At 65.8% G+C, this 57,202-nt stretch carries 46 protein-coding genes, 1 tRNA gene and 1 pseudogene (1 of these 48 cut by a window edge); 31 read left to right on the top strand and 17 right to left on the bottom strand.

What is annotated here, in order from left to right; genetic code table 11:
* From ACQR1X_RS30900 to blaOXA, 3 genes are all read left to right on the top strand, one after another.
* Window positions 1-631 carry the final stretch of a flagellar hook-length control protein FliK gene (locus ACQR1X_RS30900; protein ID WP_316216051.1) on the top strand. It extends 1,019 nt beyond the left edge of the window, so only the last 631 of its 1,650 coding nucleotides appear in the window; the start codon falls outside the window, past its left edge; the stop codon is at window positions 629-631.
* The gene (locus ACQR1X_RS30895; protein ID WP_315714536.1) at window positions 628-909 is read left to right on the top strand and encodes an EscU/YscU/HrcU family type III secretion system export apparatus switch protein; all 282 of its coding nucleotides are present in this window, start codon (window positions 628-630) and stop codon (window positions 907-909) included. The genes ACQR1X_RS30900 and ACQR1X_RS30895 overlap by 4 nt, the downstream gene beginning before the upstream one ends.
* 82 nt (window positions 910-991) lie before the next feature.
* Window positions 992-1,810: an OXA-1091 family oxacillin-hydrolyzing class D beta-lactamase gene (blaOXA, locus tag ACQR1X_RS30890; protein ID WP_434900241.1), complete on the top strand. Its 819-nt coding sequence runs from the start codon at window positions 992-994 to the stop codon at window positions 1,808-1,810.
* Window positions 1,811-1,974: 164 nt separating this feature from the next.
* Here the strand turns inward: blaOXA and ACQR1X_RS30885 are convergent, their stop codons facing one another.
* The 3 genes from ACQR1X_RS30885 to ACQR1X_RS30875 form a co-directional block, all read right to left on the bottom strand.
* A complete protein-coding gene (locus ACQR1X_RS30885; protein WP_316177142.1) occupies window positions 1,975-2,460 on the bottom strand; it encodes a hypothetical protein in 486 nt (161 codons plus the stop codon).
* A gap of 100 nt (window positions 2,461-2,560) precedes the next feature.
* Entirely contained in the window at window positions 2,561-3,529 is a 969-nt protein-coding gene (locus ACQR1X_RS30880) for a dienelactone hydrolase family protein (RefSeq protein ID WP_316177144.1), read from the bottom strand.
* 307 nt (window positions 3,530-3,836) lie between these two features.
* A complete protein-coding gene (locus ACQR1X_RS30875) occupies window positions 3,837-4,271 on the bottom strand; it encodes a DUF4260 domain-containing protein (protein WP_316177145.1) in 435 nt (144 codons plus the stop codon).
* A 125-nt stretch (window positions 4,272-4,396) separates the two neighbouring features.
* Here ACQR1X_RS30875 and ACQR1X_RS30870 point away from each other — a divergent pair, with 125 nt between their 5' ends.
* The 5 genes and pseudogenes from ACQR1X_RS30870 (at window position 4,397) to ACQR1X_RS30850 (ending at window position 8,512) form a co-directional block, all read left to right on the top strand.
* Window positions 4,397-5,929, top strand: a complete 1,533-nt coding sequence (locus tag ACQR1X_RS30870; RefSeq protein WP_315800948.1) for an acyl-CoA carboxylase subunit beta — start codon at window positions 4,397-4,399, stop codon at window positions 5,927-5,929.
* Window positions 5,930-6,313: 384 nt separating this feature from the next.
* Window positions 6,314-6,772, top strand: a complete 459-nt coding sequence (locus ACQR1X_RS30865) for a hypothetical protein (protein ID WP_316177147.1) — start codon at window positions 6,314-6,316, stop codon at window positions 6,770-6,772.
* Window positions 6,773-6,993: 221 nt separating this feature from the next.
* On the top strand, window positions 6,994-7,653 hold the full coding sequence (locus ACQR1X_RS30860; protein WP_315800946.1) for an alpha/beta hydrolase: 660 nt from the start codon (window positions 6,994-6,996) through the stop codon (window positions 7,651-7,653).
* 56 nt (window positions 7,654-7,709) lie between these two features.
* Window positions 7,710-8,023, top strand: a pseudogene (locus ACQR1X_RS30855) (hypothetical protein).
* Between the two features lie 129 nt (window positions 8,024-8,152).
* Window positions 8,153-8,512, top strand: coding sequence for a twin-arginine translocation signal domain-containing protein (locus tag ACQR1X_RS30850; RefSeq protein WP_316216058.1), 360 nt, complete (start codon window positions 8,153-8,155; stop codon window positions 8,510-8,512).
* 95 nt (window positions 8,513-8,607) lie between these two features.
* Here the strand turns inward: ACQR1X_RS30850 and ACQR1X_RS30845 are convergent, their stop codons facing one another.
* Both ACQR1X_RS30845 and ACQR1X_RS30840 read right to left on the bottom strand, forming a co-directional pair.
* Window positions 8,608-9,612 (bottom strand): alpha/beta fold hydrolase, encoded by a 1,005-nt coding sequence (locus ACQR1X_RS30845; protein WP_434900240.1) that lies wholly within the window; start codon window positions 9,610-9,612, stop codon window positions 8,608-8,610.
* 105 nt (window positions 9,613-9,717) lie between these two features.
* The gene (locus ACQR1X_RS30840; RefSeq protein WP_315714525.1) at window positions 9,718-10,416 is read right to left on the bottom strand and encodes an ArsR/SmtB family transcription factor; all 699 of its coding nucleotides are present in this window, start codon (window positions 10,414-10,416) and stop codon (window positions 9,718-9,720) included.
* Window positions 10,417-10,491: 75 nt separating this feature from the next.
* Between ACQR1X_RS30840 and ACQR1X_RS30835 the strand changes: the two genes are divergently transcribed.
* A complete protein-coding gene (locus tag ACQR1X_RS30835) occupies window positions 10,492-10,806 on the top strand; it encodes an NIPSNAP family protein (RefSeq protein WP_434864135.1) in 315 nt (104 codons plus the stop codon).
* A 46-nt stretch (window positions 10,807-10,852) separates the two neighbouring features.
* Entirely contained in the window at window positions 10,853-11,671 is an 819-nt protein-coding gene (locus ACQR1X_RS30830) for an isocitrate lyase/PEP mutase family protein (protein WP_434895621.1), read from the top strand.
* A gap of 69 nt (window positions 11,672-11,740) precedes the next feature.
* Here ACQR1X_RS30830 and ACQR1X_RS30825 read toward each other — a convergent pair whose 3' ends face one another.
* Together ACQR1X_RS30825 and ACQR1X_RS30820 are read right to left on the bottom strand one after the other, a co-directional pair.
* On the bottom strand, window positions 11,741-12,049 hold the full coding sequence (locus ACQR1X_RS30825) for a hypothetical protein (protein WP_315800941.1): 309 nt from the start codon (window positions 12,047-12,049) through the stop codon (window positions 11,741-11,743).
* A 213-nt stretch (window positions 12,050-12,262) separates the two neighbouring features.
* Window positions 12,263-12,676 (bottom strand): hypothetical protein, encoded by a 414-nt coding sequence (locus ACQR1X_RS30820; protein ID WP_434895620.1) that lies wholly within the window; start codon window positions 12,674-12,676, stop codon window positions 12,263-12,265.
* A 149-nt stretch (window positions 12,677-12,825) separates the two neighbouring features.
* Here ACQR1X_RS30820 and ACQR1X_RS30815 point away from each other — a divergent pair, with 149 nt between their 5' ends.
* Window positions 12,826-13,470, top strand: a complete 645-nt coding sequence (locus ACQR1X_RS30815) for a trimeric intracellular cation channel family protein (protein ID WP_316177159.1) — start codon at window positions 12,826-12,828, stop codon at window positions 13,468-13,470.
* Between the two features lie 63 nt (window positions 13,471-13,533).
* Here ACQR1X_RS30815 and ACQR1X_RS30810 read toward each other — a convergent pair whose 3' ends face one another.
* Window positions 13,534-13,710 (bottom strand): hypothetical protein, encoded by a 177-nt coding sequence (locus tag ACQR1X_RS30810; RefSeq protein WP_434900239.1) that lies wholly within the window; start codon window positions 13,708-13,710, stop codon window positions 13,534-13,536.
* A gap of 77 nt (window positions 13,711-13,787) precedes the next feature.
* On the opposite strand from ACQR1X_RS30810, the gene ACQR1X_RS30805 reads away from it, so the two are divergent.
* The 9 genes from ACQR1X_RS30805 to ACQR1X_RS30765 all read left to right on the top strand — a co-directional run bounded on the left by ACQR1X_RS30805 (window position 13,788) and on the right by ACQR1X_RS30765 (window position 27,272).
* Window positions 13,788-17,279, top strand: a complete 3,492-nt coding sequence (locus ACQR1X_RS30805) for an indolepyruvate ferredoxin oxidoreductase family protein (RefSeq protein ID WP_434900238.1) — start codon at window positions 13,788-13,790, stop codon at window positions 17,277-17,279.
* Between the two features lie 865 nt (window positions 17,280-18,144).
* Window positions 18,145-19,293 carry a thiolase domain-containing protein gene (locus ACQR1X_RS30800; RefSeq protein WP_315800937.1) on the top strand — a complete coding sequence of 383 codons (1,149 nt, stop codon included), beginning with the start codon at window positions 18,145-18,147 and terminating at the stop codon, window positions 19,291-19,293.
* Window positions 19,293-19,682 (top strand): Zn-ribbon domain-containing OB-fold protein, encoded by a 390-nt coding sequence (locus ACQR1X_RS30795; protein ID WP_315800936.1) that lies wholly within the window; start codon window positions 19,293-19,295, stop codon window positions 19,680-19,682. The genes ACQR1X_RS30800 and ACQR1X_RS30795 overlap by 1 nt, the downstream gene beginning before the upstream one ends.
* Window positions 19,683-20,119: 437 nt before the next feature.
* On the top strand, window positions 20,120-20,980 hold the full coding sequence (locus tag ACQR1X_RS30790; RefSeq protein ID WP_315800935.1) for a MaoC family dehydratase: 861 nt from the start codon (window positions 20,120-20,122) through the stop codon (window positions 20,978-20,980).
* 159 nt (window positions 20,981-21,139) lie between these two features.
* Window positions 21,140-22,018: an SDR family oxidoreductase gene (locus tag ACQR1X_RS30785; protein WP_434900237.1), complete on the top strand. Its 879-nt coding sequence runs from the start codon at window positions 21,140-21,142 to the stop codon at window positions 22,016-22,018.
* 118 nt (window positions 22,019-22,136) lie between these two features.
* The gene (locus ACQR1X_RS30780; protein ID WP_434900236.1) at window positions 22,137-23,090 is read left to right on the top strand and encodes a dihydrodipicolinate synthase family protein; all 954 of its coding nucleotides are present in this window, start codon (window positions 22,137-22,139) and stop codon (window positions 23,088-23,090) included.
* A 2-nt stretch (window positions 23,091-23,092) separates the two neighbouring features.
* Window positions 23,093-23,896 (top strand): NUDIX hydrolase, encoded by an 804-nt coding sequence (locus ACQR1X_RS30775; protein ID WP_434900235.1) that lies wholly within the window; start codon window positions 23,093-23,095, stop codon window positions 23,894-23,896.
* Between the two features lie 113 nt (window positions 23,897-24,009).
* Window positions 24,010-26,691, top strand: coding sequence for a PAS domain-containing protein (locus ACQR1X_RS30770; RefSeq protein WP_434838333.1), 2,682 nt, complete (start codon window positions 24,010-24,012; stop codon window positions 26,689-26,691).
* 125 nt (window positions 26,692-26,816) lie between these two features.
* Complete coding sequence (locus ACQR1X_RS30765; protein ID WP_409997977.1) at window positions 26,817-27,272, top strand: hypothetical protein; 456 nt, start codon at window positions 26,817-26,819, stop codon at window positions 27,270-27,272.
* Window positions 27,273-27,288: 16 nt separating this feature from the next.
* Here ACQR1X_RS30765 and ACQR1X_RS30760 read toward each other — a convergent pair whose 3' ends face one another.
* The gene (locus ACQR1X_RS30760; RefSeq protein ID WP_316182082.1) at window positions 27,289-27,672 is read right to left on the bottom strand and encodes a VOC family protein; all 384 of its coding nucleotides are present in this window, start codon (window positions 27,670-27,672) and stop codon (window positions 27,289-27,291) included.
* 222 nt (window positions 27,673-27,894) lie between these two features.
* On the opposite strand from ACQR1X_RS30760, the gene ACQR1X_RS30755 reads away from it, so the two are divergent.
* The 4 genes from ACQR1X_RS30755 to ACQR1X_RS30740 all read left to right on the top strand — a co-directional run bounded on the left by ACQR1X_RS30755 (window position 27,895) and on the right by ACQR1X_RS30740 (window position 30,308).
* Complete coding sequence (locus ACQR1X_RS30755) at window positions 27,895-28,605, top strand: hypothetical protein (RefSeq protein WP_434848245.1); 711 nt, start codon at window positions 27,895-27,897, stop codon at window positions 28,603-28,605.
* A 114-nt stretch (window positions 28,606-28,719) separates the two neighbouring features.
* Window positions 28,720-29,184, top strand: a complete 465-nt coding sequence (locus ACQR1X_RS30750; protein ID WP_315804851.1) for a hypothetical protein — start codon at window positions 28,720-28,722, stop codon at window positions 29,182-29,184.
* Window positions 29,185-29,378: 194 nt separating this feature from the next.
* Window positions 29,379-29,792, top strand: coding sequence for a DUF3775 domain-containing protein (locus ACQR1X_RS30745; protein WP_315804852.1), 414 nt, complete (start codon window positions 29,379-29,381; stop codon window positions 29,790-29,792).
* A gap of 69 nt (window positions 29,793-29,861) precedes the next feature.
* Window positions 29,862-30,308: a host attachment protein gene (locus ACQR1X_RS30740; RefSeq protein WP_315804853.1), complete on the top strand. Its 447-nt coding sequence runs from the start codon at window positions 29,862-29,864 to the stop codon at window positions 30,306-30,308.
* Between the two features lie 80 nt (window positions 30,309-30,388).
* Here ACQR1X_RS30740 and ACQR1X_RS30735 read toward each other — a convergent pair whose 3' ends face one another.
* The 3 genes from ACQR1X_RS30735 to ACQR1X_RS30725 all read right to left on the bottom strand — a co-directional run bounded on the left by ACQR1X_RS30735 (window position 30,389) and on the right by ACQR1X_RS30725 (window position 32,921).
* Window positions 30,389-30,583, bottom strand: a complete 195-nt coding sequence (locus ACQR1X_RS30735; RefSeq protein ID WP_434900234.1) for a hypothetical protein — start codon at window positions 30,581-30,583, stop codon at window positions 30,389-30,391.
* 161 nt (window positions 30,584-30,744) lie between these two features.
* Window positions 30,745-30,927, bottom strand: a complete 183-nt coding sequence (locus ACQR1X_RS30730) for a hypothetical protein (RefSeq protein WP_315804960.1) — start codon at window positions 30,925-30,927, stop codon at window positions 30,745-30,747.
* 806 nt (window positions 30,928-31,733) lie between these two features.
* On the bottom strand, window positions 31,734-32,921 hold the full coding sequence (locus ACQR1X_RS30725; protein WP_434900233.1) for an acyltransferase family protein: 1,188 nt from the start codon (window positions 32,919-32,921) through the stop codon (window positions 31,734-31,736).
* A gap of 589 nt (window positions 32,922-33,510) precedes the next feature.
* On the opposite strand from ACQR1X_RS30725, the gene ACQR1X_RS30720 reads away from it, so the two are divergent.
* The 5 genes from ACQR1X_RS30720 (at window position 33,511) to ACQR1X_RS30700 (ending at window position 50,490) form a co-directional block, all read left to right on the top strand.
* Window positions 33,511-33,906, top strand: coding sequence for a hypothetical protein (locus tag ACQR1X_RS30720; RefSeq protein WP_315804857.1), 396 nt, complete (start codon window positions 33,511-33,513; stop codon window positions 33,904-33,906).
* A gap of 222 nt (window positions 33,907-34,128) precedes the next feature.
* Window positions 34,129-34,881 carry a hypothetical protein gene (locus tag ACQR1X_RS30715; protein ID WP_315804858.1) on the top strand — a complete coding sequence of 251 codons (753 nt, stop codon included), beginning with the start codon at window positions 34,129-34,131 and terminating at the stop codon, window positions 34,879-34,881.
* A gap of 7 nt (window positions 34,882-34,888) precedes the next feature.
* Complete coding sequence (locus tag ACQR1X_RS30710) at window positions 34,889-38,518, top strand: hypothetical protein (RefSeq protein ID WP_434900232.1); 3,630 nt, start codon at window positions 34,889-34,891, stop codon at window positions 38,516-38,518.
* Complete coding sequence (locus ACQR1X_RS30705) at window positions 38,515-39,930, top strand: hypothetical protein (protein ID WP_315804860.1); 1,416 nt, start codon at window positions 38,515-38,517, stop codon at window positions 39,928-39,930. Before ACQR1X_RS30710 ends, ACQR1X_RS30705 begins: the two co-directional genes overlap by 4 nt.
* Window positions 39,931-39,945: 15 nt before the next feature.
* On the top strand, window positions 39,946-50,490 hold the full coding sequence (locus ACQR1X_RS30700; protein WP_434900231.1) for a LysM peptidoglycan-binding domain-containing protein: 10,545 nt from the start codon (window positions 39,946-39,948) through the stop codon (window positions 50,488-50,490).
* Between the two features lie 108 nt (window positions 50,491-50,598).
* Here the strand turns inward: ACQR1X_RS30700 and ACQR1X_RS30695 are convergent.
* Window positions 50,599-50,675: transfer RNA gene (locus ACQR1X_RS30695), tRNA-Arg, on the bottom strand.
* Window positions 50,676-50,791: 116 nt separating this feature from the next.
* Window positions 50,792-51,052, bottom strand: a complete 261-nt coding sequence (locus ACQR1X_RS30690) for a hypothetical protein (RefSeq protein WP_316182112.1) — start codon at window positions 51,050-51,052, stop codon at window positions 50,792-50,794.
* A 223-nt stretch (window positions 51,053-51,275) separates the two neighbouring features.
* On the opposite strand from ACQR1X_RS30690, the gene ACQR1X_RS30685 reads away from it, so the two are divergent.
* Window positions 51,276-51,719 (top strand): hypothetical protein, encoded by a 444-nt coding sequence (locus tag ACQR1X_RS30685; RefSeq protein WP_315804890.1) that lies wholly within the window; start codon window positions 51,276-51,278, stop codon window positions 51,717-51,719.
* A gap of 249 nt (window positions 51,720-51,968) precedes the next feature.
* On the opposite strand, the gene ACQR1X_RS30680 is transcribed toward ACQR1X_RS30685, so the two are convergent.
* Together ACQR1X_RS30680 and ACQR1X_RS30675 are read right to left on the bottom strand one after the other, a co-directional pair.
* Window positions 51,969-52,274, bottom strand: coding sequence for a histone (locus ACQR1X_RS30680; RefSeq protein WP_434900230.1), 306 nt, complete (start codon window positions 52,272-52,274; stop codon window positions 51,969-51,971).
* Between the two features lie 72 nt (window positions 52,275-52,346).
* On the bottom strand, window positions 52,347-53,792 hold the full coding sequence (locus ACQR1X_RS30675; RefSeq protein ID WP_434900229.1) for a cryptochrome/photolyase family protein: 1,446 nt from the start codon (window positions 53,790-53,792) through the stop codon (window positions 52,347-52,349).
* A 126-nt stretch (window positions 53,793-53,918) separates the two neighbouring features.
* On the opposite strand from ACQR1X_RS30675, the gene ACQR1X_RS30670 reads away from it, so the two are divergent.
* A complete protein-coding gene (locus ACQR1X_RS30670) occupies window positions 53,919-55,622 on the top strand; it encodes a methyl-accepting chemotaxis protein (protein ID WP_315804893.1) in 1,704 nt (567 codons plus the stop codon).
* 9 nt (window positions 55,623-55,631) lie between these two features.
* On the opposite strand, the gene ACQR1X_RS30665 is transcribed toward ACQR1X_RS30670, so the two are convergent.
* On the bottom strand, window positions 55,632-56,936 hold the full coding sequence (locus ACQR1X_RS30665) for a TRAP transporter large permease (protein ID WP_434900228.1): 1,305 nt from the start codon (window positions 56,934-56,936) through the stop codon (window positions 55,632-55,634).
* Between the last annotated feature and the right edge of the window lie 266 nt (window positions 56,937-57,202).

Raw genomic sequence — 57,202 nt, 5'->3', positions numbered from 1 at the left:
GGGCCTCGTTCCCGGACGCAACGCCAACGGCCGCGCCGATATGGTCGTGCGCACCAACACCCCGCCGCCGCCGTTCCGCGGGGCTGCACCGATGCCGCAGGCCGTGGCGATGCCGACGCTCGGTCCCGACACGCCGCTGTCGGCGATCGCGCACCGGCTGCTCGACGAGACCGACCAGGCGCTGTCGCGCCAGACCCTGCTGCAGGTCGCCTCGCTGCCGGATCGCCCGGACGCCTCGACCGCGCGCACCGACCCGGCGCCGCCGCGCTGGAACTTCGAGATTCCCTTCGCCACCCCACAGGGCACGGCCATGGCGCAGTTCGAGATCGCGCGCGACGGCGGCACGCAATCGCCGGACGCCGCCAAGCGCGTCTGGCGGGCGCGCTTCTCGCTCGACGTCGAGCCGGCCGGCCCGGTGCACGCGATGATCTCGTTCAGCGCCGAGCGCACCTCGGTGCGGATGTGGGCCGAGCGTCCGGTCACCGCCGCGCGGCTGCGCGCCGGCCTTGCCGACCTCAGCCAGGCCCTCAGCCGTGCCGAGCTCTCGCCGGGCGATCTCGTGGTGCAGGACGGCGCGCCGCCGGCCGTGATGCCGCCCAGGGCCGGCCATTTCCTGGATCGCGCGCTATGAGCATCGAGGTGAAGGCCGCCAACAAGACCCAGCTCGCCGTCGCCTTGCACTACGACAAGGGCCAGGGCGCGCCGCGCGTCGTCGCCAAGGGCAAGGGCACGATCGGCGCCAAGATCATCGAGGTCGCGAAGGCGCACGACATCCCGATCGAGGAGAACGAGGTGCTGGCCGGCGCGCTCTCCAATGTCGAGCTCGGCGACGAGATCCCGGAGGAGCTCTACAAGGCCGTCGCCGAGGTGCTGGTGTTCGTGCTCAACCTGTCGCGGCCGATGCGCTGAGCGCGCCGCATTTGTGATCTCCGTCATGCGTCGGTCGTCACCGCCCTGTGGTAGGGAGGGCGAACGACGACGGAGATTTGCGATGCCCATGATGAGCCGCCGCCACGCGCTCGCCCTGATGACCGGCGCCAGCCTGTTGCCCGCGCGCGCATTTGCGCATGTCGCACCGCCGCGCAACGAGATCCGCGGCGATCTCGCCAAGCGCTTCGCCGACGAGAACACCAAGGGCACGTTCCTGGCCTACAAGGTCGAGGAATATCTCATCATCGCCAGCGATGCCGATCGCTCCGGCGAGGCAAAGCTGCCCGCCTCGACCTTCAAGATCGCGAACTCGCTGATCGCGCTGGAGACCGGCGTGGTCGAGGATCCCGACAAGGATGTGTTCAAATGGGATGGCGTCACGAGATCGATCGAGGCCTGGAACAGGGATCACACCTTGCGCAGCGCGATCGCGGTCTCCGCCGTGCCGGTCTATCAGGAGATCGCGCGCCGCATCGGTCCCGAGCGGATGCAAAAATATCTCGAGGAGCTCGACTACGGCAATCACGACATCGGCGGCGGCATCGACCAGTTCTGGCTCACCGGCGCGCTTCGCATCGATCCGGTGGAGCAGGTCGATTTCATCGATCGCCTGCGCCGTGGCGCGCTGACGGTGTCGAAGCGCAGCCAGGATCTGACGCGCGACATCATTCCGACGACCAAGGTCGGCGACGCCGTCATTCACTTCAAGTCGGGATTGCTCGGCAAGGAGCAGGGCTCACTCGGCTGGATGGTCGGCTGGGTCGACAAGGGGGATCAGCCGACCGTGTTCGCGCTCAACATGGATTGCCCGGAGCCGCGTCACGTCGAAGCCCGCATGACGTTGACCCAAGCGTGCCTGAAGGAGATCGGCGCGTTGTGAGCGTATCGTGAGGCGCGCATGCTCTCACCACCGTCATTGCGAGCGTAGCGAAGCAATCCAGTGTGGTGTGTGGGACTCTGGATTGCTTCGCTGCGCTCGCAACGACGTGGATAGAGCGGCGCGTTGCTACGCGAAGCAACGATATCGTGGCGACCTAGCGTACGTCACCGCCGCGCCAGCTCCAGGTCGACGCCCCTGATGTCCGTGCCGGCCGGGCGGATCGACACGGTCTGCCGGCGTCCCTGCGTCGTCAGCGACAGGCCGGCGGAAAACGTCTGCCCGCGCGCCTGGGCCTCGATGCGGTTGCCGACGGCGCGGCCCTCGATCGTGCCGGACGCGTTGTGGCTCGACTCGCTCCATTGCCCCGAGATTTCGCCGCCGCGATAGGCGACGTCGCTGGAGAGATCGATGTTGTAGCTGTCGCTGGCGCAGCGGATGTTGAGCCGGAGCTGCTCGCCGGCGCCGCCGACGTCATAGGCCGCGCGGCAGCGCAGCCGCTCCTGGTTGCCGTCGGACAGGCTGATCACGCCGCCGCCGGTCCAGGAGCCCTGCAGCCCCCGGAACGGCGCGGCAGGCGCCGCATGGGCCGTGCCGCCCAAGGCGAGGGCGGTCAGCAAAGTGGGGATCGCAAGGCGAGAGGCGCGCATCATCGGGCTCCGTTTCATCGTCGAAAAGCGAGCGACAACGCAGCAAGACCCGATACGTTCGATCTGTCACCTCAAAAATTGATCCAAATCGTTCTATTTTTGCTCACGACAGCTTGAACAGCGCGCGCAGGAAATCCGTCACCGCCTGGCGCGCCGCCTCGGCCGTGGCCGGATTGCCGCCGACATGCGGATCGAACTCGACGCAGGCGTCCTGATAGGTGAAGGGCTGCTGCGTGTCGGCATTGATCAGCATCCCGCCGTCGCTCTCCTTGATGCGGCAGTTGCGCACGGTCTGCGCCTTCGGCGCGACGGCGAGCATGTTGGCGCCGAGCAGGCCGAGATCGAAGCCGTGCGGCGAGTCCGCGTATTCCGTCAGCGCGACGTCGCGGCCCGCGGCCTTCAGCCGCTCGACATAGGCCTTGCAGGTCCGCACCGGATTGTAGTCGTCCGGCCCGCCGTGAAAGATCCGGATCGGCCGCGCCACGACGTCGGTGTCGCCGAGATAGGTCGTCGAGCAGTCGGGATAGAACGGGATATAGGCGGCGAACTGCAGCCCGGAATTGTTCCAGCGCCTGTGGAAGCGCTCGAGGCTCGCATACAGCGCCGCCTGACCGCCGCGTGAAAAGCCCATCAGCACGATGCGCTCGGGATCGACGCGCGGATGCTTCGCCAGCACGTCCAGCGCACGGTAGATGTCCATGATCAGGTTCAGCCGGCCGAGCTGGGCCTGGTTGGTGCTGGTCGCGGTGATGCCGCGCCCGGTGAAGCCGTCGATCGCGAAGGTCGAGATCCCCATCGCATTGAAGGTGCGGCTCCACGCCGCGATGTTGGCGCCGACGCCGCCGGAGCCGTGCATCAGCACCACCACCGGCAGCCTGCCGCTGCCCTGCGCGACGCGCATTTCGCCGACGACGGTCACCGGCTTGCCGCCGTCGTCGCCGGAGAGGAACTGCCGATCGGATAAGGTCAGCGACGGGATCGGATACATCTCGACCCGGGCGGGCATATCCTTGGTGAAGCCCTGGGCGCTGGCGCTGCTGCCGAAGTCACCGGCCAAGGCTGTCAGCAGCATCGTCACGGCCACCGCCGCCTGTCGGCAACGGGACCCTCCAACGGCGCGGCGCGGTCGATGCGAGAGGGCGACACGAGCGCCCACGGCAAGCATCGATGAGGCAGCAACAATGAGTCGCTCCATGACCGTCCTCCTGGCTCGCCGCTTGTGGCGCGGCTTTGCAACCAAGTAGAACGAGCGATCGCGGAGCTGTCAAACAGCCGTGCGCGGCGCGCTGGCTGACAGCGGTGGACAACACCGAGCCTGGTGCGCCGCGAAACAAGGGGCGGCGCGCCTCTTTGAGACTCCGGCATCTCGGACCGCGGTGTCAGGGTCGACGAACTCCGCCGATCCGGCCGAGATGGGTGAAGCCGAAGCCGTCGGCATATTTCAGCCCGTAGCCGGCGAGCCGGTCGACGCCGACATGGGCCAGCCAGATCGTGGCGATCTCGACCACCAGTGGCTGTCCGGCCGCCAGCCCGATCGCGAGCAGGGCGGCGGGTGCCAGCGTGCTGTGGACGGCATTGTAGGCCACGGCGCCGATCCGCGGGCCGCCGAGATAGGCGGCGAAGCTGACGTCGGGCGCCAGGAACAGGGCCGCGAACAGCCACCACGAGCCGCTTTGGTGGGCGTAGAAGGCGATCGCCGCGGCCGCCAGCACCAACCCTTCGAGCCGCAGCAGCAGGCGCAGGCCGCCCTGGACGGCGCCACGCGATGTGCCCAAGGGCTCAGTGACCAGGTCCGGTTGCGCGGCCATATCCATGATTCTGCTTCCAATTCCGAGCTGTGGGAGGAGGGGCGGCACTGCCGAAAGCGGCTTTCCGGCTTCGAAATAGCCGTGTTAGAAGGCCGCCAACAGTCACGACATCGGGAACGGGCGGGAAGCGCATGAAGGACATTCTGGACACCCTCGAGGAACGGCGCAAAGGCGCCAAGCTCGGCGGCGGCGAGAAGCGCATCGAGGCGCAGCATGCGCGCGGCAAGCTGACCGCCCGGGAGCGCATCGAGCTGCTGCTCGACAAGGGCTCGTTCGAGGAGTTCGACATGTTCGTCGAGCACCGCTCGACCGAGTTCGGAATGGAGAAGACCAAGGTGCCCGGCGACGGCGTCGTCACCGGCTGGGGCACCGTCAACGGCCGCAAGACCTTCGTCTTCGCCAAGGATTTCACCGTGTTCGGCGGCTCGCTGTCCGAGACCCACGCGCTGAAGATCACCAAGCTGCAGGACATGGCGATGAAGGCGCGTAGCCCCATCATCGGCCTCTATGACGCCGGCGGCGCCCGCATCCAGGAGGGCGTCGCGGCGCTCGCGGGCTATTCCTACGTGTTCCGCCGCAATGTGCTGGCCTCGGGCGTGATCCCGCAGATCTCCGTCATCATGGGTCCCTGCGCCGGCGGCGACGTCTATTCGCCGGCCATGACCGACTTCATCTTCATGGTGAAGAACACCAGCTACATGTTCGTCACCGGCCCCGACGTCGTGAAGACCGTCACCAACGAGGTCGTCACCGCGGAGGAGCTCGGCGGCGCCTCGGTGCACGCGACGCGCTCCTCGATTGCCGACGGCGCCTTCGACAACGACGTCGAGACGCTGCTGCAGATGCGCCGGCTGATCGACTTCCTGCCGAGCAACAACAGCGACGGCGTGCCGGAATGGCCGAGCTTCGACGACATCGAGCGCGTCGACATGTCGCTCGATACCCTGATCCCGGACAATCCGAACAAGCCCTATGACATGAAGGAGCTGATCCTGAAGGTCGTCGACGAGGGCGACTTCTTCGAGATCGCGGACGCCTTCGCCAAGAACATCGTCACCGGCTTCGGCCGCATTGCGGGGCGCACCGTCGGCTTCGTCGCCAACCAGCCGATGGTGCTGGCGGGCGTGCTCGACTCCGACGCGTCGCGCAAGGCCGCGCGCTTCGTGCGCTTCTGCGACGCCTTCAACATCCCGATCGTCACCTTCGTCGACGTGCCCGGCTTCCTGCCGGGCACAGCACAGGAATATGGCGGCCTGATCAAGCACGGCGCGAAGCTCTTGTTCGCGTACTCGCAGTGCACCGTTCCGCTGGTCACGGTCATCACCCGCAAGGCCTATGGCGGCGCCTTCGACGTGATGGCGTCGAAGGAGATCGGCGCCGACATGAACTACGCCTGGCCGACGGCGCAGATCGCGGTCATGGGCGCCAAGGGCGCGGTCGAGATCATCTTCCGCGCCGACATGGCGGACCCGGACAAGATCGCCGCGCGCACCAAGGAGTACGAGGACCGCTTCCTGTCGCCGTTCATCGCCGCCGAGCGCGGCTATATCGACGACGTCATCATGCCGCACTCCACCCGCCGCCGCATCGCGCGTGCGCTCGCGATGCTCCGCGACAAGAAGATGGAGATGCCGGCGAAGAAGCACGACAATCTGCCGCTGTAGGCATCGGCTCGAGCCGTCGTCCTCGCGGGCGGCGGCGACAAAATCATTGCGAGCTGCCGCGTGGCCCTGGATTGCTTCGCTTCGCTCGCAATGACGGAGAACGCGGCGCGCGCGCCGGGCGCCGTCGCCGTCCTGCTGCGTCGGCCGGGGGATGAGAGCCCGCCGCACCCATCGTCATTGCGAGGAGCGCAGCGACGAAGCAATCCGGGGGCCTCGTGCCCGGCTCTGGGTTGCTGGTCGCATTGCGGGAATTGCGGCAATCCGGAGCCGGGTCGGGCCCTGGCGTTAAGCCTGTCGCTTAACTAACCTTTAACGATGGGTTTGCGGGAACTGGGCCGCTGGCCTAGCCTTGTCGGGTGGGTCGGAAGAGTAGGGTCGCGTATCATGGCTGACAGAACATCGGCATTTCGGAATTCAGGCGTTTTCGTCGTCTGCGCGGCGGCCGCTGCGCTGATCTTCTCGACCGAGGCCGCATCGGCCCGGTCTGGCGCCGCGGTGGCTGCCGGTCCCGTTGGACCGAGCCAGGTCGTCCGGCCGGCGCCTGGGATCAGGCCCGGCCTGCGTCATCACCATTATCGCGGCGCTCGCGCCTATCTGCCGGCCGCCGGCGCCTTCGCCTATGGCGGTTATGACGAGCCCGTGCCGCAGCAGATCCCGGAGCGGACCTCGGCCGACGTGCGTTACACCTATACCTACGACGTCCCGTGGGACTGGGCCCACCGCTTTCCACCGAACGTCGTGCCATCCGATCGCCCCTACGTATCGAGCTGCCCGATGCAGACCGTGACGGTGCCGGGACGCCGCGGCGGCGATCACACCGTCACGATCACGCGCTGCTACTGACGTCTTGAGCCAGCTCAATGCGATCGGCGTGATCGGACGCTAGACATTGTCAAATACCGACCGGCTTCGCTCGCGCGAGGTCGCGAGGTGACGAGGCCCGGACTCCTAGGCACTCCGGGCCTCGTTGATTTCTGATAGCCTCCCGCGGCAGCGCGAGTCCGCGCGGGGAGGCTCCGATGATCAGACCGGCGAATTGGATACGTATCTGGCTGGCAGTTGCGATGTCGGCTGTCGCAGCCGGAGCAGCCTTCGCCGATGAGACCGTGACGATCGGCGGCTCCCGCGTCGCGCTGATCAGGCCGGCCTCGGTGCGCGCCAGCGTGATCCTGCTGCCCGGCGGTGACGGCGCCATCCATGTCGGCGAGCGCGGCGACATTCACGGCCTGCTCGGCAACCAGCTGGTGCGCACGCGCAACGCTTATGCCGCACGCGGGCTCGCCGTGATGGTCGCGGACACCAGTACCGATCTGAAGGCCGCGGTGGACTACATGGCCACGATCAAGCGGCCGGTGACGGTGATCGGCACCAGCCGCGGCACGTTGCGCGCCGCGGAAGGCATCGCGCGCGGTGCCCGGCCGGATGCGTTGGTGCTGACCTCGGGCTTCCTCAGTCCGGAGTCGGGGAGCTCCTCGAACGTGATGTCGATCCTCGGCTCGCCCTCGGCCTTGCCGCGGACGCTGGTCATCCATCATACCAGCGACGCCTGCAAGTTCACGCTGCCGGCAGGCGTCGACCCGTTCATCAGATGGTCCGGCGGCCGGGCGCGCGCGAAGTGGCTGTCGGGCGGCGCGGAAGAGGGGGATCCCTGTCAGGCGCGCGGCCATCACGGCTTCAACGGGCTCGACGGGCAGGTGGTCGGCCTGGCCGCGGGGTTTCGCTGAGCTGCGGATTGCGGGTCGACTCCGGAACAACACCAACGTGGTCCGGAGGAAACTCGATGCCGTCAGCCATCTTCGTCGTGCGCGCGACCGTGCCTGATCCCGCCCGGCGCGATGCGTTCGATCGCTGGTATCGCGACGTTCATCTGCCCGACGCGATCAGGAGCTTCGGCGTGCGCAAGGCGTGGCGGGTGTGGAGTCTCGCTGATCCCAGGGTGCATCAGGCGATGTATCAGTTCGATGCCATCGCCGCGGTGGAGCGTGCGATCGGCGGCGCGAGATGAAACGCCTGACCGCCGATTTCAATCGCGACTGGCCCGACGTGACCCGGACGCGCGAGAGCTTCGTGCTGGCGCAGACGGTCGACGGCTGAGCTTGCGTTGCCTTCGACGACGAAGGCGTGGCGCTTCCATCACCGTACTGCGATCCGGTTCAGCTCACGTTCAGGTGATCGTCCGAATACTCGCTCCATGCTCGGGCTCGCGGATCATGGAGGCGTGCGATGGAACGACGGAATTTCCTCAAGCTGGCATTGGGGCTCGGCTGTGCAGCGGCGGCCGGCGCCGTGCTTCGCACCAGCGATGCGGTCGCCGCGCCGCTCTCGCCGTCGCCGCTGAACGAAGCCGCGCCTTCAGCCAGGGATCAGCACGTCGAGCGCGCGGTCGGCTCGCAGGACGAGGCCGATCGGCTCGCGCCGGAGCAGGTGCGCTGGGGACACCACGGTCATCATCACGGACATCACGGCCACGGCCATCACTGGGGCTGGCGCCGGCGGCATTGGGGTTGGCGGCGCCGCCATTGGGGCTGGCGTCACCATCATCGGCACTGGCGCCGCCATTGGCATCGGCGCCACTCCTGGTGATCGGCCCGGCCGCGTTGCGGCCAGGCGCCGTTTCGGACTCGTGATTGCGGCACGGCAGGGATCGGCGCGATCCCTGCCGGTCGTGTCCGTTTGAACTACCTGCCGAGGAAGTCCAGCAGCAGCGCGTCGTATTTGTCCGGCGCGTCGAGGAAGACGAGGTGGCCGGCATTGGCGACCACCTCGGCGCGGGCATCGCGCATCCGGCTGGCCAGGTCCTTTGCCAGCTCGGCGTTCTGGCCCATCTTCGCTCTCAAGGCTTCCGGCGCGTTCGGCCGTCCCGGCGCGTTGTGATCGTCCGCGCCCATGATGAACAGCGTCGGCTGCGTCAGCAGCGGGATCTCGTGCACCACCGGCTCGCGGTAGATCATCTGATAGGAGCTGACGAAGCTCTTCAGCCAGCGCGGATAGTCGGCGCTTTGCTTCAGGTTGAAGCGGGCATCGATGAACGGCGTGACCTGCTCCGGCGGCAGCTTCAGCGCGTAGTTGGTCTCCAGCTGCTTGCGATAGCCGTTCGACGTCAGCCGGTCCTCGCTCTCGCTGATCTTTTCCGACGGGACCGGCGGCACGTAGGCGCGGTAGTCCTCGAGCCCGATCGGCGCGGTCAGCACGAGATGCGCGACCCGGTCGGGATAGGCGCGGGCGATGCGGACGGCCAGCATGCCGCCCATCGAATGCGCGACGATGTCGGCCTTGGCGATGCCGAGGTGATCGAGCAGCGTCATGGTGTTGCGCGCCAGCGTGTCGAAATGCAGTTCGCCCGACGGCTTGGTTGATTTGCCGAAGCCGACCTGGTCGGGCACCACGACGCGGAAGCCGGCGTCGGTCAGTGTCTTGATCACGGGCGCCCAGTAGCTCGAGGGGAAGTTGCGGCCGTGGAGCAGCAGCGCAACGCGGCCGTTCGGCTGCGCCGGCGCGACATCCATGTAGGCCATGCGCAGCTGCTCGCTGTCGTTGACCAGGGGCAGCAGGCTGACCGGGTAGGGATAGGCGAAGCCTTCGAGGTTGATGCCATAGGGCTCGCGCGGCATCTCCGCAGCGCGGGCGGCGATCGGCGCGACGGTGAGCAGGGCAGCGCAGAGCGCGGCAGCGAAACGGGACATGGAGACTCCGGGAGCGAGATGGGGTCGTCAACCGTCTCGCCGTGCCCTGCGTTCGCTCTGGCCGCAATGCACGAAGGCATTGCTGCGATAAACAGCACGTGATCGTCAGTCCTCGGCCGGACCGAACAGCGCCGCGAAATGCTTTTCGCCGGCGCGGCTGAAATTGACCACGCGACTGCCTGGAGTGGCATCGCGCGCCGCCCATTTCAGCTCGGTGAAGCGCTTCATCAACGCTGCGCCGAGCGTGCCGGCGAGATGATGCCGCCGCGCGCTCCAGTCGAGGCAGGCCTTGCAGACGGGCCGGCGCGGATGCGCCAGCATTTCCGGCGAGATCCGCAAATGCTGCGCCAGGAAATGTTTGCCGTCCTCGGTCAGCACGATCTCCTGCTTGCGCCGGCGCACCAGCTTCTGCCGGGTCATGCTATCGAGCATCTGCACGCCGAGATCGCCGGCAAGATGATCGTAGCAGATGCGCGCCCGCCGCAGCTCCGGCTCCTTCGGCCCGGTGCGCACCCGCATGTGGCCGGCGCGCGCGGCAAGGCCGGCGAGCTTCTCCAGCACGTCGGCGACGTCCGGATCGGCGAGCCGGTAGTAGCGGTGACGGCCCTGTTTTTCCGGCTCGACCAGGCCGCCGCCTTCGAGCTTGGCAAGATGCGAGCTCGCCGTCTGCGGCGTCACGCCCGCTTCCTGGGCGAGCTCGGTCGCGGTCAGCGCCCGGCCCGAGAGCAGCGCCGTCAGCATGTTGGCGCGGGCGGGATCGCCGACCAGCGCCGCCACCATCGCAATGTCCGGACCCGATTTCATAGTTCGATGCTAACCGAAGCATTCTCGCCCCGCAAGCGGATAGTGTCGATGATACGAAACTTACCGGAGGTTGTCATGGCCATCACCGTCTTCATCCGCTATCGCATCGATCCGCATCAGCGCGACGTGTTCGAAGCCTACGCCAGGCGCTGGCTGTCGATCATTCCCCGCTGCGGCGGCGACCTGATCGGCTATTTCATGCCTCATGAAGGCACCAACGACGTCGCCTATGGCCTGATTTCATTCGACAGTCTCGCGGCTTACGAGCGCTATCGCGCAACCTTGCGCAACGATGGCGAGGGACGGGCGAACTTCGCACTCGCGGAGGAGCACAAACTCATTCTGGGCGAAGAACGAACATTTCTGCGCAATGTCGTGGCGGCGCCATGAGGGCGGGACTATCCTGGTGCAATGAAGAGATGCATGGGAGGATGACATGACGGTGACCAGCACGGCGGACAAGCGCGCGGCCTTTCGCAAATTGCACGAGGCCGGCTGCTTTATTTTGCCGAACCCGTTCGATGCCGGCACGGCGAAAATGCTGCAGCATCTCGGCTTCAAGGCGATCGCCTCGACCAGCGCCGGCTTCGCGTGGTCGATCGGCAAGGCCGACACCGGCACGACGCTCGACGAGATGCTCGCGCATCTGGCGGCGCTGTCAGCGGCGGTCGACATTCCCGTCAATGCCGATTTCGAGGGCGGCTTCGCCGATGCCCCCGAGGGCGTGGCCGCCAACGTCACGCGTGCGGTCGCGACCGGCGTCGCGGGTCTGTCGATCGAGGACTCCACGGGTGACAAGGATGATCCGCTCTACGAACGCGAACTGGCGGTGGCGCGCATCCGCGCCGCGCGCCAGGCGATCGATGCCAGCGGCGGCGATGTCCTGCTGACCGGCCGCTGCGAGGCTTTTCTCTGGGGCAAGCCCGACCTCGCGCTGGTGACCGAGCGTCTCACGGCCTATGCCGAGGCTGGCGCGGATTGTCTCTACGCCCCCGGGATCAAGACGGTCGAGGAGATCATGGCGGTCGTCAAAGCGGTGGCGCCAAAGCCGGTCAACCTGCTGATCGGGGCGTCCGGTCTCTCACTCAGCCAGGCCGCCGAGCTCGGCGTGCGCCGCATCAGCGTCGGCGGTTCGCTGGCGCGGATGGCCTGGGCCGGCTTCATGCGCGCGACCAGGGAGATGGCCGAGCAGGGCACCTTCACCGAGCTGGCAGGCGGCTATCCCGGCGGCGAGCTGAACAAGCTCTTCGGTTGAGTTGGGCGATACGCACGTAGAAAAGCCGCGGACTTGCCGCGGCTTTTCCAATCCGTTCGCTACGACTATTCAGTAGCGGTCCGTTCCGATGCCGACGCTCACGCCGGGGGCGCGGATGCCGATGCCGTCGCGGTGTTCATAGGTGCGACGCTCGATGTAGCGCTCGCGCGGCGCATAGGCATAGGAGTCGCGGTCTTCGTGAATGATCACGCGGCGCTCGTGGCGCTCGCGCCAGCAATGGCCGTCCTCGTTGCAGACCATGCGGACGGTCTGGACGTCGCGCTGGGGGACGGCCGACACGTCGACCGAGAGCGGCGCAGCCTGTGCTGCGGTCATCACGAGCGTGCCTGCTGCGGCCGCGAGAATGAAAGCCTTCATCACGAATCTCCTCCAATCAGTGTGGGTCAAAGTGCCGCACAGGCAATCGGCAAGCGCGCAGATCGTTCCACCTTGAAACTCGTTTGTTGGCGCCATAACGCGCGCGCCGATATCAGCCTTGGTGATGAGCGGGCGCAAAAAGGCGGCGGACGATCGCTCATCCGCCGCCCGAGTTGAGAACGGCGGCACGCCGTTCGTGAGATAGTTGACGAATTACTTCGCGTTGTTGGTGTTGGTCGGAGCCTTCGGGGCCGGCGGCGGCGTGGTGCGGTCGCCCGCGGCGCCGGTGGTCACGCCGGACGAGCTGTTGCTGCTGCCATTGCTCGTCGACGCCGACTGCGAGGCGGGCGTCGTGCTCGCCTGATCGCTACGCATCGATATGTTGTTGAGGCCGTAGAACACGGCGCCGAGCAGGATCGCGATGCCCAGGGCGTAGGCGGCAATACGGCCGGTCGAGGCGGAGCCTTCCCTCAGCTCGGGATCGGGCTGCAGCTGGCTGTCCATCCGCGCCGTGCGCTCGTACTCGGCAGCGGTCATGTCAGCACCGGCCATGCCGGGGCGCGTGGTCATGTCCGGCCGGTTGATGCCGTCGGGATAGCGTTCGTTCGGGAGCCGTTCGTTGGCCATGATGTCCTCCTTTGCGATTGTCACCCGACAACCAGCGCAGCCCCGGCTCTGTTCCGCGAAACCTTGCGAATTCCCCAGTCGATCCGTTGCGTGCCGCGCTAAGGTTCCTCGCCTACTTTGCGATTCTCTGTCCAGCTGGAGCCCCCTCGATGTGGAACCTGCCGCCCGGTGACAGCGTGCTGCATCTGTTGACCTGGGTGGCGCTGGCGGCGCAGGCGATGACGGCCGCGCTCGCGGCGGGACGCCGCAGCATGGACTGGATGGGCGTCTGTTTGTTGGGGGCGATCACCGCGCTCGGCGGCGGCACCTTGCGCGACGTGCTGCTCGGCCACTATCCGCTTGCCTGGGTCGAGCGTCCGTCCTTGCTGCTGCTGACCGTGCTGGCGCCGTTCGTGACGATCGCCATGGCCCGCCTGGTTCACCGGCTGACCATGGCCTTCCTCGTTCTCGACGCGGTCGGCCTCGTCGTGTTCACGATGACCGGCTGCGACATCGCCTGGCAGATGAACGTGCCGATCGGCATCGTCATCGTCGCCGGGATGATCACGGGCTGCGCCGGCGGCGTGCTGCGCGACATCCTGTGCAACGACGTGCCATTGCTGTTTCGCGCCGAGCTCTACGCCAGCGTCTCCCTCGTCACGGGCCTGGTCTATGCGACGGGGCTGTCGCTCGGCATCGCCAGCGGATGGTGGACGGCGCTGACCTTCGCGCTCGGACTGTCGTTCCGGCTGCTCGCGATCCGCTATAAATGGAACATGCCGCGCTTCGTCTTTTCAGGTGAGGAGCGCGGCTGAACGGCGGCGGTCCTATCGCATTGCACAATTCGTTGGGGCCAGAATCGCGCCGGCTACAACGGTTCAGTCACCGTCCGCCGAGCCGCCAAAGCCATCGCGCGCATCATCCCATTTCGCGGCAGCCGCCGTTTTCGACACAAACCGCAAAAGCCGCAGCCGGCTGCCGCCATGAAATTGCGATTTCGGTTGGCTGCCCTGCGCGAACGAGATTTGTGATGCGCATTCTTCAAAAGCAGACATAAATGATTGGCAGAACGCGCGCTTCCGCCGTCCGGCGGCAGTCGCGCACCCCTGATAAAGCACGGCAAGAGGGCGGAATGGGACTCAACGAGAGCGAGATCAATCTCGACCAGAAATACACCGCAAGCTCCGGCCATATCTTCCTGACCGGCATCCAGGCGCTGGTGCGGCTGCCGATGGCCCAGATCCGGCGCGACCGCGCCGCGGGCCTCAACACCGCCGGCTTCATCTCCGGCTACCGCGGCTCGCCGCTCGGCGGCTACGACCAGCAGCTGTTCTCCGCGCGCAAGCATCTCGAGCAGTACAACATCAAGTTCCAGCCCGGGGTGAACGAGGACCTGGCAGCGACCGCCGTGTGGGGCTCGCAGCAGCTTCATTTGTCGCCCGGCGGCAAGTATGACGGCGTGGTCGGCATCTGGTACGGCAAGGGCCCCGGCGTCGACCGCTGTGGTGACGTGTTCCGCCACGGCAATGCCGCGGGCTCCGCCAAGAACGGCGGCGTGCTCTGTCTCGCCGGCGACGACCACGGCGCCAAGTCCTCTACCGTGCCGCACCAGTCCGACCACGCCTTCATGTCGGCGCTGATGCCCTACCTCTATCCCTCGTCGATCCACGAGATGATCGAGATGGGCCTGCTCGGCATCGCCATGTCGCGCTATTCCGGCTGCTGGGTCGGCATGAAGGTGATCACCGAGACGGTGGAGACCACCGCCGAGATCAACCTCAACGACGAGATGACGCCGTTCGTCATTCCCACCGACTTCGAGCTGCCGCCGGGCGGCCTCAACCTGCGCTGGCCCGACGACCGCTTCGACCAGGACCGCCGGCTGCAGGACTACAAGGGCTTTGCCGCGATCGCCTTCGCCCGCGCCAACAAGGTCAACCGCATCACGATGGACTCGCCGAACGCCCGCTACGGCATCATGGCGTCGGGCAAGAGCTACGAGGACATCCGTCAGGCGCTGCGCGAGCTGGGGATCACCGAGGAGGTCGCCGCCAAGATCGGTCTCAGGCTCTACAAGATCGGCATGCCCTGGCCGCTGGAGCCGGAGGGCGTGCGCCAGTTCGCGGTCGGGCTCGAGGAGATCTTCATCGTCGAGGAGCGCCGCGAGATCGTCGAGAACCAGGTCAAGCAGGAGCTGTTCAACTGGCGCGATGACGTCCGCCCGCGCATCGTCGGCAAGATGGACGACCACGACAAGCGCTTCCTGCCGTTCGCGACCGAGCTCTCCGTCGCCTCGCTCGCGACATCGCTCACGGAACGCCTTCTCCGCCTCGACCTCAATCCCGAGATCAAGGCGATGCTGCGCGCCAAGGCCGACTGGTTCAACGGCCGCGACGCCTCGCAGATGCAGCTGGTCTCGCCGGTGGCGCGCACGCCGTATTTCTGCTCCGGCTGTCCGCACAACACCTCGACGAAAGTGCCCGAGGGCAGCCGCGCGCTCGCCGGCATCGGCTGCCACTTCATGTCGCTGTGGATGAACCGCAACACCGAGACCTTCACGCATATGGGCGGCGAGGGCGTGCCGTGGGTCGGCATCGCGCCGTTCACCAATGAGGAGCACATCTTCGCCAATCTCGGCGACGGGACCTATTTCCACTCCGGCAGCCTCGCGATCCGCCAGGCGGTCGCCTCCAAGGCCAACATCACCTACAAGATTCTCTATAACGACGCCGTCGCGATGACCGGCGGCCAGCGCCATGACGGCGATCTGTCGCCGCAGCAGATCACCTTCCAGCTGCATTCGGAAGGCATCCGCGAGATCTACCTGGTCTCGGAGAATCCAGACTCGTACCCGAGTGACAGCATCGCGCCCGGCGTCAAGCTGGCGCATCGCGACGAGCTCGACAACGTCATGAAGACGCTGCGCCAGACCAAGGGCGCCTCGGCCATCGTGTTCGTGCAGACCTGCGCCGCCGAGAAGCGCCGCCGCCGCAAGCGCGGCACGATGGAGGATCCGCAGCGCCGCGTCTTCATCAACCCGGCCGTCTGCGAAGGCTGCGGCGACTGCTCGGTGCAGTCGAACTGCATCTCGGTCGAGCCGCTGGAGACCGAACTCGGCCGCAAGCGCGTCATCAACCAGTCGTCCTGCAACAAGGACTATTCCTGCGTGAAGGGCTTCTGCCCGTCCTTCGTGACCATCGACGGCGGCAAGCCGCGCTCGCGGGCTCCGGCCGAGCTCGGCGACATCGGCGTGATGCCGGAGCCCCTGACCAAGCCGTCGCTGGAGCGGCCCTACAATGTCGCCGTCGGCGGCGTCGGCGGCACCGGTGTGCTGACCATCGGCGCGCTGCTCGGCATGGCCGCCCATATCGAGGGCAAGGCCTCGATGATCCTCGACATGTCGGGCCTCGCGCAAAAGGGCGGCGCGGTGCTCAGCCACGTCCGACTGTCGGAGAACACCGCCGACGTGACCTGCTCGCGCATCGTCACCGGCACCGCAGATCTCGTCATCGCCGCCGACGAGGTGGTCGCGGGTGCCAAGGAGACGATCACGCTGTGCGATGCCGAGCGCACCCATGGCGTCATCAATAGCCATCTCATTCCCACCGCCGACTTCGTGCTCAACCGCGACTTCAACTTCCAGAACCGCAAGGTGACGAGCCTGCTGGAAACGGCGCTGCGCAAGGACTCGACGTTCTTCGACTTCACCAAGCCGGCAGAGGCACTGCTCGGCGACTCCATCGCCACCAACATGATGATGATGGGCTATGCCTATCAGAAGGGCCTGCTGCCGCTCTCGGCCGAGGCCATCGAGAAGGCGATCGCGATCAACGGCGTCGCGGTCAAGATGAACACCGAGGCATTCCGGCTCGGCCGCCTCGTGGTGGTCAACCCCGAGCGCGTCGCCGGCATGATGACCGGACAGGACGAGACGGTGCCGCCGAAATCGCTCGACGCGATGACGCTGGACGAGATCACCGCCCATCGCATGACCTATCTCACGGCCTACCAGAACGCCCGGCTCGCCAAGCGCTACCGCAAGCTGGTCGACCAGGTGCGCGAGGCCGCCGACAAAGGCGGCTACGGCGAGGCACTGCCGCGCGCCGTTGCGATCAACTACGCCAAGCTGCTCGCCTACAAGGACGAGTACGAGGTGGCGCGGCTGTTCTCCGACGGCACCTTCGAGAAGCAGCTCCACGACGCCTTCGAAGGCGATTACAAGATCTCCTTCAACCTGGCGCCGCCGATCTTCAATTCCGGCCTCGATCCCCAGGGCCGGCCGAAGAAGAAGAGCTATGGCCCGGGCATGATGAAGATGTTCCGGCTGCTGGCCAGGCTGAAGGGCCTGCGCGGCACGCCGCTCGACATCTTCGGCTACTCCGCCGAGCGCAAGATGGAGCGCGACCTGATCGCCGGCTACGAAAGGGACGTCGCGACGGTGCTCAGCCTCTTGTCGCCCGCCAATGCCGACATCGCCGTCGAATTCCTGTCGCTGCCCGACAAGATCCGCGGCTACGGCCCGGTGAAGGACAAGGCCGTGCAGGACGCCAAGGCGCGCTACGCCCAACTCGCCGCCGATTTGGCGAACCCGCCGCCGGCACCGCGCCAGATGGCGGCGGAGTAGGGCGCTCTCTCCGTCATCGCGAGGAGCACAGCGACGAAGCTATCCAGAGCCATCGCGGGACTCTGGATTGCTTCGCTTCGCTCGCAATGACGCGGAGAGAGCCGTAGCCCGCATGAGCGAAGCGATATGCGGGACGGCTGTCCCGGGTGTCGCTGCGCTCACCCGGGTGACAGGCCTCGTTCAAATTCTGATTTGCAGATTTATATTGACGAATATCGGAAATCGTGCTTTATTGCCGCCATCCCGCCTCACTCGGAAGGGGCGTTGCGCGCGATCGTCACGACACGCGAGGCGGGGAGCGATGGCCGCGATGGAGCCGCAGCGTGTCCAAGGGATGCGCGGACGAACGGTTCGGCGCGGACGTGAAGTCGCAGCGTGCTGGCACCCCGACGCTGGTGTCACGTTCGTGACGGCGCTGACGCGCCGCGCGGATCATGGTGGCCAACAAGCCCGGCGCACCAGGCAGACTGCGTATAAGCGTGAAGACCATCGCGCAGGGAAGGCCGGGTGTTCTCGGCTGCACCTGTGGTACCTGCCGCCTGCATTTTTTTCGCAGGCGGGCCGCAGGCGTCAGCCGACGCCTGGCCTTCCCTGCGCCCTCCGATTCGACGAGGGCGAACAAGATCAGCATGACCCGGGCAGTGATGTCGCGGGAGTGCTGGGTCACGTGTAGTTCGATATGTGCTCGCTCGCGCCACACGATCGCTGTCGTCCCGGGTCAAGCCCGGGACGACGGCTGAGTGAAGGGCGAGACCATGCGTCATCTCCACCGCGCGGAATATTTTCACCGCTTGCCAAGCCTCATGCGAGGGTCCAGAAAATCTCCAACCATTTGGGGACGAAACGACTGAAAGCGGAGACGGAATTGACCATCAAGGGCAAGGCCTACATTGCCGGGATCTACGAGCATCCGACCCGGCACGCACCGGACAAATCGACGGCTCAACTGCATGCCGAGGTCGCCAAGGGCGCGCTCGAGGATGCCGGGCTCAGCGCCAAAGACGTTGACGGCTATTTCTGCGCCGGCGATGCGCCGGGCGGCGCCTGGCCGATGGTCGACTATCTCGGCTTGAAGGTGCGGCACATCGATTCCACCGAGACCGGCGGCTGCTCCTATCTGATCCACGTCGGCCACGCCGCTGAGGCGATTGCCGCCGGCAAATGCTCGATCGCGCTGATCACGCTGGCCGGCAAGCCGCGCACCGGCCCGATGCCGCCGCGCGCCGCCGGCGCGGAAGCCGACTTCGAGATGGCCTATGGCGCCACCACGCACAATGCCTACGGCATGTGCGCCATGCGCCACATGCACGACTATGGCACCACGTCGGAGCAGCTCGCCTGGATCAAGGTCGCGGCCTCGCATCACGCGCAGTACAATCCGCATGCGATGCTGAAGGAGGTCGTGACGGTCGAGGACGTGATCAACTCGCCGATGATCTCCGATCCGTTGCACCGCATGGATTGCTGCGTCGTTACCGACGGCGGCGGTGCGCTGATCGTGACCACGCCGGAGATCGCCAAGAGCCTGAAGAAGCCGCTGGTGCGGCTGATCGGCCATGGCGAGGCGATGAAGGGGCCGCGCGGCGGCAAGGACCTCGATCTCACTTATTCCGCCGGTGTGTGGTCCGGCCCGCGCGCCTTCGAGGAGGCGGGCGTGACCCCGAATGATATCAAATACGCCTCGATCTATGACAGCTTCACCATCACGGTGCTGATGCAGCTCGAGGACCTCGGCTTCTGCAAGAAGGGCGAGGGCGGCAAGTTCGTCGCCGACGGCAACCTCATCTCCGGCGTCGGCAAGCTGCCGTTCAACACCGATGGCGGCGGCCTGTGCAGCAACCATCCGGTCAACCGCGGCGGCATGACCAAGGTGATCGAGGCCGTGCGCCAGCTGCGCGGCGAAGCTCATCCGAAGGTCCAGGTGCCGAATTGCGACCTCGCCATCGCCCATGGCACCGGCGGCCTGCTCGGCGTGCGCCACGCCGCCTCGACCTGCGTTCTGGAGCGCGTCTGATGTCCGAAGCCAAGAAACTTCCGGCCCCCGTCACCAATCCCGAGACCAAGGCGTTCTGGGATGCCGCCGCCGAGGGCAAATTCATGATCAAGCGCTGCACGGCATGCGGCGAGGCGCATTATTTCCCGCGCTCGATCTGCCCGTTCTGCTTCTCCGACCAGACGGTGTGGGAGCAGAGCGCGGGCGAGGGCGAGATCTACACGTTCTCGATCATGCGCAAGTCGCCGACCGGGCCCTATGCGATCGGCTACGTGACCTTGAAGGAGGGGCCGTCGCTGCAGACCAATTTCGTCGATTGCGATTTCGATGCGTTGAAGATCGGCCAGAAGGTGAGGGTTGTGTTCAAGCCCACCGACGGCGCCCCGCTGCCGTTCTTTACACCGGCGTAGGTGAGTGAGCACGGATGCGGCTCCACGTCATTGGAGCGAAGCGACGAAGCAATCCAGAGTCCTCGCGCAGCCCTGGATTGCTTCGCTCCGCTCGCAATGACGATGGGGCATGCATCTGCGTGCTCCAACAATGGTGTACCCTCTCCCTTTGTGGGAGAGGGTGGCGAGATCGAGCGAAGCGAGATTGAGCCGGGTGAGGGGTCTCTCTCCGCGCAGACAGTGCGGCTGTGGAGACAACCCCTCACCCGAGTGAGGTCGGAATTGATAGTTGCGCTGCCCTCTCCCACAAGGGGAGAGGGCGCAGCAATGGGCATCGGAAGACGTGCGTAGGGTGGGCTAAGGCGCGGAGCGCCGTGCCCACCGATATACAACAAGAAAGGCGGTGGGCACGCTTCGCTTTGCCCACCCTACAAGAGAACGAAGTTCGGGGAGGCGACATGCCGATCAACTACGATGAGCTGATGGCGATGAAGGCGATCGGGCAGCCCTATGCCTACGGTGATCGCGAGGTGATGCTGTACGCCTATGGCATCGGCATGGGGGCCGATCCCATGGATGAGAAGGAGCTCGCCTTCGTCAACGAGGCCACCGCCGAGCCGCGGCCGCTGAAGGTGGTGCCGACCTTTGCCTCCGTCGCGGCCTGGGGCGCCGGTCCCGGCGACATGAAGCTCAACCGCGTGCTGGTGGTCGACGGCGAGCGCGACATCACCTTTCACAAGCCGCTGGCGGTGGCCGCGAAGATCACGGCCGACTCCTCCGTGCTCGCGGTGTCCGACAAGGGTAAGGACAAGGGCGCCGTCATCCGCCATCAGACCATTCTGCGCGACGAGGGCGGCGCGCCGCTGGCGACGCTGGTCGCCTCACGCTTCGCCCGCGGCGACGGCGGCTTCGGCGGTCCGTCTGGCGGCATTCCCGAGCCGCACCCGGTGCCGACCCGCGCACCGGACCGCAGCGTCGACATCTCGACACGGCCTGACCAGGCGCTGATCTACCGCCTGTGCGGGGACCGCAACCCGCTGCACTCCGATCCCGAGTTTGCCCGTCGCGCCGGTTTCCCACGGCCGATCCTGCACGGCATGTGCACCTACGGCCTCACCTGCCGCGCCGTGCTGCAGACCTATGCCGACTACGACGCCTCGGCGTTCCGCCAGCACGCCGCGCGGTTCTCGTCGCCGGTGTTCCCCGGCGAGACCGTGACGGTCGATCTCTGGAAGGATGGCGATGTGATCTCCTTCGAAGCGCGCGTGAAGTCGCGCAACGTCACGGTGATCAAGAACGGCAAGACAGTGCTGGGATGATCCTCGTGATGTGAGGCACAGCTGTTAGTTATCGTCATGGCCGGGCTTGACCCGGGCATCCATCCTCTTCTGGTGATGGATGGACGGTTCAGGAGATGGATGGCCGGGTCAAGCCCGGCCATGACGGAGAAAGCAAGAACATAAGCGGAGGACGCACCCATGGGACTGCTCGACGGCAAGGTGGCGCTGATCACCGGCGCAGGTGGCGGCCTCGGCGAGGCCTACGCCAAACTGTTCGCGCGCGAGGGCGCGGCGGTGGTGGTCAACGACCTTGGCGGGCCGCGTGACGGCTCCGGCTCCGACCTGTCGATGGCCGAGCAGGTGGTGGCCGCGATCAAGGCCGAGGGCGGCCGCGCCGTCGCCAACGCCGCCGACATCTCCACCATGGCCGGCGGGCAGTCTGTGTTCGACGACGCCATCCGGCATTTCGGCCGCGCCGACATCCTGGTCAACAATGCCGGCATCCTGCGCGACCAGACCTTTGCCAAGTCGAGCGAAGCGGATTGGGACAAGGTGATCCAGGTGCACCTCAAAGGCACCTTCTGCTGCACCCTGCCGGTGTTCCGCTGGATGCGCGACAACGGCGGCGGCGTCATCGTCAACACCTCATCGACCTCGGGCCTGATCGGCAATTTCGGCCAGTCCAACTACGGCGCGGCGAAGGGCGGTATCTGGGGCCTGTCCAACGTGCTGGCAATCGAGGGCCGCAAGTACAACATCCGGGTGTGGACCCTGGCGCCCGGCGCGCTGACGCGGATGACGGCCGACCTGCCGCGCTACAAGGAGAACCCGGGCGCGGCGCTGACGCCCGAGGGCATCGCGCCGGCCGTGCTCTACATGGTCAGCAGTCTCTCGGGGGATCAGACCGGCAAGGTGCTCGGCGTCTCCGGCCCACGCGGCGTGCGCGAGTTGCGCATGATGGAAATGGACGGATGGAAACCGCCGTCGTCGGCCTGGAAGGCCGAGGACATCGCCGCCCATGCAGGGGAGATATTCTTTTCGGAGGCCGAGATAGCCAAGTCCGCACGGCGGTTTTGATGTATTCAGGTCGTCATTCCGGAGCGCTCGCGACGGCGAGCGAACCCGGAATCTCGAGATTCCGGGTCTCGTCCTGCGGACGATCCCGGAATGACGCCAGAGAGATTGGAGACAGATGATGAAGCTCACCGCCGCCGCCAAGGGCACCTTCGCGATCGCGCCGACCCCGTTCCATGATGACGGCCGCATCGACGACGCCTCGATCGACCGGCTGGTCGATTTCTATGCCGAGGCCGGCTGCGACGGCATCACTGTGCTCGGCATCATGGGCGAGGCGCCGAAGCTGGACGCGGCGGAATCCGAGCAGGTTGCGGTGCGCTTTGCCAAGCGCGCCAAGAACCTGCAGATCATCGTCGGTGTCTCCGCGCCGGGCTTCGCGACGATGCGCGCGCTGGCGCGCGCCTCGATGGATGCCGGCGCTGCCGGCGTGATGATCGCGCCGCCGCCGACCCTGCGCACCGATGATCAGATCACGGGCTATTTCAAGCAGGCCCAGGAGGCGATCGGCGAGGACATTCCGTGGGTGCTGCAGGACTATCCGCTGACGCTGAACGTGCAGTTCACGCCGGCGGTGATCCGCAGGATCGTCATGGACAGTCCGTCCTGCGTGATGCTCAAGCATGAGGACTGGCCGGGCCTTGAGAAGATCTCGGCGCTGCGCGGCTTCCAGAAGGACGGCTCGCTGCGGCCGCTGTCGATCCTGTGCGGCAATGGCGGCCTGTTCCTGGACTTCGAGATGGAGCGCGGCGCCGACGGCGCGATGACCGGCTACGCCTTCCCGGAAATGCTGGTCGACGTCGTCAAGCTGTCGCAGGCCGGCAAGCGCGACGCCGCGCACGACCTGTTCGACGCGCATCTGCCGCTGGTCCGCTACGAGCAGCAGCCCGGCGCCGGCCTTGCCGTGCGCAAATACGTGCTGCAGAAGCGCGGCGCGATCGCCTCCAGCGCACAGCGCAAGCCGGGCTCGGCGATCACGGCGGCCGCCAAGGCCGAGGTCGACTATCTGCTGTCGCGTGTCGCCCGCACCGACGCCCGCGCCGATCTGCAACCCCGAGCCACCGCCGCGGAGTGACCATGGCTGACGCTGCCGCCGTCCGTCCCGCCTCGACCGTGCTGCTGCTGCGCGATAGCGCAGCCGCACGTGAGATCGAGGTATTCATGATGGTGCGCCACCATCAGATCGAGTTCAACTCGGGCGCCCTGGTGTTTCCAGGCGGCAGCGTCGACAAGGGCGATCAGGAGATCGCCGGCAGGCCGGAGCTCTATGCCGGCGACGATGGCCTGGACGCCGAGGCGCTCGGCTTCCGCATCGCCGGGGTGCGCGAGACCTTCGAGGAGAGCGGCATCCTGCTGGCGCGAGCGCGCGGCGCGCGCACGCTGATCGAGGCCGCGGCCGCCCGCGAGATCGAGGCTGCGCATCGCCTGGCGTTGTGCGAGGGCAAGACCAGCTTTCTCGAGGTCATCGAGGCGCACGGCCTGGTGCTGGCGCTCGACGCGCTCATCCCTTACGCGCATTGGATCACGCCCGAGGGCATGCCGAAGCGCTTCGACACCTGGTTCTTCCTGGCGGCGGCGCCGCCGGACCAGCTCGGCGCCCATGACGGCCGGGAATCGACCGACTCCGTCTGGGTCTCGCCGCGCGAGGCGCTGGCCGGCGGCGAGGATGGCCGCTTCAAGCTGCCGTTCCCGACCACCCGCAACCTGATCCGTCTCGGCAAGCAGCGGGCGGTGGCCGGGGCATTGGCGGCGGCGCGCGACATGGAGATCGTCACCGTGATGCCGGTGATGACCAGGACCGCCGAGGGCGGCCGTCAGCTGCGCATCCCCCGCGAGGCCGGCTATGATGGGGAGGTGTTCGAGTTCGGTGCGGCCGGTTAACCGCGCAGGCTATTTTTCGTCCGGCGGATGATGCGCAGACGGGAATTGTTCTCTATTTGTTCATTCAGCCGCGCGGCGGCTCGTATATAGTGCGGTTCCGACCATCGGATCCCATGAGTAGATTACCGGACCTCGACACGGCCTGCAGCAGCCTCCGATCGATGACGATCGGGCGGATGATCTTTGGCAGCTTTTTGCTGCTGCTCGCCGTCATCACCGCGACCAGCATGGCGAGCGTCATCGCCATCCGCCACATCGATTCGACCTTTGCCGAGTTGCAGCGGCTGCAGGGTGTCGGCGATCTCGCCGAGGAAATCGACCAGCGCATGAACGAGCTGCGGCTCGCGGCGCGTGATTTTGTCACCGATCCCGGTTCGCGTTCCGACCGAGCCATGGAGGCGGCGACCGAGCTCAGCGCGCTCCTGAAGAAGACGCGCCTGCAGCTCGCGCCGGAGCAGCAGGCGACCATCGATGGCGTCGCCCAGCGGCTCGCCAATTACCGCGAGGGCATCGACCGGATCAGTGCGCTGATCGCCCGGCGTGCCGAGCTGCTGTCGGGTTTGCCGGCGGCGCGCGAGGGCTTCGAGGACGCCATCGCCGGCTTGACCGATCGGGGCACGGCGCGGGCCTTGTTCCAGGTGCAGAACCAGGTTGGCGCGGCGCTGCTGGCGCGTGACCCGGCCGGCGCCGAGCAGGCCGCCCGCAGCATGCGCGCGATGCCGATCGAGGACGGCGCGCTTCGTGCGGCCGCCGACCGCTATGCCGAGGCGATCATCGCCATCGCCGGCACCGAGGACGAGATCGCGCGGCTCGACAAGGAGGTGCTGGGCATCGAGGGGCGGCTGATCGGCCGGGTCACCGAGTTGCTGCGCGCCTTGAGCGCGAGCCAGGGCAAGGTGCTGTCGCGCGACTTCGCCCGTACCCTGGCGGAGACGAAATGGCAGAGCATCATCTTCGGCACGGCGGGCGTTCTGATCGGCATCTTCGCTGCGTCTTTCGTGGTCCGGCGCACCGTGCGGCCGCTGGCCTCGATCGCACGCTCGATCAGGGCGCTGGCGGCAGGCGAAAAGGCGGCGTCGATCCCCCAGACCGACGTTCAGAACGAGATCGGCGACATCGCGCGGGCGGCCGAGGTCTTCCGACAGACTTTGCAGGACGCCGACGCGGCGCGCGAGGCGGCGGTCCGCGCGCTGGCCGAGCAGCGGCTGGCCGAGGAGAGCTATCGCAAGCTGTTCGAAGCCTCGATCGACGGCATCTATGTGACCACACCGAGCGGTCTTGTGCTCAATGCCAATCCGGCGCTCGCGCGCATCATGGGCTACGAATCCGCGAGCGAGCTGATCCAGAGCGTCAACGACATCGCGGATACGATCTATGTCCATCCCCTGGCGCGCGAACGCTATCAGCGGCTGATGCGGCGCGACGGCATGGTGCGCGAGTTCGAATACCAGGTGCGCCGGCGCACCGGTGAGGTCCGCTGGCTTTCCGACAGCGCCACGGTGGTGCGGGACGAGAGCGGCGAGGTGGTTCGCTACGAAGGCGTGGTCCGCGACATCACGGATCAGAAGCGCGCCGAGGACGCGATCGCGGAAGGCCGGCGATTGCTGCAGCAGGTCATCGACACGGTGCCGGCGGTGATCAACGTCAAGGATCGCGAGCTGCGCTATGTCCTGATGAACCGCTATATGGCCGGCATCTTCAACGTCGAGCCCGAGGATGCGCTCGGTCGTACCACGGGCGAGCTGATGTCGCGCTACGGCGCGAACAAGACCGACTCGAACGACAAGCGCGTGCTGGCGACGAAGGCGGGCCTCGGGTTCTACGAGGAGGAATACCTCGATTCATGCAACGTCATGCGGCAATGGCTGGTCAACAAGCTACCGCTTCTCGATGCCGACGGCGAGGTCGACAAGATCGTCACGGTGGCGCTCGACATCGGCGAGCGCAAGAAGAGCGAACTGGAGATGCGCAAGGCCAAGGAGGCCGCCGAGACCGCGCTCCGGAACCTGCGCGAGACCCAGGCCTCGCTGATCGAAGCCGAGAAGCTCGCGGCGCTCGGGCGCATGGTCGCCGGTGTTGCTCACGAGGTCAACAACCCCGTCGGCATCAGCCTGACGGTCGCTTCCGCGCTCGAGCGCAAGACCGAGCGCTTCAGCGAGGCGGTCACGCGGGGCGAGCTGCGGCGGTCGAGTCTCACTGAGTTCATCGAGATGAGCCGCAGCGCCGCGGGACAGCTCGTCGCCAATCTCAATCGCGCGGCCGAGCTGATCCAGTCGTTCAAGCAGGTGGCGGCGGACCGCAACTACTCCGATCAACGCAGCTTCGATCTCGCCGATCTCACCGAGCAGGTGGTGATGAGTCTTCGCCCGGGCGTGCGCAGACAGAACCTGACGGTGAATGTGGATTGCCAGCCCGACCTGGTGATGAACAGCTACCCCGGGCCGTACGGGCAGGTCCTGACCAATCTGTTCCTCAATGCGGTCGCGCACGCGTTTCCGGACGGCAGGAGCGGCGTGATCGAAATCAGGGCCCGGGAGTCCGGCCGCGACAATGTCGAGATCATCTTTTCCGACAATGGCTGCGGCATGTCGCTCGACGTTCGCCGCCGCGCCTTCGATCCTTTTTTCACGACGCGCCGCGACCAGGGCGGCACCGGGCTCGGCCTGCACATCGTCTACAGCATCGTGACCAGCCGGCTCGGCGGCCGGCTCGATCTCGACTCCGAGCCGGGCGCCGGCACGCGCGTCCAGATCATTCTGCCGCGGGTCGCGCCGCTGGAGCAGGCGGCCGAATAGGGCGGTCTGCGTAAAACCCCGGATTGACTCTCACGAAGCCGAGATCGAAACGAAATCTGGCCCGGTTGATGCATTTCTATCCGTGCACCCTGGGGTGGTGCAGGAGCCAGATGGACCAGATGGAAATGAGCAGATGGATTGTTTGCCGCGGCCGTGAGCCGCATCGAGCTGATCGCTCCGACATCAGCAGGACGGTCTCGAGGCCGCAGGCGGCCGCGCGATGGAAGCCACCTGTCCAGGTCGGCAGTGCGGCGCTGCTGATCGCACTCGCCGCGCCACCGTCACTGGCGCGCGATCGCGGCCAGTACGCGAACTCGTCGCCGGAGATGAAGGCATGGTTCGACGGCCTGCGCAGCGGCAAGGGCCCGTGCTGTTCGGACGCCGATGGCAGCGCCGTCAGCGATGTCGACTGGGAGAGCAGGGGCGGTCACTACCGCGTCCGCATCGAGGGTGAATGGCTCGACGTTCCCGACGACGCTGTCATCACGGAGCCCAACCGGGTCGGCCGCACGATGGTGTGGCCGATGCGCGGCTATCAGGGCCTCCAGATCCGCTGCTTCATGCCGGGTAGCATGTCGTAGCCGGGCGGGGCGGCGCTCAGGTGTATTTCTTGTCGCGCTCCAGCAGCTCGATGGAAATGCCCTCCGGCCCGCGGATGAAGCAGATGCGAACACCGGGGCGGATCGTGGTCGGCTCGGTCGTGAAGGTGATGCCCTTGGCCTTGAGCTCGGCGGCCGCGGCGTCAATGTCCTTCACGGTGAGGCCGAAATGATCGAGGCCCTGGTGCGGCGTCACAGGCGGCGCGTTGACGCCGTCGTTCGGCTCGACCTTGGCGATGAACACGCTGGCGCCGCCGAGCCTGACGTCGATGCGGCCGGGATTGCGGATGATCTCGCCGCCGAGAATGTCGTGAAGCCAGGTAGCGGTGGCTTCCGGGTCCGGGCTGCGGAGATGGATGTGGTCCCACGTGACATTCAACATCGTCGAGATCTTTCGAAGGAGTGAACCGCCTGCGGCGCGGCGGCGTTTCTCGAGGTGCCGGCAACGGGTCGGATGTTTACCGGCCCGTCACCGGCCGCGCCAGCCCGGCATACCGACCGGTATCGGGGCCTGCCCTCCAATTGTCGGCTTTGCATGCAACCCTATCGATGTTTGCCGATTGAAGCTTCCAGATGCCCCCGCCGGGCAGCCGATGGTGCAGACATGAGCGCGGGTCTCTCTCGTTTGCTGGGGCGCAAGCCCGATGCCACGGCGTCGCTGGCCATGCGCCGAAGCGACGGGGCGTCCATCCCATTGGGAGCCGCGGTGTCGGGGTTGGCGATCCTCGCGCTGATCATGTTCAGCGTCGTCGGGTGGCTGATCATGTCGGTCGAAGAGGAGGAGGTGGCCGACTCCAGCCTCACGCGGGTCGGATCGGCCTCCCCGAGCAGCGGCTATGAAGGAGATGAAGACGGGACGGAGACGTCGCGTGGGCTCTCATTCGTGGTGCCCAGCCCGGCGGCCAAGTCCAGCGCGCACCCCGATTCGTCCCCGGTGGTCGGCTCCGGCCGGACCGTCATGGACGCCAATGCCAGCCTGTCGCCGACGATACCGCCTGCTTCATCCCCTGCGCTCGACCCGGCCGCTCTGTCCAGCCTGCGGATCAGTTCCCAGTCCTGGCGGCGCGGCGGTCTTGGGTCGAGGGCGCTGGTGACCTTCACGGTACGGAATGCCAACAGTTTCGCAATCAAGGACGTCGAAATCACCTGCGCCTTCAGCCGGCGGGACGGTAGTCATGTCAGCGACCGCCGACGGATCGTGCCCGGCCAAGTCGGGCCGCGCAGCCGGAAGACCTTCGCGGCGGTCCATGTCGGATTCGTCAACGTTAACGTCAGCGCAGCCAAATGCGCGCTGGTTGCAGCGACGAAAATCTAATTATGTCGCGCTAGTCTCCCACGGTTTTTGAACCCGAGCGTTCGACGCGGGAACATACTGTCATGATCCTCCGTTAGGTGGATGTCGGCGCAGGTGCCGACGGAGCGGTAAATTATGCCCATTCTGCGTTACTTTCTTTTCGTCGGTGGAACTCTGCTGGCGCTGCTGGTCCTGGCGGATGCCGTGCTTCCCAGCGTACCATTGCCTGCAAGCCTGTCGTCTGCGTCGGACCTTCCCCCGGTGCGCATTCAGTCCACCAGAAAGTGGCCGGAGCGGATCGTGATGGACACCTCGATCGCCACGCCGGCTCCGGTGAAGCTCGCGAAGGCGGAGCAGCCTGCGGCAGAAGTGGCCAAGCCCAGTGCCCGCGACGCCTTCGCGCAGATGAGCGCCGTCGAGACCAACCCGCAGGTTGCGGCCGTGAAGTCCGCCGAGAAGCCTCGCGCGACGCGGATTGCCGACACAGGCAAGCCGGCTGCAGAGGCGAAGAAGCGAAGGACCGCAAAAGCTCATCCGGGCAGACCGATGATTCTGGTCGCGCAGCAGCCGCATGTCGGCTCTCTCGATTGGACTTGGTAGTATCGATCGCCCGCGGTCCCTGGTCGATCCAAGCGGTCCCGCTGCAATCGCGCTCCGGGGCTCGCGCGGGGTGCTGCGCCGGTTTTCACGCCGCTACGCTGCCTTGATCTTGCGCAAAGTGCGCTCCTTCCGGAACGCCTAGCGTCTCTGCACGGGACCTGGGGGCGTTTGCCCGGGGACCCAGGAGACGCTGAATGACGACTACCACGCCCACCCTCTCGATCTCGCCGGAGAAGGTCGCCTTCGTCGTGACCAAGATCCACCAGCACGAAATGGAAGCGGCCGAACCCGAATTGCTGGCAGATTTGGCAGATGACGACACGGCGCCCGGTACCGGTGGGCGAGGCCTGAAAACGGACCGGTCGGAGCTCGTCAGCTTCATCAGGGGCCTCAATGTCGACGAACAGATCGATCTGGTCACGCTGATGTGGCTGGGCCGGGGCGACGGCTCGCTGGACAATTGGGATGAGCTTCGTGCGCAGGCCGCTCAGGCGCACAACAATCGCACGGCGACGTATCTGATCGAAACGCCGATGCTCGGCGACTATCTGGAGGAGGCTCTCTCGGAGTTCGGCCTTTCCTTGGAAGATTTCGAAGAAGGCATATAGCTGCGGCGGCTTCTCCCGATGAGCTCGCCGGCACATTCTTCGCTGCAATTCGGATGATGGAGTAATCTCATGGACAAGATGAAGGTCGGAACCGGTGATTGGATCGTCGTGTGCGACGGGCGCAAGGCGCTGATCCTCGAGAACGTCGGTGACAGCATGTTTCCGAACCTGCACACCAAAGAGGTCCGTGAACAGGAGAACGACCGCACGAGCGCTCAGGGCACGGACGCTCCCGGCTCGGTGCAGCCGTCATTTGGCAATGCTCGGAGTTCAGTGGATCAGACGGATTGGCATGATCAGGCTGAGCGCATCTTTCTCAAGCAGCTTGCCGATCGCCTGCATCATGCTGTCATTTCAGGCGAAACCAAAGCCGTCACGATGGTGGCGTCGCCGCGCGCGCTCGGGATCATCCGCGCCGACTATTCCGACGCGGTACGAAAGGCGCTGCATGGCGAGGTCCACAAGGATCTGGTCAAGCTTCCGGTCTACGAAATCGAGAAGCAACTGCTTGCCTGAGCCAGGCTTTCTCATGCCAATGATCTCATGCCAATGAGTGTCCGGAGACCCCGTTCGCGGTCTCGGTGATCGCGACGGGATCAATGTGTGCTTTCATGCGACGGTGTCGATTCCGGCGCCGCAGGCACGAGGCTTGCGCCCGCATGCGCAGCTCCTTTTTCGACGATCTCGTAGCCGCAATCGTCCAGCCAGGCGATCAGGCGATCGGCCATGGCGTAATCCCAGGTCGGGTAGGAGCGTGCGATGACCTGGCGTGGCGTGAGCTTGCGAGACATTGGTGATCCTTCCCTGATCTCATGGTGCTCGATGAAACGTCGAGCGTTGGTCTTGTCATCCTGAACCCCAGGACGGGATGCACGGTTCCTGCGGCGCCCGAGCGCTGCCGCTCAAGGAGCGCTGATCGTTCACGGCGTCCAGCCGAAAGGCGCTCAATTCATCAAGCGCCGATCACGTGTGGCCGCGCGTCATCGGTCACGAGAGCCGCGGTACGCTCCGGCTTCTTCTCCACGATCTCGTAACCACAATGATCGAGCCATGCGATCAACCGGTCCGCCATGGCATAGTCCCAACTGGGATAGGATCTGGCAATGACTTCGCGGACTGAAAGCTTTCGTGTCATGATGTCGATCTGTCGCTCCCTGCATTCGCCACGGGCCCGTCCGGCATACATCCGGACGATCCAAGGCTGGCCGGCAGTTCGTGCCGCCGGTTCTTGATGTTGTTTGGCTCGTCCCGCTTCTAAGCGCGCGCGCCCCAACGCCTTGCTGGCTCACCACGATCAAACTGGCGTGGAGAGGTGACTTTTCCGCTTCCGGCTCGCCCAGGCTGCGCAATCATCGCCCAACATGGTGAAAACCTTCTCGCTACGATGGTTTCCCATTCCCGTGCACGGATATGGCGCAGTCGTGCGCGTAGTGGGGCTGGAGTGTGGTGGCGGCGCGGTGTTTCGTCACAGGTTGGCGGCGACGATCTCCGACGAAAGCAGCTCGAGCAGGCTGCGACAAACTGAGGAACGGTTTGGCACGTTCATGGTTTCAGCTGGGGCGCAGTCGCATGGGCTCGTCGTCTCAGAGGCAACGGAGCGAAGCGATGAGGCTGATGTTCTCGGTCGTGCTACTGACCGGCCTTGCGGCAGGGGCCGGCCGGATGGACGCCAATGAGTCCTGCGGCCCAGGGTGCCACGTCGCGCCGAATGGCGGCTGCGTCGTGAATGGCTGGGAGGTGGGAGCGCCGGTGTGGAACGAATGCCCCGCGGGCGCTCGGCCAAGACCGCCGTGCGGAACCGCGTTCAAATGGAGCAGACAGGCGAAGGCCTGTGTCAGCAGGTGAATATACGAGGGCTGATCACCGGCGCGAGAACGTGGGTCGGACCGCCGGCTGTCGCGAGCCGTGCCTTGTATCAGGAGCAAGACGAAGCTCCGGCGCTCAGACCGGCCTCGCATGGATCACGTCGCGTGGTGCGCTGGTGCGGAAGGCTCTCCGTAACCATGCCCGCGACGGTGCCTCGATGAGCATGTAGGTGATCCAGGCCATCGCCGTCGCAATCGCAACGAACAGACCGAGCCGCAGTGCGAGCTCAAGAGCGCCAGGAGCATCTGACTTTCCGATCATCGCAAGCCGAATGAGAAAGGGATGCAGCAGATAGATCGAATAGCTGCATTCGCCACCAATGATCAGGGCTCTGGACGACAGCCAGGGGGCATGGCCGTATCGACTGGCGGCGACGAAGACGATCGAAAATCCCGAGATCTCGATGAGACGTACGGCAAGTTCGATCGCGAATGACCAGCCGGGCAGACGAGGCTGCAGAAACAGCAGCACAGGCGCACAGATGAGGCTCACCAGCGAAAGCCAGAACAGGAGCCTCACGCAGCGCCGCTCCCCGTCACCGACGCTGGCATCGGCGCGGTTCCTGTAGATCATGGCGGCAAGGCAGCCGGCCAGGAACTGAGCGATGTGAAGATAGGGAGAGTAGTAGGTGAGCCACTGCATCCCGCTTTGCGTAAGGCTCGGCGCGACGGCCCGCAGCAACGCATCCCCGAAGGTGAAGGCGGCCGCGATCGTCAGCGCGAACGTCACGATGTTCACCAGCGCGATCCAGATGATCGTTTGCAGCCGGACGACGGCTGCAAACAGCAGGCAGACGAATGGAAACAGCAGGTAGAAGAACAGCTCCACGCTGATGGACCAGAGATGCTGCAGCGATGGCACGACTGCGACCAGCATGGTGCCGTTCTGCACAGGAAACCAGGCTTGCGTCATTGTGAGGATGAAGCCGAGCGACGGGGCCGAAAGACCTCGCGCAATCACGACGTATGCGACGACTGCGAGCGCAATCACGGCGTACATGGGGTAGAGCCGGGCGAAGCGCGCGACGGCAAATTCGCGAAGAGCGCTTCCGAGCGGTTGCGACTGGAAGCGCTCGGCGTAGTTGAGCCACAGGACGAATCCGCTCAGCACGAAGAACATCGTCATTCCGATGCTGCTGACTTGAGCGATGAGCTCCGGCAGCGGGCCTTGCGCCAACGACGGGGCGCCATGGCCGATGGCGACCGTTGCGGCCGCGACGAAGCGCAAGCCGGTCAGCGAGCCGATGAAGCGTTGCTCGTTCACTTTTGGGGATGGTCCTGATGCTTGGGAGGCGCTCCGGCTGTTGTAGAAACAGGAGGGCCTAGAGGCAACCCGACGCACGCCGCCGGAGACGGGATTGCCGCCCGCCGAGCGACGATCAGGCGTCCAGGCCGGAGATGATTCTGCGCCTGATCATTCCGGCGTCTGCCGCTTGCGACGTCCGCCGCGGCGGCATCTCACGTTGCAGTCACGACAACGGATTGAAAAATATGGAAAAATCAACTTTGCCGTCAGCAGCGTCCGACCACCGGTCGAGGCGTTTCCCGGCGCGCGGCATGCGATCGGCGGGGGAAGGAGCGGGCAACAGGGCTGCTAGAGTTTGAGGACACCCGGGAAGAGCAGCTCTTGCAGCGGATCGGGCCGGTTGCGAAAAGCCGCCTGGACTCCTCGATCCGCGGGACGTGACGGCCAGGGGCATGGTCGCCCCTGCGTGAGATGCAGAGCCCCCGTCCGGACTGGTGCAGGGGCCGGATTGCAAATGGACTAGCAAACCGACCACAGCTAGTTATTTGTTACCCTCTAGCGGGTCATTTTGCACGACGCTGAGCGCCTGAAGAGAACGGGAGTCGCCTTGCTCGCTGCGCCATCTCAGCTCACCGATCAAACCGTCAACACCCAGCTGACGACGAATTGCAATGCGCAGGTGGCTGCAACGTTCGACACGAATGACAGCACCTGGGTGACCTTCTTTTTCAACGGTACGATCCCGTGCTGGAGAGCGCTGGTGTCGATTGGCGAAGTGGAGGTCGAGCTGACCGAGGACATTGCCATTGCAGGCATCGTCCTGCGCAAGGGACTGACCGTGACCATGCACCCGATGGGGCGCTACTACACGGTCACGATGAGCGGGGAGATTGTCGATTCCGGAAAGGAGAGCAGCTTTACCGGATTCGTGCTCGGCTCGTTCATCCGGTCCGCAGCGATGAAGCGTGCGATGCAGATGCTCCGGAAACAAGTCAGCCGCTGAGCGGCGCCCGGCTTCGCCTGGAATGTAAACACCAGAATGTGACCGGGCGTGGGGGGAAGACTGTGATCTGGCCCGATTGACCACCGCGGCGAACCCTGTTACACGCCACAACCTCTGATAGATTTCAATCATTGGTAGCTTAGTTGATTTTCCATTCGTTTCAGCCGCGCCGGCGGTTGCGTACTGCGGGTTTCAATCTGTGTTTTAGAAAAGGAGATAGCCATGGCTCATCATGAAGGCCTTCGTTTTTCGGCTCCCGCCGTTGTCACCACCCCCACAAGCCCCAACACCGAGGTCGTCGCGACGCCGACGGGCGATCAAAACAACACGACGCAGCTCGTGTTCGAGTATCAGGGGCGCATTCCGGTCTGGACGCCGGTTGTCTCGCAGGCGCAACCTCAGGTCGTTTTGGCGACTGACATCACGATCGGCGCAACGACTTGGCGCAAGGGCATTACGATCCAGTATGCGGCGCTGGGATCGACCCAGTACACCGTGACCATCATCTCGGGCGAGATCGTGGACGATCGTGGGCTCTACCTGCTCCAGGGCGTGACGCTCGGCATCTTCCCGATCGGTTTGGATGTCAAGGCAGCGCCGCCCGCGACCACGCGGACCGAAGAGTATCCGCGCGCCGCCTTCACGGCGCTGCCGACGGTGAATACGCCGACCAGTCCGAACAGCAACGTGGTGACGACGCCAAGCGGCGACACCAACAACACGACCTACGTTTCGTTCCAGTACCAGGGCCGCATCCCGGTCTGGACGCCGATCGTCTCGCAGTCCCAGATCACCGCGGTTCTCGCCGCGGATATCACGATCGGCGCGACGACATGGAAGGCGGGCATCACGGTGCAATATGCTGCGCTGGGCTCGGCGCAATATACGGTGACCATCATCAAGGGCGATATCATCGACGATCGCGCTCTCTATTCACTGGCGGGCACCTTGCTCGGCATTTTCCCGATCGGGTGATACGAGCATGGACGCGTCCGCGTCAGCGCAGTTCGAGCAGGTCGACTCCTCTGCGATTTACGAGACCAGGGTTGCCGGCTCGGTTGGCTGGGCCGGCTACCTTCTCGGCACGGGCTCGTCGCTGCCACCGTTCATCAACTACGATGACTCGCTGAAGAAGTACGGTGGCAGCTATATTTTCGCGACGCAGCGGCCCGCCGATCTTGATCGTGATCCCGGCGGGTTCGCCGAGCGTGTGCGGACCTATATCAGCAAGGCGACGCGCAACCGCGCCGTCGTCTGGCTGGCCTCGGCCAATCCGGTCAGGTTTGGCGGCTTCGAAAGTTACGGCATCTCCTTCATCAACCTGCCGCCGGTCTACCAGGTCTCGGGCAACCTGAACCTCTGGTTCGCCCGCAACGCCAAATTCTATATTCTCGATCAGACCCGGATCGAGATCGATGGTGGGGCGCTGCGCCTGTCGGGCTCGGCGCTGAGCTCGCCTCCGTTCGTCGGCTTCTCGGGCAAGGGCGACAACCCGCTCGGCATTCGGCTTGCGCGGACCTCCAACAATCGCATCTACGCCTACGTGCCGTTCGGCGGTGCCAACACCGGTTGCGTCACCTTTGATGGGCTGCTCGATTCGAAGCAGGCGTTCGTCAGCCAGGGCTTGGAGCAGGGCGTCCGCTACGTCATCAACAACAACGCGACGACGTCGCCGCAAGCTGCGCAATATGCCGCCATGACGGTGGCGGCGTTGCCGTCGCAGCTTTCGATCGCAGGCGCCTTCGACCTCGGCGATCCGGCCAACCGCGCGATCGGCCGAGAGCAGCTCGAGCAGGGCTATCTGCGTTCGGGTTTCGCCATCAAGGGGGCGCCGGCGCTGACCAGCGAATTCCGTACGACCGGCGGGCGTGTCGTGCAACTGACGCCGCTCGGGGCTGGCAGCACGGATGCGGCGCCGGCGCTCGGGGCAGGGGGCTTCGCCTTTGCGACCAGCGCCGCCAAGACGGGCGCGGTCGAGACAGGCACGACCTATCTGAGCCTGGCCGGCCACTACGCGCTCGGCGCCGATGGAAGCTCGGCGGGGCAGCTGGCGAAGCTGATGGGCGGACTGTTCGGATCGGAAGCGCTGAGCTTCAAGGCGTACGACGTCAGCCTGCCTGCAGCCCAGAACGATCGTCTCAACGCCATTCCCTCGAAGCCGGGCTACGCGCCGGTGTTTCCATTCGAGACGGCGGACCTCAACCGTCCCACGAGCGGTGCCGTCGCGGCGCGCCTGACGGACGAGCATCAGACCTCCTGGGTGACCATCGTCTCCGGAGGCGGCGTCGTCGACTATCTCGCAGAGCCCGAAGGCAGCGCGATCTACGCTGCGGCTGAGGCCGGCGCCGGTGCCGAGGACGTCGCGATCCTGCAATCGGCGCCGCCATTCATGCCGCTTGCCCAGGGCAACGACAAGACGTTTCCGCTGGTGCCTTATGGAGCTGCTGCGAGCAGCGGCCTCGATGGCGCTACGCTCGTCCAGTTCGAAAGCCAGATCGTGGCCGCGACCCGTAAGTCGCTGATCTCGAGCTATGGCAGCAAGACGTGGTCGGCGCGCGTGCAGGCGGCGCGGGCTCACGCGCTGCGCGGCATGCTGCCGGACGGCCCGAGCACCGATGGGACGACGCCGCAGGGCTTCATCATCGCGGGCGATCCGACGACGGGTGCCTATCTGAAGGTCAGCATGGCGCAGTCGATCGACCGCGACGGCAACACCCTGCCATTCGCGCTATCTGCTCCGACCCAGGCGATGCAGGACGCCTTGCAGACCAACCAGCTCTTTCTCGTCGCCGTCAATCCGGAGCCGTTCGGCACCGGCGCGCAGTTCGCCAACACCGTCAACATCGCGGGCTGGACCATGACCGCGGCGGTCGGCGCCGGCGCGTCGGCGACCGCCTACCGCAACGTTGTCATCATGAAGTTCTGCTCCGGTTCGTTGCTGGAGCGGGTCACGAATGCCAATCGCTGGACGTCGGCGGAGCAGTTCTCGCTGTTGCCCGGCACGCCGCCGGTCACCGCCGCGCTGTCCTACACCGGCCTGTCGCAATGGCTGCAGGACTACATCGCGGAAGCCATCGTGCGTTCGAAGGGAGCGTCCGGCCCATTCTACGAGAATTTCGCGCGCATCGCGCAGGATCCGAACTGGACCGGCGTCATCGTGCTCGCGGCCGATCTCGGCCAGCGCGACATGCCGCCGGAGATTGCGGGGCTCGCCGCCGGCATCGACTTCACCCGCTTCAACGCCCATCATTTCGGCTTCACCGTCAGCCGCGTCACGGTCGATGGCCGGAGCGGCCGGATCACGATGCCCCCGGGCAATTCGAGCCTGTTCGGCCTGATCGACTACGAAGATCCGCGCTATGCAATGAACATCTCCAACGGCGTTGCGCCTGACGTGCCGGTGGCGGTGCAGATGAGCGGTGAGTTCGACTTCACCGTGCTGCAGTTGCAGTCGTTGTTCGAGAACGCCAGGCTGACGCGGTTCGACAGCCACGTCCAGCTCTCGGTCGCGGCGCTGTTCGGCGCGCCGGTCTCGCGGCTGTACTCGCGCCGCACGCCGCAGCCCTTCACGGGAATCGTGCTCAAGGGCAGCTATGTCGACCAGGGCGGCCGCGGCGCCTATGTCTTCGAGCAGAACACGACCAACGTGCTGACCAGCCCGTCGAACGTGCTACCGGCCGTTGCCTTCGACCGCGTGCAGTTCAACACGATTGGCACCCAGGACCAGGGCGCCACGGTGGCCAGCAACTTCCTGGTCTGGGGACAGTTCGATTTCACGGCGCTTGAGAGCACCATCGGAGAGACGCTCGACCTGCTGTCGTTCGGCAGCCCGCCGGACACGCCGGAGGAAGCGCTCGGCGTCGGGCTTGCCTTCTCCGGCCTCGTGATCGGCATGACCTATCCGCAGGCGACGCCCGGAGCCAAGCGGTTCCAGGTCGCGACCGGCAACCTGGCCTGGAATCTCAACGGCTCGAGGATGCGCGACACCAGCCTGTTCCGCGGCTTCGCACTGCAGCTCAAGAGCTTCGTCAACGCGACCGGCGATCAGAAGCCGTCGGATCTCGGCTTCCTGCCGGTGACCTCGCAGCTCAACCTGACCGAGCTGGAGGGACCCTGGTTCGGCGTCGTCTACGACATCACGCTGGGCGGCCCGGGAGCACTCGCCTCCGGCGTCGGCTTCCAGTCGCAACTGCTTGCGGCATGGTCGCCGGTCACCACCGGCTCGGACGCGCAGCATGCGGTCTTCATCGGCATGAGCCTGCCGGGCGCGGCGCCCGGCGCCAGCCTGTTCAGCATCCAGGGCGTCATCAAGGTTGCGGTCGGCGCGATCTCGATCCTGCGCCAGCCGGTGCCGACCGCATCGGGACGCAAGCTGCCGGAAGACGGGCCGAAGTGGTTCTACTGCCTGCGGATCGACGATATCGCGATCAAGATCTTCGGCATCGCCAAGCTGCCGCCGTCCGCCAACATCCAGTTCTTCCTGTTCGGCGATCCCGACAACACCGGCAGCCTCGGCTGGTATGCCGCCTATGTCGCCGACGACAATCCGGGCTGCGAGCAGTCGCTCGCATTCGCCGCAAACAAGCCCGAGCTGCAGGAGCCGTCAGCATGACGCGGATCCTGTTCTGGAACATCGAGAACTTCTCGATCAACAAGATCTTTTCGGCCTCGATCAAGCGGCAGCGCGGGCATGGCGGCCTCAACGACATGCAGAGCGCGATCCAGCGCCGCGCGGTGATCAATGCCGTGCTGACGGCCACCCAGCCGGACATCATCGTCATCATCGAGGTAAGCTCCGGCGACAATGCGCCCAACGCGCTGGCGAGCCAGACCGGCGGCATCAATGCGCTCGCCATGGTGCAGTTCGGGCTCAACAACCCCGCCACCATGGTGGCGGGCGGATGGAACGCCGTGCCGCCGCTCTACACCGGGGTGGGCGGGCGCGCCGAAACGGTCGGCATTCTCTATCGCCGCACCAACACGGCGGGCACCCTCAACCGCTACTTCACCGGGCCCAACATCTGGACCGGCGGGCATGGCGGCATGTCGGTGCCGCCGGGCGGCGGCGTCGCCACGCCGTACAACGGCATGCTGGTGCCTCTCGGTGCCGTCAACGTCAACGGAATGCTGGTCCCCCCGGGGCTTGGTGGCGTCCGGCAGATTCCTGCGGCCGCTCAGCACAATGGCGGGCTCAACGAGGACGTCGTGGCCGCGCGCATCGCCTTCACGACCACGCTCGGCGCGCCCGTTGCCTTCGCCGGGTTGCGCGAGCCGTTCATGGCGACGTTCACTGAGGCCGACAATCTCGGCAACGTCCAGCGCGACCTCACCATCTTCGGCATCCATTCGCCGCCGAACAACCCCGCGGCGGCGAACTACATCACCACGATGTCGACGATCAACGACGTCGTCGGCGCCCTGGGTGTGAACGAGACGCGGGTGATCGGCGGCGACTTCAACGTCAATCTGTTCGCCGTCAACGGAACGGCCTCGGGTCTCTACAATCCGCTCACCGGCGGACCCGGTGCCTACACGCTGCTCGTCAGTCCGACGGCGGTGGGCGTTCCCGTCAATCTGGACCAGTACAAGGGCTATTTCTCCACCCATATCCGCGGCAAGGACAAGACGGCGGCGTCCAAATTCCTCTGGTCCAACGGCGGCGGGCCGGGACAGAGCTTTTATCCCGGCTACGGCTATGTCGGCTCGAACTTCGTCGCCGCGCCGTTCTACTCGATCGACAACGTCCTGGTCTGGCCGCACAACGGCATGCACAACTATCAGACCACGATCATGAACACGGTGACCGGCACGCCGATGAACGGGGTCATGGCGCCGCCGGACAATCCTCCCCTCGGCACGGTCGCGTTGGCCAACCAGTTCACCGCGGCGCCGATGGGATGGCCGGGCGCGCCGACGGCGGCGAACTATCCCGGGATCGGCGGCGCCGGAAATCTGACCGGCTGGAGCAACTACGGGCGCGTCCGCAACACCAGCGATCATTTCGGCGTCTTTGCCGACATCTGAAGGGAGCGCCGGCTGATGAGCGCTATCGACAATCTCCGCGCCGCTGTCGAAGCCGCCGCCGGCGAGACCGCGTTCGCGCTCGATGCCGCCTTCCTGACGGCGGGCCTCGCCGATCCCGCCGTGAAGGTCCCCGCCGACTACGACACCTGGCTGAGCCAGGCCTTCTTCCTCAAGACCGCGGCCGATTTCAAGGTCACGGTGGAAAAATCCGACGTCGGCCCCGTGGAAGGGGCGGCGTTCACGGTGCAGTCGGCGACGATCCCGTTCATCGGCGCCACCGCTCCGCTGGCCGCGAAGGCCACGCTCGTGTTCACGGTGGACGGCGACCAACTGATCGTGCAGGCCGAGGCGACGCCGTCGAACTGGACCTGGACCAGCAGCTTCGCCTTCATGGGCGGCTTCCCGTTCAATCAGTTCGGCACGCTGAAGAACGTCAGCTTCGTGTTCTCGACGGCGACCGGCAGCTATCCGTACGGTGACTCCGCGGGGCGTGCCGTGAGCGGCGGCGCGGTGCAGAATTTCGACGCCAAGGTCGCGCTGCCGGACGTCGCCAAGCCGTTCCTGCTGCTGTTTCCGGGGCTCACCGCGCCGACCGGCGACCTGCTGCTGAGCGGCGCCCTCAACATGGGCATCTTCAACGGCGAGACCGTTCTGTTCCCGCCGGGGCAATTGCGGGCGGCGATCCAGGACGGCACATTCAAGCTAGCGTCGCAGTTCACGGTCAAGGATCCGAGCCTGGCCCTGACCATTCCTGTGCCCGATGGCGCTGACGAGGTCGATGGCGTCCTGGTGCTGGCTGATCTCGTCGATCCGGATGCGGGCGACCAGGCGCCGACGCTCGCGATCTCCTCGCAGTTCGACATCGGCGGTACCGGTTCCTATCAGCTCGACGTCGAGATCACGCCCGGCGCGGATGCCAACTATTCGGTGGCGCTCGCCGTGGTCACAGGCGGCGATCCGCTGACGCCGGCGACGGTGATCGAGGTGATGGGCGGCAATGGCGGCTATCTCGCCGCGACTCCCGACGTGCTGCAGCAGTTCCTCGCCTTCGTCGGTCTCAACGGCTTCTCGATCGCCGGCACGCTCGGCAGCTCACCGACGATCACGGCCGTCTCGATCGAGATCGGCAGCTCAAAGGACACGAGCTGGCAGATCCTGCCGGCGACCGGCGTTCTCGACTTCAAGATCACCAGCTTCTCGCTGCAATGGTCGATGGCGTATCCGTTCGACGGCACCAAGCGACAGCAGACCTATGATTTCACCACCGAGTTCGTGCTGGCACCGAGCGTCTTCAAGGGACCGGACGGCGAGGGCGACGGCGTGTTCACCGTCCAGTTCACGTCAGCCAAGCAGTTCTACGCGTCCTTCGCGGGCACCGCCAAGCTGAGCGACTTCCTGACGGCGCTGTCCAGCGGCGCGGTTGTGCTCGACGTGGAGAATGTCGGGGATTTCGAGCTCGGCGACATCGCGGTCGCGGTCGACTACGGCGCGCAGAGCTTTCAGTTCGATGCCGGCTTCAGCCTCACGCTCAATCTGCTCAAGATCAACGATGAGCCGATCCTTGCCGTGCGAGAGGGGACGGTCTCGATCGCGGCGCAGACTCCGACGCAGGCGCCGGACGGGGGCAATGCGACGACGCTGCTGCGGGCGGCGCCGCTGCAGATGCTGCGGACCTCGCGAGCAGGCGCGCTGCAAACCGCGTCGCAGACGCAATGGAAGTCGAGCGTCGGCGGTTTCCTCGATGTCGGCCCATTGCACACCAAGGTCAGCGTGACCTATGACGGGTTCGAAACGCCGAAGCGGTGGGACCTCGCCGCCTCGCTGGAGGAGCCGCTCGAGGTCTCGGACCTCATCAACCAGTTCTTTTCGCCCGGCAGCGCCTACGGTTTCCCGAGCTTCCTGCCCGGCGACCTCACCATCTCCGAATTCGCGATCACCGCGACCATTCCGGCGGAGCAGGGCGAGCTGGAGACGAGCTACGACATCACCGTCGGCTTCGAGTGGACATTCGCATTCGGCGATCAGACCGTCGGCATCGATCCGGCACGGCTCGGCGTCAGTTATGACGGCAACAAACCGGCCCAGCAGCAGTTCTCCGGCTTCGCGCAAGGCACCTGGGTCTACTCGGCGATCAATCTCAAGCTCACCATGGGCTATGAGTTCAAGACGACCGAGGCGGGCTCGAACAACATCCTGTTCGTCGAGTGGGAAGGTTTCCGAGCCGCCTGGGAGAGCGACAAGGAACTGGTCACGTTCAGCCTCAAGGGCTGGAGCATCGGCTCGCTAATCCAGGCGCTGGTGCGCACGCTCGGAAATCCGTACTTCACCCTCGACTCGCCGTGGGATCTCCTCAACCAGATCTCGCTCGATGCGCTACGCGTCAACGTCTCGCTCAAGAACGGCGAGAGCTTCTCGCAACGCCTGTCGGCCACTTACGAGCTGTCGAGCCCGATCAACCTCGGCTTCATCAGCATCACCGCGCTGACCTTCCGTCGCGACACCGACGGCAAGGTGACGCTTGCTATCGAGGGATCGAGCCCGCTCGTCGCCGACGATCCGGCGTTCAAGAATCTGCTCGATCCGGCCAAGGGGCAGGACGTGAAGGACCTGCCCTCGGTGCCCGGCCGGGGCGAGGAATGGTTCAAGCTGTTCCTGCTGGTGCTCGGGCAGCGCATCGGCATCACCGGTCATTCCAGCTTCGAGAGCACCAAGGAGGTGATCTGCGCGCTGCAGTCCGTCCCCAGCACGACGGGCAAGATGAATCCGGTCGATCCCAATGCGGACGACGGCGGGACACCGGGGCTGCCCTATTACGACCAGTCCAACAACTGGCTCATCGCCGGGCATCTCGGCCTGATGAAGGTGGCGGGCGCCTGGTCGATCGATGCGATGCTGGTGTTCAACGACCCCAATCTCTATGGTCTGCGGCTGGCACTCGCCGGCGAGAAGATGGGCGGGCTCGCCAATCTCGTCGTCGACATCCTCTACAAGAAGATCACCGACGACATCGGCGTCTACCAGATCGATTTCACCTTCCCGGACATCATCCGCAATCTCAATTTCGGCGCGGTGTCGATCACGCTGCCGCAGCTCGGGATCAAGGTCTATACCAACGGCGATTTCTTCATCGACATCGGCTTCCCCTACAATCTCGATTTCCGCCGTTCCTTCTCGATCTCGGTGATCGTCTACGGCGTTCCGGTGCTGGGCGCCGGCGGCTTCTACATCGGCAAGCTCTCCAACGCGACCTCAACAAGGATCCCGAAGACCAATCTCGGCACCTTCGATCCGGTGATCGAGTTCGGCATCGGGCTGCAGCTCGGCCTGGGCTACAATTTCGAGAAGGGGCCGCTGAAGGCGGGTTTCGCGCTCACGGTGTTCGGCATCGTTGAAGGCGTCGTGGCGCCGTGGCATCCCTATAACGCCACGCGCACGCTGGCGTCGCGCGCCAGCAGCGGTGCGCTGCAAAGCGATTATTACTTCAGGCTGTCGGGCACCGTCGGCATCATCGGCCTGCTCTATGGCAGTGTCGATTTCGCGATCATCTCGGCCTCGGTCAATGTCAAGATCGTGCTGTCGATCCAGCTCACCTATGAGAGCTATCGCGAGATTCCGGTGGTCGCCAGCGCCAGCGTGACGATCAGCCTGAAGGTCAAGATCAACCTCGGCCTGTTCTCGATCTCGATCAGCCTGTCGTTCTCGGCCCAGGTGTCGGCAACCTTCGTGATCGGACAGACCAGCACGGCGCCGTGGGAGGTTCAGGGGGCACGCGCCGACGCGCTGCTGATGCAGCGGGCGCATGCCCGCGGACCGGACGCGGCGATGCGGCTGGCGCGCAGCCTGAAGCCGCGACCGAAGCGGCTCGCGCCGGCCGCCGCTCATCGCATGGGCCTTGCCGCCGTCGAAGGCAACAAGCCCAAGCTGTCGCTGATGGCAGGCGCGCAGTACACCGTGCTTGCTCCGGAGAAAGCCACCGACGCAGCCTCGAACCAAGGGGCATTCGTGCTCCTGCTCGCGATGGACGCGCCGGATGCCGCCGCCAGCGCGCCGTCCGCCACCAAGACGTCCTTCGACGTGCTGGCCGAGGTCTACTTCCCCTGGATCATTGATGCACTGGGGAACGAGAGCGGGGATGCGGCCGAGCTCGCCGAGACGCTGGCCACGTCGGTGACGCTTACCCAGCTCGAGGCCTATGTCGCGCGCCTCGCCGACACGGCCGATCCGTTCCTGTCGATCAAGGGTCTGTTGCAGTTCCTGGCCGACGCCTTCACGCTCGACATCTTCAATCCGGCGACGGCGCAATCCTCGGGGCTGAAGACCAAGCTCGATGCCGGCTCGGTGCTGTTTCCGGTGTTCGACGGATTGAAGCTGCAGGTCCCCGGCGTGTCCGGCGGCCAGACGTCGTCGATCGCGTTCGAGACCTACACCACGGCAACGCCCGGCTATGCGACCGCGGTCAGCAAGCTGTTCGCGCAGGTAGCTGCGGACATCCAGGCCCAGAACAAGGAAGCGCGCCGGCTTGCCGCGGAGAGCGATGCGAACTCGGCAGAGTCGATGGCGGCCCTGGTGTTCGTCGACACGTTCACGCTGATCGCGCGCCAACTGCTCCAGGCCGCGGCCGACGCGCTGCAGAGCTATGCCTATCCGCTGACCGCGACGAGCAGCATCGGTGCCATCCTGGATGAGCTGAACGGAATCGTCGGCAACGCCTTGACCATTGCCGATATCGTCCAGCCCAACGTCGATCATGCCTTGGGAGCCGGGCTGTCGCTGCATATCGACGACCTCGAATACGTCGTTCAGACCGGCGACACCCTGCAAAGCATCGCTGGCCGCTATTCCGACGCGGCGCCGACGCCGCGCTGGACCACGACGCCGGACCGCCTGATCGTGGCCAACCGGTCACGCCACATGCTGCAGGGCGGCGTCATCCTGCTGCTCACCAACAGCCAGGGCAAGGAGCAGATCTATGTGACGCGGCAGGGCGACAGCTTCGACGAAATCGCGCTGCAACTCGGCGCGATCTCGATCGACGCGCTCGCCGCACAGAGCGTGCTCTATGGCGCCGCCGGCCTGCTGCAGCCGACCTTGCCGCTCGCGATCTGGCCGATCACCTACAGGACCGCCGGGGCATCCGGCCCGTCCTCCGATACGCTGGCGACGGTCGCGAGCCTCTTCCAGACCACCGCGGTTGCGGTCGCGGACGCCAATCGCGGTGTCGCCGGACTGTTCTCGGTGCAGGCGGAGCGCGGCCTGCTCACCGTCGCTAATCTTCAGGCTCTGTCGGTCGGCGCATTGTGGTCGGCGATCGCGGCCACGGGCCAGGTCGGCCAGACCGCCGGCATGGTCTCGCGCTTCCTGGTCTATGGGCTGCGGCTGCCGGTCCAGGACGGACTGACGCTGTCGCCTGCGTTCCTCTATCCAAGGACGCAGTCGGGCTACGGTGTCTATCAGCTCACCGGCCAGCAGTTCCCGACGCCCAGCTCTGCCAGCGGCTACAAGATCGACTTCGCGCGCGAGACGCAGAGCCACGGTGTCCTGCTCGACTTCATCATGCTGAATGCCGGCACCGGCCTCAGCATGGAGGTTGATCTGAGCCAGGCCTTTGCCGCGTTGAACGTCGTCGTCAGCTGGGCCAGGACGCCTGGCAATTTCGTTCCGAGCCCGACGTTTGCGGCGCTGCCGCTTGCCGAGCGCCAGCCGCGGCCGTTCACCGCCAGCGGCTATGCGCGTTGGTCGAGCGGATCCGTCGCGAGTCTGCTGGCGCTCACGAATCGCAGCGGCGTGGCCGCGGCCGCCGATGCCGGTGCGCAGACGCAGCCGACGCTGTGGAGCCTGCCGCCGGCGCAGACCAATCTGGTCGCCACGCGCGAGCAGTCGATCCGCGCCGTCATGCCGGATCTACGTTCGACGTTCGCGCTGCTGCCGAAGTTCCAGCCGCAGATCGGGCGCAGCAATCCCGCGACCGCACGCACCGACTATGCTGACCTGGGGCGCTGGGCTTGGTGCACGCGGCTCGACATTGAGATCAAGCGTCTGCCGGATGCGGCGGCGCTGGCTGCTCAGGGCACGGGCGCAGGCGATCTGCCGAGCGGTCCGGCATCCGCGCCGTCGCTGCCGTTCGTCTATGAGCTGGTCGGACCCAGCTCGGAGGATGCGGTCCGGCTGCAGCGCATCCTGACCGCCATGGATGCGCTGGGCGAAGGCATCGCCTCCGCCGTCTTCCTGCTCTACAACCAGTCCGGACCGGGCGCGCCGATGCTGGTGACGCCGGCGGACGCCAACTTCCTCGCCTTCATCACCCAGACCAACCTGTCGACCGAGACCAATCCGGCGGCGGCGCTGCGGCTGATGCTGAGTGCCGAGGATGCTCCGCCGCGCGGCATTGCCAATTCTCCGGCGCAGTTCATCCGCTTGATGTGGGAGCTCAGCACGGTCCGCAGCGGCGGCTACTATCTCTACTACGAGAACGTCGAAAGCGAGGAGGGCCTGCCGGCGGCCGTGTTCGATTCCTCGGGCTCCGGCATCGTGACGATGGTCGTGACGTTCGCGGCGCAGGGCAGCGAGTCCTTCGGCACCACGCTTCCCGATTTCGTCAACGCCTTCGTGACGACCGACGCCGTCGATCCGCAGAGCGACCTGGTGCAGACGGTGTCGCTGGCCTCGACCGGCCCAACGGCGCCGGTCGCAGCAGGAGCATCGCTCGACGCGCTCGCGGCGATCTACGGCCCCGGGCCCGGACGGATCGCCGAGGTCAACGCGACCAGGCCGCTCGCCGCGGACGCGCTGGTGCCGATCGTGGGCGCGGTCCGCCAGCTCACCGACGCGGATCTGGTCCGCGGCACCGGCGGGGCGATCGATGCGCAGGCCACGCTCGACAAGCTCGCCAGGCTGTTCTCCGCCGGTGCAGTCCGTCCGATCACCGGCCAGGACATCGCCGCATTCAATCCGCAAGTCGCCGTTGCGCTCGCGGCGGTGTTCTACATCCCGCCGCTGACCTATCAGGTCAATTCCTCGGCCGCGCCCGGAATGAGCTTTGCCAGCATGGCCGCCTATTACGGCTTGGACGTCGACCTGATCGCCCGCGGCGCCAGCGCTGCGCCCGGACTGTTCCCGGTCAATGCCGTGCTCGATCTCGATCCTCAGCTGTTCTCGCTACGCGACCAGTTGCCACCGCAGAACATCGGGTTCGCCCTGACGCGCGACAATTTCGGCCTCCCGCCGGACGATCCCGCCGCGCCGGACTTCGCCAAGAAGACGATGTATCAGCTCTACACCTCGCTTGCTGCCGGGCTCGCCGGCAACGTCTTCTACAAGGTCAGTCCGCTCGGTATGCCGTTCGGTCCGCAGGATCACGACGACAACGAGGCCAGTGCGTTCGACAGCCATGCCCGCTCGGCCAGGACACGCGGCAACCGCCTTGCGCAGGTCGCTCTCGCCGACCTCGATTATCGCCAGTCGATCGGCATCGGCGCGCAGTTCGCGCTGGTCAACGCAGCGCCCGATCCGTCTGATCCCAATCTGCCGCCGAAGGCCACCAATCCCTATCTAGGCGTCGGCACCATGGCGCAGGTCGCGCTGCAATGGCGAGACATCTTCGGCAACACCACGGTGACGCCGTTCGAGGCGCCGCCGCAAGGGTATCGCGGCGCGCTCAACGGGGCTGCGGTGCCGATGCTGTACCGCGACGAGCTGATCGGGCTCGGGTCCTGGATCAATACCAACGCCAGCTACACCTATGAATCCGCGAGCGGTGCGGCGTTCAAGCTTGCATTGTCGCTCAACGTCGCCGCCTATGCAGGGCCGGACGGTGCGGCGCGGGCCGCCGACGATCTCTCGCTCTACACCCGGATCTACTATCAGCTGCATCAGGACTATTCCGCCAATGTCTCCGTGAAGGTGCCGGGCGTTTCCGGCAACGCGGTGGCAATGCGGCTGTCGAATTCGCTGCTAGCCAAGCCCGACGTGGACCTCACCGATGCGCAGGCGGACATCATTCGCGGCTATGTGCGCGCCTGCTTGCTGTATCTGAAGCTCGTGACGCAGGGACAGGCGCCCGCAGCCCCCGCTGCGACGCTGTCGCTTCCTGTCGACGTCAATGCGATCGCTGCGGGCAACATCCTCGAGCTCGACGTGACGCTCGCGCTCAGCCGCAATCCGCTGCTGGTCGATCCGGCCGTGGCGGCGTTGCAGGGCGGCACCGGCGTGGTCGCAGCGATCCTGCCGCGGGCCGACGGCGACGGCAACGTGTCCTATACCGTGTTCAGCACAGCGGTCGAGGCGATTTTCGCCACGGCCGATTGGTATCTCAAGGTCGGGCAGGGCCTGTCCCGCGACGGCGAGGATGCGGCCGACGGCGCGCAACAGCTCTGGGCGGTGCGCTTCGGCAAGGCGGCCGGGAAAGGCATCCATTTCAAGCTGGGCACGTCGCCGAGCTATTTCGCGCCGAAACCGATCGCCAAGGCGTTGACGAGCGGCGATGTGACGATCACGCGCTACGACACCGGCGAGATCGACACGCTGCATCTTGACGGTGCCGACCTGAACCAGTGGTTCCAGAGTACGCTGGACGCGATCGATCTGTTCCTGTCGGCGGCCTATGCGCCGCACGCCTTCATCCTCGACCTGATCGACGATGTGACCAATCCGCTCGTGGATGGTTCATTGGGACGCGTGCTGTCGACCAAGGAACTGCTGGCGGATACGATCAGCCTGAAGACGCTGCCGGTGCTGTCGACCAGCGCGGGCGATCCCTCGACCGCCTTTGCCGCAGCTGAGAAGCTGCGCCAGCAGCTGCTCAACCAGCTCGGCGCAGCCTATCGGGCCGGTGCGGCCGTCGTGTTCGGGCTGACCGAGGTCACCGGTGGCGGCGACAACAATCCCGCCGGTCCGCCGAATCTCTACGGTCAGCCGGCAGGCAGCATCGACGGCGCCACGGACAACCAGAATTTCACGCTCACGCCGACGCGCATCCCGCTCGGCGAGGTCTACGATCCCGCCAGCAAGACCTGGTACGATCCGCGGCTCGCCTTCGTGTTCGCGACCAAGAACGTCATCGATCAAGCCTATGTGCCGCTGAAGCTTATGCTGTCGCTCACCCATCTCGAGTTCGAGCGGCGCACCGTCCCCGGCATCGACGGCTATGTCGGTTCGCGATGGCTCGCCTTTGTCAATGGACCGTTCGATTATCCGTTGGGAACGCAGGTCGCCAACATTCCGGTCGTCAATCGCGACCTGCCGACGCCGCCCACGGTCTCCGCCCAGCAGGCGCTGCAGCTCACCGGCGAGGGCGCGACCGATCCGTCGAAGCTGAGCGCCTGGTGCTATTCGTTCGACTATCTCTATCAGCAGGCGGCAGCAGACGCGGTGTCCTGCACGGTGGAGTTCAACCGTCCGACCATGCCAACGCTGCGCCGCTCGGCCAGGCTGAGCGGGGAGCCGGATCTGTTCACCGCGCTGGCGCAGTTCGTGACCAACTATCCGGCGATCCTGCGCGATCTCAACCAGTATCTGGTCGGCATCGATGGCGCCGAACCCGATCCGGCGACGCTGGCGGCTGCGCGCAAGGCGACCGCCGCCTTTGCACTGGAAACCAGGCAGGTCGCGGATGCCTACGCGCGGGAGAGCGTGGGAGCTGCAAGACTGGCGGCCGCACCGGCACATGTGATCGTGAAGTTTCTGTCGACGCTCGACGGCACTGCGGAAGGACACACGCGCACCAATCTGGTCAACATCACCATCGATGGGATGGCGGCGAGCTGGAATGCGGTAGCCAATACGATCTCGAACGGCACCACCACGCTCCCGGCGCCGGTCATCGCAATCATCGCGCCCGAGCTCTATACGCCCCAGGCGGTGCCGCCGGCGGAGCTGCCCGCAGGCGTACAGATCGCCTACGTCTATACGCGTCAGGTCGACGGCAAGACGGTTTATCTCGGCGAAGCGGAGGCACGTGGTTTGCCGGCCCGGACGGTGTCGGTCGCGACGCTCGACGTCCTGCTGTATCAGAGCGGCTGGGCCTCGGTGTTCGTGCAGCGCAATCTCGCGCTGTTCCCGCTGGCCGATCTCAAGACCACCAGCACCAACCCGGCATTCCTGTTCCAGACGCCCGAGGTGCGGTTCGCCTCCACAGTGGTTCCCCAGCTGAATTATACGTCGTTCCCGCTCGACGCGATGCCGGGCGCATCCGGTGACCTCGACGCGCGCCTGACGAAGTTCTTCGCCGCGCTCTATGCCAACGGCAATGGCAGCACCAGCGACGAGGTCGCGATGCAGGGCATGTACAGCTATGAGATCGTGGCCGGCCAGCCGGCGATCCCGCGCGTCCGGGTGCCGATCAACCTGCTGACGCCGACCCCATCGGTGGTCGATCCCGGTGTGAAGCCGACCTTCGTGGCCCCGTTCGCGCAGATGATCGATACGTGGCGCGGGACGACCAGGCCAACGACCGCGGGCCATGCCCGTGTCGAGATCGAACTGAAGGTCTTCGGCGGCGTCGGCGATGCGACACAGCCGTTGATCCAGGTCGGCCGGCTCACTCACGACGTCGCGACCGCTTGAGCCCGTCGGTCCCGGCATCGAAACTGCGGCCATCGTGGGGAGCATCTGGACAGGCCGCCCGCAGGGTGGGATCGCATTGGGTCCGGGCGCAGGGCTGGTCAATGGCTCTGGCGCGCTCGGAGAGATTCGAACTCCCGACCCTCGGAATCGAAATCCGATGCTCTATCCAGCTGAGCTACGAGCGCGCGATGCGGGCCAAATCTCCCGCGTGACCGGGATACCAGACTTGGATGGGCAAGGCCAGCCTCCGTCGGATATCAACGGTCGTTTGCCGAAGCTGGCCGGGCGTCCTTGGATGGCGTCAGAAGCAGGGATGCCGGCGTCGGTCCTGGCCGATATAGGCGGCCGAGCTCTGGTAGCAGTGGTTGGTGGAAGGACCGTCATAGAACGCAAAGGTGCCGGGCAGCGGGCCGGGGCCATAATTGTGCAGGAAGCTGACGGTGTAGGGCAGCCCGTAGTGGTGGCGGTGATGCCGATGATGGCTGCGCGCCTCGGACGTGGTGGGCACCAGGGCGGCAATCGACACGATCAAGGCGGCGGCGAGGGATGCGAGCTTGCTCATGACTTTTCTCTTCTCCGGAAAACGACGTCAAGGCCGGCCGTCCGGCTGATAGCCTAACGCGGAAGTGGCGGAAAGGGTGCGCAAAAGGTGACAATCCGTCAAATTTTTGGCCTTTTCCGCGTGCTTAAGAAGACCATGACAAGGTCCGGCAAGTGCCGTCGCGCATTGGGCCCGAGGCGTTGTCGCGACAGCGCCAGAAAAGACCGGATTTGCCGTCCTGTCCATGAATCGCCTGATCCCAAGCGTCTTGCTCCTGCTGGTCGCCGCTAGCCCGGCGCGTGCGGATTTACACATTACGCGCGATCACGGTGGCTACATCGAAGAGTACAAGGCCAAGTACAAGCGCGTCAGGGAAACGCGTCAGCGTGTCATCATCGACGGCATCTGCAATTCCGCCTGCACGCTCGTCTTCGGCTTTGTGCCGCTCAACAGGATCTGCGTCACGCCCAGGGCCAGCCTCGGCTTCCACCAGGCCTATTACGACAAGGCGTTCACGTTCGGCATCAAGGTCACCAGCGTGGAGGGGACGTCCGAGCTGATGTCCTATTACCCCGATTCGGTGAAGGACTGGATCCGGCGCAACGGCGGGCTCACCACCGAGATGAAGCGGATCAAGAACGGCATCGAACTCTGGAAGATCGTCGACCCCTGTCCTGACGTCTGGTGAGGGCGCCGCCCGCACAGAATCTCTGTCCAAGCAGACCTCCGCCGGCAATCCGATCGCAAGCCGGTCCCGCGTCCGCGCGGCATCACCGTTTGCTGCGCCGCGCCGCGGATGCCAGGTCCCGGCTCCCAACCGAACGGCGACAAACGAAACAATCCAGCGCCAGATTGTCCCCACTACCGGGCACTGGATTGTTTCGCCGAGACCATCAGCGAAGGTGACGAGTCGCCTTCGGTCCCGAGCCAGGCAGAATCAGCGCTTGGCCTTCTTCGTCTTCTTGGCCGCTTTCTTGGTGGCCTTCTTGGCCGTCTTCTTCGCAGCTTTCTTGGCCGCCTTCTTCACGGTCTTCTTCGCAGTCTTCTTGGCGGACTTCTTGGTCGCGACCTTCTTGGCCTTAGCGGCGGCCCGCTTGGGTGCAGCCGTCTTGGAGGTCTTCTTCGCGGTCTTCTTGGCCGCTCGCCGGGCCTTGGGTGCCGTCGCGGTCACCGGATCCTTCGGCGCCTCGGCGGGCATGCTGGTCTCGGTCACGGTCGGATCAGAGAGTGGAGTGTCGTCCATATCGAGTCCCCCGATTTGTTGGAAACCCTGCGACGATAGCTGGATTCTCCGTGCTGTCAAAGCGCGCCCCAACTAATCACTTGTGCGCAAGCTCGCGTAGGCTGCCAGCGCGCGCTCCCGCCCGGGCTTGTGATCCACGATCGGCGCCGGGTAGGTGCGGCCGAGTGCAACCGCGGCCTCGGCGAGCTCGAGCGGCTTCGCCGCCCAGGGCTGGTGGATCAGCGCGGCCGGCAGGCGTGCCAGCTCCGGGACCCAGCGGCGGACATAGGTCCCGCGAGAATCGAATTTTTCGCCCTGCAGCACGGGATTGAAGACGCGGAAGTAGGGCGCGGCATCGGCGCCCGATCCCGCAACCCATTGCCAACTTGCCGGATTGCTGCCCGGGTCGGCGTCGACCAGCGTGTCCCAGAACCACTCTTCGCCGCGCCGCCAGTCGATCAGCAGGTGCTTCACGAGCAGCGAGGCTGAGACCATCCGGACGCGGTTGTGCATGCTCCCGGTATGCCAGAGCTCGCGCATCCCGGCGTCGACAATCGGATAGCCGGTTCGCCCGCGCTGCCAGGCCTCCAGCGCTGCATCGTCCTGGGCCCAGGGAAAGGCATCGAAGGCCGGCTGCAGGTTGCGGGTCGCGAGGTCGGGATTGTTGGTGAGCAGGTGGCGGCTGAACTCGCGCCAGCCGAGCTCGCTCAGGAACTTGTCGATGCCGGCGGCGGAGGCCGGGCGCTCGGCGGCGGCAAATCGCGCCGCATGCCAGATCTGGCGCGGACTGATCTCGCCGAAGCGCAGATGCGGCGACAGACGGGAGGTCGCCTCGATGTCGGGCCGGTCGCGATTGGCGGCATAGGTCTGCACGGCCGTTTCGAGAAAGCTGGCGAGGCGCGCCTGCGCCGCGCGCTCGCCGGCTTGCCACGTCGCACGCAGTCCGCCGGCCCAGTCGGGCCTGCTTGGCTCGAGCGCGAGCTCGTCGATCGTCAGGCTCGTGACGCCCGGCGCGTGCGACAGCCGGGCCGGCCGCGGCAGCGGCTTCGGCGGATCGCCCAGAGCGAGCACGCGCTTCCAGAACGGCGTGAACACGCGCGGGCCGCGTCCATCCTTGCCGCGCAACTCGGCGGGGTCGACCAGAAGGTCGTCGGGAAACACGCGTGAGGAGACGCCGATCTCGGCGAGTGCTGCTTCGACATCGGCAGCCACGGCGCGCGGTGCGGCCTGCGCGACATCGTTCCAGTACACCGCGCTCGCGCCGCTCTGGCGTGCCAGCTCGCCGAGCGCGGTGGCCGCGGATCCGCGCCGGATCACGAGTTCGGCGCCGAGCGCATGTAGTTCGGCCTGGAGTGCACGCAACGATTGCGCGAGCCACCAGCGCGACGCGCCGCCGAGCGGACGCAACCCGGGGCTATCCTGATCGTGGACGTAACTACAAACGATCCGAGCGCCCGACTTCGCGGCTTCATACAACGCGGGGTGGTCAGACAGCCGCAGGCTCTCGCGAAACCATACGATGATGGGGGAGGAGGACATGATCAGGTATCTTATTGCCGTTTTTTATAGTGAGTTCCGGTATTCTACGTTCCGGAAAATAACTGCTTTGAAACCAACTACGGGCAGTTTGAGATTCAGTTGCAGTTCCCCTGGAAGGTTTATGACGTGTCCGTCCAATTGAAGCTCGGCACCAAGGCGCTGATCGGCGCCGTTGTCGTGATCGCCCTGAATACCGCCCTGGTCGTCGGCGCAGCGTACTGGTCGCTGTCCTCCGATTTCACCGACCGCGCCAAGCGCGACATCGAAGGCAATCTGCGCACCTTTGCGCTGACGTTCACCGAGACGTTCAAGGATGCGAAAGTCAGCGTGCAGAACGGCGTCGTTACGCGCATCGAGATTCCGGCGATTCCCGAGATCAAGGATCATGCGATCGTGGATCGCGCGGTGTCCTATGTCGGCGGCAGCGCCACGCTGTTCGTGGTCGATGACAGCGGACAGTTCGTCCGCCGTTCGACCAACGTGAAGAAGGAGAATGGCGACCGCGCTGTGGGCACCCAGCTTGCCGCGGATCATCCGGCGCAGGCGCTGCTGCGCCGCGGCGAGGCTTACAAGGGCCCCGCGACGCTGTTCGGCAAGTCGTTCATGACCGCTTATTTTCCCGTCACCAATCCGGCGGACAAGGTGATCGGCATTCTCTATGTCGGCGTGCCCATGGCCGAGCTCGACGCCATGCTGTCGCAGGCGATGCGGACCATGGTCGTCGCCGCGGCGATCGCTGCGCTGCTGGTGCTCGGCCTGACGATGCTGGCGGTGCGACGTGTCACCAAGCCTCTCGCCGCCGTGACCGACGCGCTCACCGCAATCGCTGAGGGGCGCGAGGACGTTGCGATCAAGTCCGATGACCGCAGCGACGAGATCGGCGAGATCGCGCGCAGCCTGGTCGTGTTCCGCAGTGCCGCGAGCGAGCGGCGCCGGATGCGCGAGGAGCAGGCGGCCGCGGCCACTGCGGCTGTCGAGCAGCGCAAGGCCGAGCTGCAGCGTTTCGTCGATTCCTTCCAGGCCAGCATCGGCGGCATCATCGAGAACGTCTTGACGTCGTCGGGCGAGTTCGAGCGCGAGGCGCGCCAGCTCACCCAGACCGCGCGGACCACCGCCGACCTGTCCGGCCATTCGGCCGGCGCTTCGGAAAGCGCTTCCGAGCACGTCCGCACCGCGGCCGTTGCCTCGGACGAGCTGTCCGGCTCGATCGCCGAGATCATCCGTCGCGTGCAGGAGTCCAACGCCATCGCCGCCGAGGCGGTCAACCAGGCGACCGCGACCGACCAGCGCATCAAGGAGCTGTCCGACGCCGGCAACCGCATCGGCGACGTCGTCAAGCTGATCACCTCGATCGCCGAGCAGACCAACCTGCTGGCGCTCAACGCCACCATCGAGGCCGCCCGCGCGGGCGATGCCGGCCGCGGCTTCGCGGTGGTCGCCCAGGAGGTCAAGACTTTGGCCGGCCAGACCGCCAAGGCGACGGAGGAGATCTCCAGCCAGATCGCCAACATGCAGACCGTGACCCAGGAATCCGTCGACGCCATCAAGGCGATCGGCTCGACCATTGAGCGCATCAACGGGATCGCTGCCTCGATCTCGGCCGCCGTCGAACAGCAGCGCGCCGCCACGCAGAACATCACCCAGAGCGTCCGCTCGGCCGCGACCGGCACCGCTGAGGTGGTCGAGAACATCCGCAGCGCGGCGCGTGGGGCGGGCGAGACCGGCGAAAGCTCCAACCGGATGTTCGCCTCGGCCCAGGCGCTGTCCAGCGAAAGCCTCCGGCTGAAGGCCGAGGTGCAGAAGTTCCTCGACGGAATGCGCGCCGCCTGACATCGCGGCTCATCCGTAGAGCAGCCTTGGCAGGATCGTCACGATGCCCGGGAAGAGGGTGAGCAGCAGCACGAAGGCGACCATGATGGCGAGATAGGGGGCGGTCACGCGCGCGATGTAGCCGAGACCGTCCTCCGTCAGGCCCTGGATCACGAACAGGTTGAAACCGACCGGGGGCGTGATCTGGGCCATCTCCACCGCGAGCACCAGGAAGACCCCGAACCAGACCTCGTCGAAGCCGGCGCCCTTCACGATCGGCAGCACGATCGGCAGGGTCATCACGATCATCGAGAAGCCGTCGAGGAAGCAGCCGAGGATCAGGTAGAACACGATCAGCACGGCGATCAGCATGAACGGCGACAGGCCGAGCCCCTTCACGAAGGCGGCCACCGCCTGCGGGATGCCGAGAAAGGCCGCGGCATTGCCGAGGATCGAGGCGCCGAGCACGATCAGCGCGATCATCGAGCAGGTGATGACTGAGCCGATCATCACGTCGCGCACCACCTGCTGCGACATCGCACCTTGGAAATAGGCCACCAGCGCCGCGCCGAGCACGCCGACGGCGGCGGCCTCCGACGGCGTCGCCAGGCCGCCATACATCGAGCCGAGTACGCAGGCGATCAGGAACAGGGCAGGGGCGAGATCCTTCAGCGCGGCGAAACGCTCCGCCCAGGGCACCTGTGACAGTTGCGCCTCCGCCTCTGGCACCATCGAAGGCTTCAGCGTCGTGTGCAGCATCACCCAGCCCATGAAGGTGCCGGCCAGCAACAACCCCGGCAATACGCCGGCGGTGAACAGCTTCAGGATCGAGACGTCGCCGAGCACGCCATAGATGATCATGATGTTTGAGGGAGGGATCAGGAAGCCGAGCGTCCCCGCGCCGGCGAGCGAGCCGATCGCGATGTCGCGCGAATAGCCGCGGCGCAGCAGTTCGTTCAGCGACATGCGGCCGATCACCTGCGTGGTCGCCGCCGACGAGCCGGAGATCGCGGCGAAGATGGTGCAGCCGATGACGTTGACATGGAGCAGGCGTCCCGGCAGCAGCCCGGCCCATGGCGCCAGGCCTTGGAACAGCGAGCGCGACAGCCGGGTGCGGAACAGCAGCTCACCCATCAGGATGAACAGCGGCAGCGCCAGCAGCTCCTGGGTGGTGAGAATGTTCCAGGCATATTGCGGAAGCAGCTTGTCGAGCGGGATCGAGCGGAACATCGCCAGCAGCAGGGTCGCGGTGAAGGCGAGCGTGAGCCCGATCCACAGGCCGCCGGCCAGCAGCGCGAACAGGATGGCGAACAGGGCGACGACTTCGATGGTCATGGGGAGGGGGAGTCCGCGGTGAGGGAGGCGGGCGGGATGGGGCCTGCGAATCCCAGACTGGTGGGATCGTCGCGAATGGCATCGCCGTGATGCGCGATGGTCGTGCCGCAGGCGCGGTTCGACCTCGCCCCGCTTGCGGGGAGAGGTCGGATTGCATCGCAAGATGCAATCCGGGTGAGGGGGTACAGGCATTGGCGCTAACTTACCAAATTAGCGCTTGGTATTCTCGTTTTCTTGGCGGCTCTCGGAGATGGCGTTGAATGTTC

The organism is Bradyrhizobium sp. HKCCYLRH3073, from assembly GCF_051167995.1.
In the GTDB taxonomy this organism is placed as follows: Bacteria; Pseudomonadota; Alphaproteobacteria; order Rhizobiales; family Xanthobacteraceae; genus Bradyrhizobium.
Note: the sequence above shows the minus strand (reverse complement) of the source record. Positions and strands in the feature narration are given on the sequence as shown.

What these genes read in the sequence shown, in the direction of transcription:
- ACQR1X_RS30895 (WP_315714536.1), top strand. Translation starts at nt 628, where the DNA reads ATGAGCATCGAGGTGAAGGCCGCCAACAAGACCCAGCTCGCCGTCGCC.
- blaOXA (WP_434900241.1), top strand. Translation starts at nt 992, where the DNA reads ATGCCCATGATGAGCCGCCGCCACGCGCTCGCCCTGATGACCGGCGCC.
- ACQR1X_RS30885 (WP_316177142.1), bottom strand. Translation starts at nt 2,460, where the DNA reads ATGATGCGCGCCTCTCGCCTTGCGATCCCCACTTTGCTGACCGCCCTC.
- ACQR1X_RS30880 (WP_316177144.1), bottom strand. Translation starts at nt 3,529, where the DNA reads ATGCTGCTGACAGCCTTGGCCGGTGACTTCGGCAGCAGCGCCAGCGCC.
- ACQR1X_RS30875 (WP_316177145.1), bottom strand. Translation starts at nt 4,271, where the DNA reads ATGGATATGGCCGCGCAACCGGACCTGGTCACTGAGCCCTTGGGCACA.
- ACQR1X_RS30870 (WP_315800948.1), top strand. Translation starts at nt 4,397, where the DNA reads ATGAAGGACATTCTGGACACCCTCGAGGAACGGCGCAAAGGCGCCAAG.
- ACQR1X_RS30865 (WP_316177147.1), top strand. Translation starts at nt 6,314, where the DNA reads ATGGCTGACAGAACATCGGCATTTCGGAATTCAGGCGTTTTCGTCGTC.
- ACQR1X_RS30860 (WP_315800946.1), top strand. Translation starts at nt 6,994, where the DNA reads ATGTCGGCTGTCGCAGCCGGAGCAGCCTTCGCCGATGAGACCGTGACG.
- ACQR1X_RS30850 (WP_316216058.1), top strand. Translation starts at nt 8,153, where the DNA reads ATGGAACGACGGAATTTCCTCAAGCTGGCATTGGGGCTCGGCTGTGCA.
- ACQR1X_RS30845 (WP_434900240.1), bottom strand. Translation starts at nt 9,612, where the DNA reads ATGTCCCGTTTCGCTGCCGCGCTCTGCGCTGCCCTGCTCACCGTCGCG.
- ACQR1X_RS30840 (WP_315714525.1), bottom strand. Translation starts at nt 10,416, where the DNA reads ATGAAATCGGGTCCGGACATTGCGATGGTGGCGGCGCTGGTCGGCGAT.
- ACQR1X_RS30835 (WP_434864135.1), top strand. Translation starts at nt 10,492, where the DNA reads ATGGCCATCACCGTCTTCATCCGCTATCGCATCGATCCGCATCAGCGC.
- ACQR1X_RS30830 (WP_434895621.1), top strand. Translation starts at nt 10,853, where the DNA reads ATGACGGTGACCAGCACGGCGGACAAGCGCGCGGCCTTTCGCAAATTG.
- ACQR1X_RS30825 (WP_315800941.1), bottom strand. Translation starts at nt 12,049, where the DNA reads ATGAAGGCTTTCATTCTCGCGGCCGCAGCAGGCACGCTCGTGATGACC.
- ACQR1X_RS30820 (WP_434895620.1), bottom strand. Translation starts at nt 12,676, where the DNA reads ATGGCCAACGAACGGCTCCCGAACGAACGCTATCCCGACGGCATCAAC.
- ACQR1X_RS30815 (WP_316177159.1), top strand. Translation starts at nt 12,826, where the DNA reads ATGTGGAACCTGCCGCCCGGTGACAGCGTGCTGCATCTGTTGACCTGG.
- ACQR1X_RS30810 (WP_434900239.1), bottom strand. Translation starts at nt 13,710, where the DNA reads ATGTCTGCTTTTGAAGAATGCGCATCACAAATCTCGTTCGCGCAGGGC.
- ACQR1X_RS30805 (WP_434900238.1), top strand. Translation starts at nt 13,788, where the DNA reads ATGGGACTCAACGAGAGCGAGATCAATCTCGACCAGAAATACACCGCA.
- ACQR1X_RS30795 (WP_315800936.1), top strand. Translation starts at nt 19,293, where the DNA reads ATGTCCGAAGCCAAGAAACTTCCGGCCCCCGTCACCAATCCCGAGACC.
- ACQR1X_RS30790 (WP_315800935.1), top strand. Translation starts at nt 20,120, where the DNA reads ATGCCGATCAACTACGATGAGCTGATGGCGATGAAGGCGATCGGGCAG.
- ACQR1X_RS30785 (WP_434900237.1), top strand. Translation starts at nt 21,140, where the DNA reads ATGGGACTGCTCGACGGCAAGGTGGCGCTGATCACCGGCGCAGGTGGC.
- ACQR1X_RS30780 (WP_434900236.1), top strand. Translation starts at nt 22,137, where the DNA reads ATGAAGCTCACCGCCGCCGCCAAGGGCACCTTCGCGATCGCGCCGACC.
- ACQR1X_RS30775 (WP_434900235.1), top strand. Translation starts at nt 23,093, where the DNA reads ATGGCTGACGCTGCCGCCGTCCGTCCCGCCTCGACCGTGCTGCTGCTG.
- ACQR1X_RS30770 (WP_434838333.1), top strand. Translation starts at nt 24,010, where the DNA reads ATGAGTAGATTACCGGACCTCGACACGGCCTGCAGCAGCCTCCGATCG.
- ACQR1X_RS30765 (WP_409997977.1), top strand. Translation starts at nt 26,817, where the DNA reads ATGAGCAGATGGATTGTTTGCCGCGGCCGTGAGCCGCATCGAGCTGAT.
- ACQR1X_RS30760 (WP_316182082.1), bottom strand. Translation starts at nt 27,672, where the DNA reads ATGTTGAATGTCACGTGGGACCACATCCATCTCCGCAGCCCGGACCCG.
- ACQR1X_RS30755 (WP_434848245.1), top strand. Translation starts at nt 27,895, where the DNA reads ATGAGCGCGGGTCTCTCTCGTTTGCTGGGGCGCAAGCCCGATGCCACG.
- ACQR1X_RS30750 (WP_315804851.1), top strand. Translation starts at nt 28,720, where the DNA reads ATGCCCATTCTGCGTTACTTTCTTTTCGTCGGTGGAACTCTGCTGGCG.
- ACQR1X_RS30745 (WP_315804852.1), top strand. Translation starts at nt 29,379, where the DNA reads ATGACGACTACCACGCCCACCCTCTCGATCTCGCCGGAGAAGGTCGCC.
- ACQR1X_RS30740 (WP_315804853.1), top strand. Translation starts at nt 29,862, where the DNA reads ATGGACAAGATGAAGGTCGGAACCGGTGATTGGATCGTCGTGTGCGAC.
- ACQR1X_RS30735 (WP_434900234.1), bottom strand. Translation starts at nt 30,583, where the DNA reads ATGTCTCGCAAGCTCACGCCACGCCAGGTCATCGCACGCTCCTACCCG.
- ACQR1X_RS30730 (WP_315804960.1), bottom strand. Translation starts at nt 30,927, where the DNA reads ATGACACGAAAGCTTTCAGTCCGCGAAGTCATTGCCAGATCCTATCCC.
- ACQR1X_RS30715 (WP_315804858.1), top strand. Translation starts at nt 34,129, where the DNA reads ATGGCTCATCATGAAGGCCTTCGTTTTTCGGCTCCCGCCGTTGTCACC.
- ACQR1X_RS30710 (WP_434900232.1), top strand. Translation starts at nt 34,889, where the DNA reads ATGGACGCGTCCGCGTCAGCGCAGTTCGAGCAGGTCGACTCCTCTGCG.
- ACQR1X_RS30705 (WP_315804860.1), top strand. Translation starts at nt 38,515, where the DNA reads ATGACGCGGATCCTGTTCTGGAACATCGAGAACTTCTCGATCAACAAG.
- ACQR1X_RS30700 (WP_434900231.1), top strand. Translation starts at nt 39,946, where the DNA reads ATGAGCGCTATCGACAATCTCCGCGCCGCTGTCGAAGCCGCCGCCGGC.
- ACQR1X_RS30690 (WP_316182112.1), bottom strand. Translation starts at nt 51,052, where the DNA reads ATGAGCAAGCTCGCATCCCTCGCCGCCGCCTTGATCGTGTCGATTGCC.
- ACQR1X_RS30685 (WP_315804890.1), top strand. Translation starts at nt 51,276, where the DNA reads ATGAATCGCCTGATCCCAAGCGTCTTGCTCCTGCTGGTCGCCGCTAGC.
- ACQR1X_RS30680 (WP_434900230.1), bottom strand. Translation starts at nt 52,274, where the DNA reads ATGGACGACACTCCACTCTCTGATCCGACCGTGACCGAGACCAGCATG.
- ACQR1X_RS30675 (WP_434900229.1), bottom strand. Translation starts at nt 53,792, where the DNA reads ATGTCCTCCTCCCCCATCATCGTATGGTTTCGCGAGAGCCTGCGGCTG.
- ACQR1X_RS30665 (WP_434900228.1), bottom strand. Translation starts at nt 56,936, where the DNA reads ATGACCATCGAAGTCGTCGCCCTGTTCGCCATCCTGTTCGCGCTGCTG.